At 45.3% G+C, this 57,671-nt stretch carries 50 protein-coding genes and 3 riboswitches (2 of these 53 only partly in view); of the genes, 14 read left to right on the plus strand and 36 right to left on the minus strand.

Annotated features, from left to right (window positions below):
• Nucleotides 1-953: the 5' portion of a methyl-accepting chemotaxis protein gene (locus tag EBO34_RS11145; protein WP_183163820.1), read on the minus strand. It extends 688 nt beyond the left edge of the window; only the first 953 of its 1,641 coding nucleotides appear in the window; its start codon is at nt 951-953; its stop codon lies off the left edge, out of view.
• 618 nt (nt 954-1,571) lie between these two features.
• Here EBO34_RS11145 and EBO34_RS11150 point away from each other — a divergent pair.
• Nucleotides 1,572-2,333 carry a hypothetical protein gene (locus EBO34_RS11150; protein ID WP_122898246.1) on the plus strand — a complete coding sequence of 254 codons (762 nt, stop codon included), beginning with the start codon at nt 1,572-1,574 and terminating at the stop codon, nt 2,331-2,333.
• Nucleotides 2,334-2,476: 143 nt separating this feature from the next.
• Here EBO34_RS11150 and EBO34_RS11155 read toward each other — a convergent pair whose 3' ends face one another.
• From EBO34_RS11155 to EBO34_RS11205, 11 genes are all read right to left on the minus strand, one after another.
• Entirely contained in the window at nt 2,477-3,040 is a 564-nt protein-coding gene (locus tag EBO34_RS11155; protein ID WP_122898248.1) for a GNAT family N-acetyltransferase, read from the minus strand.
• 156 nt (nt 3,041-3,196) lie between these two features.
• A complete protein-coding gene (locus EBO34_RS11160; protein ID WP_122898249.1) occupies nt 3,197-4,471 on the minus strand; it encodes a homoserine dehydrogenase in 1,275 nt (424 codons plus the stop codon).
• Nucleotides 4,468-6,159 carry an acetate--CoA ligase gene (acsA, locus tag EBO34_RS11165; RefSeq protein ID WP_122898251.1) on the minus strand — a complete coding sequence of 564 codons (1,692 nt, stop codon included), beginning with the start codon at nt 6,157-6,159 and terminating at the stop codon, nt 4,468-4,470. The genes EBO34_RS11160 and acsA overlap by 4 nt, the downstream gene beginning before the upstream one ends.
• A 4-nt stretch (nt 6,160-6,163) precedes the next feature.
• Nucleotides 6,164-6,904, minus strand: a complete 741-nt coding sequence (locus EBO34_RS11170; RefSeq protein ID WP_122898253.1) for an ABC transporter ATP-binding protein — start codon at nt 6,902-6,904, stop codon at nt 6,164-6,166.
• A 15-nt stretch (nt 6,905-6,919) separates the two neighbouring features.
• Entirely contained in the window at nt 6,920-7,672 is a 753-nt protein-coding gene (locus tag EBO34_RS11175; RefSeq protein WP_429699433.1) for an ABC transporter permease, read from the minus strand.
• 111 nt (nt 7,673-7,783) lie between these two features.
• Nucleotides 7,784-8,782, minus strand: coding sequence for an aliphatic sulfonate ABC transporter substrate-binding protein (locus tag EBO34_RS11180; protein ID WP_122898257.1), 999 nt, complete (start codon nt 8,780-8,782; stop codon nt 7,784-7,786).
• Between the two features lie 78 nt (nt 8,783-8,860).
• Nucleotides 8,861-10,639, minus strand: a complete 1,779-nt coding sequence (locus EBO34_RS11185; protein ID WP_122898259.1) for a PLP-dependent aspartate aminotransferase family protein — start codon at nt 10,637-10,639, stop codon at nt 8,861-8,863.
• A 117-nt stretch (nt 10,640-10,756) separates the two neighbouring features.
• Nucleotides 10,757-10,867: riboswitch (SAM riboswitch) on the minus strand.
• 281 nt (nt 10,868-11,148) lie between these two features.
• On the minus strand, nt 11,149-12,243 hold the full coding sequence (gene metX, locus EBO34_RS11190; RefSeq protein WP_122898261.1) for a homoserine O-acetyltransferase MetX: 1,095 nt from the start codon (nt 12,241-12,243) through the stop codon (nt 11,149-11,151).
• A gap of 117 nt (nt 12,244-12,360) precedes the next feature.
• Nucleotides 12,361-12,475: riboswitch (SAM riboswitch) on the minus strand.
• Between the two features lie 205 nt (nt 12,476-12,680).
• A riboswitch (SAM riboswitch) is annotated at nt 12,681-12,794 on the minus strand.
• 117 nt (nt 12,795-12,911) lie between these two features.
• Nucleotides 12,912-14,777 carry a PTS fructose transporter subunit IIABC gene (locus tag EBO34_RS11195; protein ID WP_122898263.1) on the minus strand — a complete coding sequence of 622 codons (1,866 nt, stop codon included), beginning with the start codon at nt 14,775-14,777 and terminating at the stop codon, nt 12,912-12,914.
• A gap of 15 nt (nt 14,778-14,792) precedes the next feature.
• Nucleotides 14,793-15,704 carry a 1-phosphofructokinase gene (gene pfkB, locus EBO34_RS11200; RefSeq protein WP_122898265.1) on the minus strand — a complete coding sequence of 304 codons (912 nt, stop codon included), beginning with the start codon at nt 15,702-15,704 and terminating at the stop codon, nt 14,793-14,795.
• Entirely contained in the window at nt 15,701-16,459 is a 759-nt protein-coding gene (locus EBO34_RS11205; RefSeq protein ID WP_122898267.1) for a DeoR/GlpR family DNA-binding transcription regulator, read from the minus strand. Before EBO34_RS11205 ends, pfkB begins: the two co-directional genes overlap by 4 nt.
• A 350-nt stretch (nt 16,460-16,809) precedes the next feature.
• Between EBO34_RS11205 and EBO34_RS11210 the strand changes: the two genes are divergently transcribed.
• Both EBO34_RS11210 and EBO34_RS11215 read left to right on the plus strand, forming a co-directional pair.
• The gene (locus EBO34_RS11210; protein WP_122898269.1) at nt 16,810-17,745 is read left to right on the plus strand and encodes a YitT family protein; all 936 of its coding nucleotides are present in this window, start codon (nt 16,810-16,812) and stop codon (nt 17,743-17,745) included.
• Between the two features lie 579 nt (nt 17,746-18,324).
• The gene (locus EBO34_RS11215) at nt 18,325-18,681 is read left to right on the plus strand and encodes a hypothetical protein (protein ID WP_122898271.1); all 357 of its coding nucleotides are present in this window, start codon (nt 18,325-18,327) and stop codon (nt 18,679-18,681) included.
• Between the two features lie 36 nt (nt 18,682-18,717).
• Here the strand turns inward: EBO34_RS11215 and EBO34_RS11220 are convergent, their stop codons facing one another.
• Complete coding sequence (locus EBO34_RS11220) at nt 18,718-18,978, minus strand: metal-sensitive transcriptional regulator (RefSeq protein ID WP_122898273.1); 261 nt, start codon at nt 18,976-18,978, stop codon at nt 18,718-18,720.
• A gap of 338 nt (nt 18,979-19,316) precedes the next feature.
• On the opposite strand from EBO34_RS11220, the gene EBO34_RS11225 reads away from it, so the two are divergent.
• Complete coding sequence (locus tag EBO34_RS11225; RefSeq protein WP_122898275.1) at nt 19,317-19,571, plus strand: DNA primase; 255 nt, start codon at nt 19,317-19,319, stop codon at nt 19,569-19,571.
• 154 nt (nt 19,572-19,725) lie between these two features.
• Here EBO34_RS11225 and EBO34_RS11230 read toward each other — a convergent pair whose 3' ends face one another.
• Both EBO34_RS11230 and EBO34_RS11235 read right to left on the minus strand, forming a co-directional pair.
• Nucleotides 19,726-20,733 carry a hypothetical protein gene (locus EBO34_RS11230; protein ID WP_122898277.1) on the minus strand — a complete coding sequence of 336 codons (1,008 nt, stop codon included), beginning with the start codon at nt 20,731-20,733 and terminating at the stop codon, nt 19,726-19,728.
• 34 nt (nt 20,734-20,767) lie between these two features.
• Nucleotides 20,768-21,358: a DedA family protein gene (locus EBO34_RS11235; protein WP_122898279.1), complete on the minus strand. Its 591-nt coding sequence runs from the start codon at nt 21,356-21,358 to the stop codon at nt 20,768-20,770.
• Between the two features lie 125 nt (nt 21,359-21,483).
• Between EBO34_RS11235 and EBO34_RS11240 the strand changes: the two genes are divergently transcribed.
• Nucleotides 21,484-22,608 carry a YheC/YheD family protein gene (locus EBO34_RS11240; protein WP_183163821.1) on the plus strand — a complete coding sequence of 375 codons (1,125 nt, stop codon included), beginning with the start codon at nt 21,484-21,486 and terminating at the stop codon, nt 22,606-22,608.
• 230 nt (nt 22,609-22,838) lie between these two features.
• Nucleotides 22,839-23,141, plus strand: coding sequence for a hypothetical protein (locus tag EBO34_RS11245; protein ID WP_122898283.1), 303 nt, complete (start codon nt 22,839-22,841; stop codon nt 23,139-23,141).
• Between the two features lie 65 nt (nt 23,142-23,206).
• Here the strand turns inward: EBO34_RS11245 and EBO34_RS11250 are convergent, their stop codons facing one another.
• Entirely contained in the window at nt 23,207-24,340 is a 1,134-nt protein-coding gene (locus EBO34_RS11250) for a PQQ-dependent sugar dehydrogenase (protein WP_122898285.1), read from the minus strand.
• Between the two features lie 127 nt (nt 24,341-24,467).
• On the opposite strand from EBO34_RS11250, the gene EBO34_RS11255 reads away from it, so the two are divergent.
• Complete coding sequence (locus tag EBO34_RS11255; protein ID WP_122898287.1) at nt 24,468-25,478, plus strand: NADP-dependent oxidoreductase; 1,011 nt, start codon at nt 24,468-24,470, stop codon at nt 25,476-25,478.
• Nucleotides 25,479-26,206: 728 nt separating this feature from the next.
• Here EBO34_RS11255 and EBO34_RS11260 read toward each other — a convergent pair.
• Both EBO34_RS11260 and EBO34_RS11265 read right to left on the minus strand, forming a co-directional pair.
• On the minus strand, nt 26,207-26,590 hold the full coding sequence (locus EBO34_RS11260) for a hypothetical protein (RefSeq protein ID WP_122898289.1): 384 nt from the start codon (nt 26,588-26,590) through the stop codon (nt 26,207-26,209).
• A gap of 95 nt (nt 26,591-26,685) precedes the next feature.
• Nucleotides 26,686-27,573 carry a diacylglycerol/lipid kinase family protein gene (locus EBO34_RS11265; protein WP_122898291.1) on the minus strand — a complete coding sequence of 296 codons (888 nt, stop codon included), beginning with the start codon at nt 27,571-27,573 and terminating at the stop codon, nt 26,686-26,688.
• A gap of 121 nt (nt 27,574-27,694) precedes the next feature.
• On the opposite strand from EBO34_RS11265, the gene EBO34_RS11270 reads away from it, so the two are divergent.
• The 4 genes from EBO34_RS11270 to EBO34_RS11285 all read left to right on the plus strand — a co-directional run bounded on the left by EBO34_RS11270 (nt 27,695) and on the right by EBO34_RS11285 (nt 31,412).
• Complete coding sequence (locus EBO34_RS11270) at nt 27,695-27,979, plus strand: hypothetical protein (RefSeq protein ID WP_122898293.1); 285 nt, start codon at nt 27,695-27,697, stop codon at nt 27,977-27,979.
• A gap of 91 nt (nt 27,980-28,070) precedes the next feature.
• Nucleotides 28,071-29,024, plus strand: coding sequence for an AAA family ATPase (locus EBO34_RS11275; protein ID WP_122898294.1), 954 nt, complete (start codon nt 28,071-28,073; stop codon nt 29,022-29,024).
• Nucleotides 29,021-30,211: a DUF58 domain-containing protein gene (locus EBO34_RS11280; RefSeq protein ID WP_122898296.1), complete on the plus strand. Its 1,191-nt coding sequence runs from the start codon at nt 29,021-29,023 to the stop codon at nt 30,209-30,211. The genes EBO34_RS11275 and EBO34_RS11280 overlap by 4 nt, the downstream gene beginning before the upstream one ends.
• Entirely contained in the window at nt 30,192-31,412 is a 1,221-nt protein-coding gene (locus EBO34_RS11285; protein WP_122898298.1) for a DUF4129 domain-containing protein, read from the plus strand. The genes EBO34_RS11280 and EBO34_RS11285 overlap by 20 nt, the downstream gene beginning before the upstream one ends.
• Nucleotides 31,413-31,775: 363 nt before the next feature.
• Here the strand turns inward: EBO34_RS11285 and aceA are convergent, their stop codons facing one another.
• The 3 genes from aceA to EBO34_RS20705 are packed head-to-tail and all read right to left on the minus strand — an operon-like array spanning nt 31,776 to nt 34,837.
• Nucleotides 31,776-33,050 carry an isocitrate lyase gene (gene aceA, locus EBO34_RS11295; RefSeq protein ID WP_122898302.1) on the minus strand — a complete coding sequence of 425 codons (1,275 nt, stop codon included), beginning with the start codon at nt 33,048-33,050 and terminating at the stop codon, nt 31,776-31,778.
• Nucleotides 33,047-34,660, minus strand: a complete 1,614-nt coding sequence (gene aceB / locus EBO34_RS11300; RefSeq protein ID WP_122898304.1) for a malate synthase A — start codon at nt 34,658-34,660, stop codon at nt 33,047-33,049. Before aceB ends, aceA begins: the two co-directional genes overlap by 4 nt.
• A gap of 15 nt (nt 34,661-34,675) precedes the next feature.
• A complete protein-coding gene (locus tag EBO34_RS20705; RefSeq protein WP_183163822.1) occupies nt 34,676-34,837 on the minus strand; it encodes a hypothetical protein in 162 nt (53 codons plus the stop codon).
• Nucleotides 34,838-35,142: 305 nt separating this feature from the next.
• Between EBO34_RS20705 and EBO34_RS11305 the strand changes: the two genes are divergently transcribed.
• Nucleotides 35,143-36,018 carry a phosphate/phosphite/phosphonate ABC transporter substrate-binding protein gene (locus EBO34_RS11305; protein WP_122898306.1) on the plus strand — a complete coding sequence of 292 codons (876 nt, stop codon included), beginning with the start codon at nt 35,143-35,145 and terminating at the stop codon, nt 36,016-36,018.
• 168 nt (nt 36,019-36,186) lie between these two features.
• On the opposite strand, the gene dat is transcribed toward EBO34_RS11305, so the two are convergent.
• The gene (gene dat / locus EBO34_RS11310) at nt 36,187-37,026 is read right to left on the minus strand and encodes a D-amino-acid transaminase (protein WP_122898308.1); all 840 of its coding nucleotides are present in this window, start codon (nt 37,024-37,026) and stop codon (nt 36,187-36,189) included.
• Between the two features lie 214 nt (nt 37,027-37,240).
• Here dat and EBO34_RS11315 point away from each other — a divergent pair, with 214 nt between their 5' ends.
• Both EBO34_RS11315 and EBO34_RS11320 read left to right on the plus strand, forming a co-directional pair.
• Nucleotides 37,241-37,510, plus strand: coding sequence for a TM2 domain-containing protein (locus tag EBO34_RS11315; RefSeq protein WP_122898310.1), 270 nt, complete (start codon nt 37,241-37,243; stop codon nt 37,508-37,510).
• 235 nt (nt 37,511-37,745) lie between these two features.
• Nucleotides 37,746-38,744: an NAD-dependent epimerase gene (locus EBO34_RS11320; RefSeq protein ID WP_122898312.1), complete on the plus strand. Its 999-nt coding sequence runs from the start codon at nt 37,746-37,748 to the stop codon at nt 38,742-38,744.
• Nucleotides 38,745-39,211: 467 nt separating this feature from the next.
• Here the strand turns inward: EBO34_RS11320 and EBO34_RS11325 are convergent, their stop codons facing one another.
• The 14 genes from EBO34_RS11325 to EBO34_RS11395 form a co-directional block, all read right to left on the minus strand.
• Nucleotides 39,212-40,564: a DUF5068 domain-containing protein gene (locus EBO34_RS11325; RefSeq protein ID WP_122898314.1), complete on the minus strand. Its 1,353-nt coding sequence runs from the start codon at nt 40,562-40,564 to the stop codon at nt 39,212-39,214.
• A gap of 141 nt (nt 40,565-40,705) precedes the next feature.
• Complete coding sequence (gene cydC, locus EBO34_RS11330) at nt 40,706-42,418, minus strand: thiol reductant ABC exporter subunit CydC (protein WP_122898316.1); 1,713 nt, start codon at nt 42,416-42,418, stop codon at nt 40,706-40,708.
• A complete protein-coding gene (gene cydD, locus EBO34_RS11335; RefSeq protein WP_122898318.1) occupies nt 42,415-44,145 on the minus strand; it encodes a thiol reductant ABC exporter subunit CydD in 1,731 nt (576 codons plus the stop codon). Before cydD ends, cydC begins: the two co-directional genes overlap by 4 nt.
• A 419-nt stretch (nt 44,146-44,564) precedes the next feature.
• Nucleotides 44,565-46,181 carry a long-chain fatty acid--CoA ligase gene (locus tag EBO34_RS11345; protein WP_183163823.1) on the minus strand — a complete coding sequence of 539 codons (1,617 nt, stop codon included), beginning with the start codon at nt 46,179-46,181 and terminating at the stop codon, nt 44,565-44,567.
• Between the two features lie 23 nt (nt 46,182-46,204).
• Nucleotides 46,205-47,311 (minus strand): CaiB/BaiF CoA transferase family protein, encoded by a 1,107-nt coding sequence (locus EBO34_RS11350; RefSeq protein WP_122898325.1) that lies wholly within the window; start codon nt 47,309-47,311, stop codon nt 46,205-46,207.
• Between the two features lie 160 nt (nt 47,312-47,471).
• Nucleotides 47,472-49,031: a fatty acid--CoA ligase gene (locus tag EBO34_RS11355; protein ID WP_122898326.1), complete on the minus strand. Its 1,560-nt coding sequence runs from the start codon at nt 49,029-49,031 to the stop codon at nt 47,472-47,474.
• A 39-nt stretch (nt 49,032-49,070) separates the two neighbouring features.
• Entirely contained in the window at nt 49,071-50,225 is a 1,155-nt protein-coding gene (locus EBO34_RS11360; RefSeq protein WP_122898329.1) for a thiolase family protein, read from the minus strand.
• A 28-nt stretch (nt 50,226-50,253) separates the two neighbouring features.
• Entirely contained in the window at nt 50,254-51,399 is a 1,146-nt protein-coding gene (locus tag EBO34_RS11365) for an acyl-CoA dehydrogenase family protein (protein WP_122898331.1), read from the minus strand.
• A 17-nt stretch (nt 51,400-51,416) separates the two neighbouring features.
• Nucleotides 51,417-52,184, minus strand: coding sequence for a 3-hydroxyacyl-CoA dehydrogenase (locus EBO34_RS11370; protein ID WP_122898333.1), 768 nt, complete (start codon nt 52,182-52,184; stop codon nt 51,417-51,419).
• 201 nt (nt 52,185-52,385) lie between these two features.
• A complete protein-coding gene (locus EBO34_RS11375) occupies nt 52,386-53,267 on the minus strand; it encodes an ABC transporter permease (RefSeq protein ID WP_249414074.1) in 882 nt (293 codons plus the stop codon).
• A 52-nt stretch (nt 53,268-53,319) separates the two neighbouring features.
• The gene (locus EBO34_RS11380) at nt 53,320-54,321 is read right to left on the minus strand and encodes an ABC transporter permease (RefSeq protein WP_122898337.1); all 1,002 of its coding nucleotides are present in this window, start codon (nt 54,319-54,321) and stop codon (nt 53,320-53,322) included.
• Between the two features lie 106 nt (nt 54,322-54,427).
• A complete protein-coding gene (locus EBO34_RS11385; protein WP_122898339.1) occupies nt 54,428-56,128 on the minus strand; it encodes an ABC transporter substrate-binding protein in 1,701 nt (566 codons plus the stop codon).
• A 50-nt stretch (nt 56,129-56,178) separates the two neighbouring features.
• Entirely contained in the window at nt 56,179-57,162 is a 984-nt protein-coding gene (locus EBO34_RS11390) for an ABC transporter ATP-binding protein (protein WP_122898341.1), read from the minus strand.
• Nucleotides 57,155-57,671, minus strand: partial view of an ABC transporter ATP-binding protein gene (locus tag EBO34_RS11395; protein ID WP_122898344.1) — the 3' portion only. It continues 503 nt past the right edge of the window; only the last 517 of its 1,020 coding nucleotides appear in the window; its start codon lies off the right edge, out of view; it ends in the stop codon at nt 57,155-57,157. Before EBO34_RS11395 ends, EBO34_RS11390 begins: the two co-directional genes overlap by 8 nt.

Genomic DNA, 57,671 nt, shown 5'->3' on the forward strand with positions numbered 1-57,671 from the left:
TGAATGGATACACTCGTACGGTCAGTGATATCCTGAATGCGAATCATCGCTTCAATACTTTCATCTATGACAGCTTTACCACTCTCTGCTTTTTTTCTGGAATCAAGAGAGGCTTCATTTACTTCTTCCACATTATCTGTAATTTCCTCTATACTCATCGTAACTTCAGATACGATCTGCTCGTTTTTATCACTTACTTCCGCCTGTGACTCAGCCCCGGCAGCCACTTCCTGTATAGATTCGGTAATCTGTTCTGCCGCCCGGCTCGTTTCCGCTGCACTGGCAGAGAGTTGTTCCGAGGAGGATGCCACATGATCACTCATACTGCCCACCTCGCCGATAAAGCTCTTCAGCTTCTCAATCATCATGTTGATAGCTACACTCAATTGACCGAGCTCATCTTTCGACTTTACTTCGAGCGGCTCAATCTCTACATTCCCGTTCGAAATACTTTCAGCAGCAGCGACTACTCTGTTCAAGGTTCTAGTAATTGCCTGACTAGTGAGAGTGAACAGAATCAAGCCGACCACAAGGGCGACACCAGTTGATATTGCAAAAATGAGACGAGTTTCACTCAATGATGAGTAAACCTGATCTGACGCCTCATTTGCATCTGCAAAAATAACCTCAGTAAATATAAGAAGGTTTTGTACAATTTCTTCTCTCAAATCTGTCAGCTGAATGGCATCCCGGTTTGATCCGCCGACAGCTGACCCGAGGATTCTTTCTGCGACTTCCTCAAATTCACTGTACTGTACTAAAAATTCCTGAAACATCGCTTCATGCTCAGGGTTATTAAACGATCCATCCAGTGTTTCCACATGGGAACGCAGCAACTCCGTCTGGCGCTCATAATAGGCTTCATTCAGCGATCCTGTTCTGATGCTGTCCGATAGTGCAATGTATTGTGAACGGACAACCGACCCCAGATCTGTTAACACCAGTGATTGCATGTTTGCTTCTTCCGAATACTCCGTTTGGGTCTCAATGTTATACAGAAGTGAAAAGCTGTATGCGAACACAACTGTAAATAAACACATTATAAATGTAAAAACACCCAGTATTTTATGCTTTAATTTCAATTTCCCCCAAAACGCCATGCTGCTACCCCCATCTGGTATGCTCTTACCTTTTTCACAAGGCTCTGTTAAACTCGGATGTTAATTTCCACTCTGCTTTAATCAACTTCTTAAAAACCAACAATGATCTTTGACACAGCCTTTAACAAAGATAAGACATTATTCGACTTACATAATACCAAAGAAGCGTGTCTAAGGGCATGGTTTTTTCCTATATTTGAGAACTTCGTATTTTTACCCAGAAAAACGCTTAAAAAGCCCTACCTGCTTCGAATACTTTAACGTCAGGTTCTTAATTACCCAGGACTGGCCTATGTTTCTTCGGTGGGTACGGGATAGTCGCCCCTGCCATTATTAAATGCTATGATACATATACTTCCGAAAATCAATAATTCCACTATTTTACTCAGTGCTGAATTCACTTATAATAGAGATTAGTCTGTTTTAAGGATAATATTTGAAATACATACGTTTTCGTCTCGAGGTGACATCATGTCAACAAAGAAGAAAGTTTACTTTTTAATAGGTGCATGCCTGCTCCTTGCTCTCACAATTTTATTATCTTACTTTTATTCTCAGGATGACTTTGCCCAGCCTATGCCTGCCGATCTTTCAAACCCTCCGGGGGAAGAGGGAGATATGGACCAGGCTGAAACAGCAGTAGAAACAGAAGACTCAGACGACCTGAGTGAAGAGGATTCAGACGTCCCTGGAGAATGGACGGAAGAGGAAGATGGCGACAATGAAGAAATTTCAGAAGCCATTCAAAGCGCACTCAGTGAAACTGGATTTTATAATACAAATCCGGATTCACGAAATGAAAACAGCTATTATTATCACTTCCTTCTAAATCAAGATGTACGCCATAACCTTGAAGATTCCGGTACTTCCTCTGATGAGAGAGAAGAAGACGCGCGGTATCAGGCGCGGGAGCTTATGGTGTGGAAAGACATCGCTGCCGAGGAATATGACTGGGAATATAACGAGAATCAATTCATCTCTTTTGTGAATAGCGAAGACCTTATCCAGAATGACTCTCAATTAAACAGACAGATATTGAGGGAACTTAGAGAAGAAGATGAAGATCTCTTTATCCGTCATGCTGAGACAAAATATCTGCGTTCCTTTATCTGGAGTGGCATTCAGGACTCTCTGCAAGAAGAAGAACCCCAGGAAGATGGGGAAGACGATGAGGCATATGAAAACCGTTTGTACCGCCAGCTGTCCTCAAAGATAATGGACCGCCTGGAATAAATATATAACGCGGCTTCGGGATCGATTAACGTTAATTGTTTTCTCTGTTAAACGAGATCACAGGAGCATCCCTCTCGTCACGGACTGATTAAAGCTGTAAAGGGTGTCACCAAGGTATTTCTGCCTTGGTGACACCCTTTTTTTTAACGCAGACAAAACAGTTTTTTACGAATGTCAGCCCATTCCTCTCTCAGTACGCCCATACGGATTGAATCATAATATTTTCCGTTATAGTATCGTACTTTCCGTAAACGACCTTCAAGCTTCATCCCTATTTTTTCCCCAACCCTTATGATTCGGGGATTTCCGGACCAGGTTGTAAACCCGACTCTGGGCAGGGAGATCGTGGAGAATAAGTGTTCAATCCAAAGAGCCAGGGCTTCTGTTCCCAAGCCGCGGTTCCAATATTTCGGGTTGTAGACAGCAATGCCTGTTTCAAGCCACTTCGATGGTTTGTGCTCCCAGTAGTACATCACATCGCCGATCGGTTCTCCAGCTGAATCGATAACGAGGCGGTTGTTTTCCATTCCAACCCTTTGCAGTTGCTGTCGCTCAAACGAGTGGTAGTCAGGCCTCTCAAATGGGAAATACGGAGCATCCCACTTTTTCCACTCAGGATCCTTCACTCCATACATCATTTCCCATAAGGGGAGAATATCCGTTGCTCTTACAGAACGCAACGTCACTTGTTCCCCTTTTATTTTCATAAAAATACGCTCCTTAAAGGAAGTGCCCGGTCTGTCTCCCCTATAATACCTTCACTTGCACAGTTCGACAGAAACCATTCACATCCTTCGTGATGTTCATATTTTAAAAAGAAGCCGGCCCGGAAGGTAAGAGACCACCTGCCGGGACAGCTTCTATTAAAAGGAAACAGCATTCTGTTTTCCATCATGTTGAAAATTCTGCCTGATTTCACTCTCATTGCCAAGAACAGGATACACAGAGAATGACTCACTGACCGAGTCATGAAGATCTGACAGGGACTGATCATCGGTTTTAACAGCAGCACCTATATGTTTACCTGAAGGATGATGAAGAATGGCGATCACAGGAATACCCCTTACACGAAGGTGACGTAAAATTCCTTCACTTCCAGTAATGAAGGAATACTCTCCTGCCGGTTCTGATTCATCATCAAGACTTCCAATTATCCGGTCTTGAATCCCTCTTTCATTTTTTCCTTGAAGAACATTGACAACATCTTCGATTACGGCACTCGCGGTGGGATATTGTCCTGCGCCCGGGCCTTGGAGTAAAAGGTCCCCTGACAGGCTTCCTTTGATATGAACTCCGTTGTCTACACCGTTTACGGAATATAAATGATGATCGCTGAATATAAAACATGGTCTTACCGATGCTTGTATCCCAAATCCGGAGCGTTTCAGTGAGGCAACGTGTTTTATTTTACCGGTCGCTTTTTCTGCCAGCAGCAAATCTTCTACCGTAACACTCCGTATACCAGCAGGTGCTCCCTCTTCCCACTCAGGAGCTGCTCCGTAAATCCAGTGACTCAGAATGGATGCTTTGTAATAGGCGTCCCACCCGTCTACATCCTTATCCGGAACAGCTTCGGCATACCCTTTTTCCTGAGCTTCCTGAAGAGCAGCATCAAAGCTCGTTCCTTCATTTTGCATTTTAGTCAGAACATAATTGGATGTGCCGTTTAATATGCCGTTGATTTGTTCGATATTGTTTGTTTTTAATGTATGGCGAAGGGTATTCAAAAGGGGGATCCCGCCGGCAACTGCCGCTTCAAACAAAAGGTCTGAATCGTTTGCTTCAGCAAGTTTGAAAAGTTCCTCTCCTTTTTTCGCGATAAGCTCTTTATTGGCGGTAACTACAGGAATCCCTTTCTTTAAAAAATGAGTTACGTAAGGGTAACCGGTTTCGGCATCGGGGGTCGCTTCAACAACAAGATCTACAGCCCCGGCAGAAATTTCTTCCAGCGACGTGGCAACCCGTGTATGATCTTCTAATTCACGGGATTTACCCCGCTCTTTGACAAGAATAGCCGGCACCTTCACTTCTCTTCCCAGAATGGCTGACAGTTTTTCTCTCTTTGATTGGATAGTACGGTATACACCTTCCCCAACCGTACCAAAACCAATAATCAGCAGTTGATATTCCTTACTCACCTCTTCAACGCCTCCTCTTTCTCCAGTTCCCGTGCTTTCAGTTCCCGTCTCAGTATCTTCCCGCTGATCTTAGTTTTAGGAAGTTCTTGGACCACTTCAATTTCACGGGGGGCTGCATGTGCCGACAGTTCTCTTCTTACAAAGTAGCGAATGCTATTGATCAGGGATTCCTCTGCTTTAAAACCGTTCCGCAGGGTCACGAACGCTTTGATAATTTCCCCACGTACCGGATCGGGTTTTCCGATTACCCCTGCCTCCGCTACTGCCGGATGTTCAATCAGTTTGCTTTCCACTTCAAACGGACCGACCCGTTCGCCGGCTGTATTAATAAGGTCATCATTTCTGCCGCTGAAAAATACATACCCTTCTTCATCCTGATAGGCCGTATCACCGGACTTGTACCAGCCGTCTTCTGTAAAATAGGAATGATATTTATCTTTGTTCTTCCATATTTCTTTCATCAATCCCGGCCATGGTGCTTTGATGGCCAGTTCTCCTACTTCTCCCGCCGGCAGGAGCTCACCTTTTTCATTCAAAATCCCTGCTTTGACGCCTGGAAACGGTCTCCCCATAGAACCCGGCTTAATTACTGCCGACGGGAAATTCACAATGAGGTGTCCGCCGGTTTCCGTCATCCACCACGTATCGTGTATACGGACATTCAAATGGGTATGAGCCCAGTGAATCACTTCGGGGTTTAAAGGCTCTCCCACACTCAGAAGATGACGAAGAGAAGACAGGTCGTAGTCTGCATGAAGTCCTCCCTCACTCATCAGGAGACGGAACGCCGTCGGAGCACTGTACCAGACAGTAACCTTGAATTTTTCAATAAGTTCATACCATTGTGAGGCATCATAGCGCCCTCCGTGGATGACAACAGTGGCCCGGTTGAGCCACGGGGCAAATACACCGTACACACTTCCTGTGACCCACCCCGGATGGGAGGTACACCAGTAAACGTCGTCCTCTTTAAGATCAAGCACCCATTTTCCCGATATGAGCTGATGGGAAATCGCTCTTTGGGCGTGCAGGACTCCTTTGGGTTTCCCTGTTGACCCGGAAGTATAATGAATGAGCATACCATCGTCTTCATCAAGCCAGACGACCGGTTCGGATATCAGGGACAGACCGGCGGCTTTATTCTCCAATTCCGCTACTGTCCATTGTTTCTTTAAGTGAGGCAGCTCCTTTGACGGTACCCGCTTTCCCAGTTCTTCATCTGTAATGAGAAACTCCGCCTCACAATCGTTCATTCTTTCCCTGACGGCATCTTCCATAAATGCTTCGAATAGAGGCCCGGCAATCGCACCGGCTTTTATCGCTGCCAGAATAGTAAAATAGCAGTCCGGTGATTTTGGCAAAAAGATAAATACACGGCTTCCTTTTTTAACTCCCTCATCTATTAAGACTCTTGCATAACGGTCGGTAATCTCTTTCACCTGTGAAAATGTATAATATTCTTCTCTTTTTCCATCTGTAAATAATAGTGCTGTTTTGCCGCCAAATCCTTCATCAACATGTCTGTCAATACATTCATAAGCTGCATTCCACTGTCCTGTCGGGGCTACAGAAAGATGCTGAAGAGCTTCGGACCAAGAAAAGTGCCGGGCGACTTCTTCATATTCCTGCAGGTTATACTTCTGCCCAGGCTCGGGGGGCAGGACGGTTTGATTTGTTGTATCGCTCATTCTTCTAAGCTCCTTTCACTGTCCGCTTCTCCTCCAATGATTCGAGAATGCTCTCTTTTAGTCTCGCAAGCTCGGGATCTCCTTTGGCCCGTGGTCTTGCTTTCGTAATTTCAATGTTTTTGTACACCTTACCGGGTTGCCCTTTTAATAAAACAATCCGGTCACAGAGGGTGAGGGCTTCATCTATGTCGTGGGTCACGATAATCATCGTTGGCTTTCTGTCCTGCCAGATCTGCAGAAGCAATTCCTGAAGCTGCAGTTTCGTAAAAGCATCAAGGGCACTGAAAGGTTCATCCAGCAGCAGTGTACCCGGCTCTGTTACAAGAGCCCGTGCAATAGCGGTCCTCTGAGCCATTCCGCCGGAAAGCTCTTTCGGATAATATTTTTCGAATCCCCCAAGTCCAACCTGCTGAAGAATCGTTCTTGCCTTTTCTTTCTTTTCCCCTTTCGGACCTTCAAGTCCGAAGCTCACATTATCTATCACGTTAAGCCACGGCATTAACCGTGCTTCCTGAAAAATAATACCCAGATCAGTGTTTACTGACCGGCTCTTTTTATTATTGACTTTCACTGTTCCCTCGTATAGGTCATCAAGTCCTGAAATAGCACGGAGTACCGTACTTTTACCGCACCCGCTTGTGCCAAGCAGCCCGACAATTTCTCCCTTTTCTGCAGTAAAGGAGACATCTTCTACAGCAGGCTGACCATTGAATGTGCGGCTGACATTTTCAATTTGTAAGCTCATCTATGTGCCTCCTCACTATTTCTGAATCACTTTATCCTGCCAGTGCAGGGCTCTTTTCTGCAGTTTCTTCAAAAAGGTGTCTGTTATTTTACCGAGAATTGCAAACAGAATAATGCTAGCCAGAATTGTATCGGGACGAAGCGTATTCTGCCCCATTACAAGAAGGTATCCCAGCCCCTCACTTGCCCCCATTAGTTCTGCTGCTACCACGAACATCCATCCGAGACCGAGACCACTTCTTAATCCCACTAAAAAGGAAGGAAGGGACGCAGGAAGAATGATCCGTTTTACTAGAGCAAAGGTTGAAAGGCCATATACTCTTCCCACTTCAATCAGTTTTCTGTCCACGCTTTGAATGCCGCCTATTGTATTCAAGTAAACGGGGAAGAATACCCCGACTGCAATCAAGGTGATTTTAGCTCCTTCCCCGATTCCGAGCCATAAAATAAAGAGAGGAACCCAGGCAAGGGAAGGAATAGCTCTGATGGCCTGTATCGTCGGATCAAAAAACGTTTCTGCTTTTCTGGACATACCTACTATGGAGCCGAGAACAACAGCGATGATCGTTCCCCATATAAAGCCCCAGAAAATCCGGTATAGGGTGATTCCTGTATGCTGCCAGAGGGAGCCGTCCGCCCCCATAGCCCAGATCGTCTGTAAGATTGCTGATGGAGCCGGCAGGAGGTGGGAATCTGTCCACCCAAATCTGACCGCCGTCTCCCACCCCGTTACAAGCAAGAACGGGAGAAGCAATGAGAGGCTGATCATTCCCAATGGAAACTGCTCTCTGATTCTTATTCTTCTGGCTGTTCGCTTTTCTTCTGACTGAATGACGCCTGATTCTTGTCCATGGGAAATAGCCATTCATTTCTCCTCCTTTTAATCTTCTATTACTTTCTCTGCAAACTCCGGATCAATCAGTTCATTAACAAGCTCTTCTATGTCGTGATTTCCTTCGAGCACTTCTGCATCCTGCAGCACCCTGCCTGCTTCTGTCAGGCTTTTGATATGCTCCTCGCCAGGCTGCGGGTTGTCGAATGTATTCCGTTCAAGCTGAAGTGCTGCGACTTCTTCATCAATCTGAGCTTCTCTCGCCATGATTTCCACAGTTTCTTCAGGGTTTTCCAGTACCCATTTGCGGGCTTTTTCATAGACCTCGATCACTTTTTCCACTGCTTCAGGATACTGTTCGGCGAAATCCTCTCTTACATTAAGAAAACCGTATGTGTTAAATGATTCATTTCTGTAGAGAAGTTCTGCTTCCGTTTCAAGCTCCTGTCTCGCCATATGAGGATCAAGTCCGGCCCATGCATCCACCTGTCCGCTTGCCAGAGCATTCGCCCCGTCACTGTGCTGAAGGTTCACAATTTCCACATCGTTTGCTGATAAGCCGTGCTCCCTGAGTGTGCGTATTAAAAAGATATAAGGGTCAGTTCCCAATGTAGCTGCAATTCTTTTTCCTTCTAAATCTTCAACACTTTCAATTCCCGAGCTTTCATTGGCAACGAGTGCCGTCCATTCCGGCTGTGAAAAAATATACACATTTTTTATCGGTGCATTATTGCTTTTTGCCATAAGAGCTGCCGCTCCTGCTGTGGAGCCGAAATCAATGCTTCCTCCGGTCAGAAATTCGAGGGAGCGGTTGCTTCCCTGACTGAACACAAACTCAATGTCTGTTCCTTCTTCTTCAAATGCTTCTTCAAGCCATCCGAACTCTTTCAGCACCAGGCTTGTTGGTGAATAGTAGGCGTAGTCGAGTGAAATCTCATCAGGATATGGAGATTCAGAATCTGCATCAGAGGTTGAAGCACAAGCACTGAAGATGGTTAATGTAAAAATAGAGAACAATACGGTTAATGTTTTTCTTAATGAAGTCATTGTGCTTCACACTCCTTTAAGGTAAGTATTCGTATTACAGGGACGGTCCGAAACCGCCCCATTTGTTGGATGGTCCTCTTATATTTCGCAGGCAAATGTAGATATCGTTCCTCTCAGGCGCTGGGCCTCTTTATAGGTACAGCGGTTATGCACCACGTCAATGCCCGCATCTTTTGCAATCACAGCTGCCTTTTCAGAAACAACCCCTTCTTGAAGCCAGAACACTTTCGGCTGGATAACGGCTGCTTCTTTAGCCAGTTCCACCGCCGCTTCGGGACTTCTGAATACTTGAACGATATCCACAGGGCCTTCGATGCTTTTCAGGTCCGGATACGCCTTTTCACCTAAAATTTCTGTTTCTCTTGGATTAACCGGAATGATTTTATAGCCAAGACGCTGCATTTTCCTTGCCAGGCGGTGACTCGGACGGTTCTCTTTTCCGCTCAGGCCGACGATCGCGAGTGTCTTCTGGCGATCCCCTTTTTCACCGGTTTCGGAAGCACTGGACAATGCCCATTTGATAACTCCTTCATCATTAATGACCCGGTTGTTTTTGCTCTGCCCTTTTCCTGTCGCAATTTCAAGAGCCTGATCCAGGTCTTTTAACAAGTCATCCACATTCTCAATTCCTACCGAAAGGCGGACAAGGTCCGGTGTTACTCCCGTGGAAACGAGCTCGTCATCGGAGAGCTGCTGGTGCGTTGTACTTGCAGGGTGGATGATTAAGCTTTTCGCATCACCGACGTTAGCCAGATGGGACCACAAAGCCACATTGTCTATCAGCTTCCTTCCTGCATCTCGCCCTCCTTTTATTCCGAAGTTAACGACGGCACCGAACCCTCCTTTTAACAGCTCTGAGGCATGTTCATGTGAAGGATGCTCTTCAAGGCCCGGATAGGCAACCCAGTCGACTGCCGGGTGCTCTTTTAATTTTCTTGCCAGATTCAGCGCGTTATCGTTATGTCTTTCGATTCGCAAATGGAGCGTTTCAAGACCCTGGAGGAGAAGAAATGCGTTGAACGGGCTCAGGCAGGGACCGAAATCTCTCAGGAGCTGTACTCTGAACTTTGTAATAAAGGCAAGGGTTCCGAAATCCTTGGCATAGGTAATGCCGTTATAGCTGTTATCCGGCTCATTAAATCCTGGATATTTATCAGACTGCCAGTTAAAGCGGCCTCCGTCGATCACAATACCGCCGATGGACGTCCCGTGTCCCCCAATCCATTTCGTAGCGGAATGAATGACGATATCCGCCCCGTAGTTAATCGGCTTTACGACATAAGGTGTGGCAAATGTGTTATCAATAATTAACGGTATTCCGGCTTCATGGGCAACATCGGCTACTCCTTCGATATCCAGCACGTGCAGACTCGGGTTACCGATGGTTTCAGCAAAGACAGCTTTTGTTTTATCGGTAATTGCATCTCTAAAGTTTTCAGGGTTTGATGCATCCACGAACTTTATAGTAATCCCGTAGCGGGGAAGTGTGGTGGAGAACAGATTATAAGTCCCTCCGTAAAGGTTCGTGGCTGCAACGATCTCATCACCGGCTCCCGCAATGTTTAAAATGGAAAGCGTAATCGCTGACATGCCTGATGCTGTTGCAACTGCCGCAACTCCGTCTTCTAAGAGTGCAAGGCGCTTTTCAAGGACATCTACTGTTGGGTTTCCGATACGGCTGTAGATGTTCCCGGGCTCATCAAGACCAAACAGCTGCTCGGCGTGTTCTGTGTCGTGAAAAACATAGGATGTTGTCTGATAGATCGGTACGGCTCTTGCTCCTGTAGTCGGGTCCGGGGACTGTCCTCCGTGAAGTACGACGGTTTCCTGGTTATACGTTTCAAAAGACTGGCTCATTATAAATTCCTCCTTGGATTTTCATTTCAGTTTTTGTCAGCAGTTTTGCTTTACAGGTGATAGTGAAAAGCCCCTTCCTCAAATAAGAGAAAGGGGCTTTATGTAAGCACGGCCTCTCTCTTATCTTCCAGAGCGTCCTAGCTCTGCTGGAATTGGCACCTTTCGTACACGTTCGTACATGGTTGCCGGGCTTCATCGGGCCATTCCCTCCGCCACTCTCGATAAGAGTTAAAATCGTTATTCAGTTTGTTCTTTTGCGCTGTTTTCGTATAGATTGCTAATATGGGTATTTTTTATAAACGCAGTTACTATAGATGAAGCCTGCGTACCCTGCGCTTTCCGCGGGGGTGCCGGTGAGCCTCCTCACCCTTCCCGTTGCGGGGTCTCTCCCTGGCGCCCACTCCCGCATGAGTCTTCGGGTACTCCGGCTTCTTCATCCTTCCACGAAAAGCCACAACCTTTGCGAAAACACCTTTCTTTTTTGTAAGAATGCGGGGCCGGCTGCTTTTTTACTGGCTTAATGCCTGTTGAACATACCCTCCCCATTTGGTGTACTCGGTGAGAAATCCGTCATGGCCGAAGATTGTATCAATTTCCAGATAACGGACATCGCCTCCCGCCTCAAGCCAGATCTCCTGCAGTCTTTTAATCTCTTCGGGAGGGTATAGTAAGTCTCCCTGGAAGGCCAGAAGCGTCACTCTTTTTTTATAGCGGGAAAGAAGATTTTCAAGTGACTGGTTACGGTCTCTTTCAATATCATGCTGGTCCATGGCCTTCAGTAAATATAAATAACTGTTGGCATCAAAGCGGGTTGTAAATTTGTCTCCCTGATAGCGGAGGTAGGACTCTACCTGATATGCCACTTCCGTATGGTCTTTTCCCCACGGCGCTTTACCTTCTCTATGAAAACGCTGGTTAAACAAATTTCCTGACCGGTACGTAATCATTCCTGTCATCCTCGCCAGTGAAAGTCCATTTACCGGCGGATCTGTTAACAGATACTTTCCGTCCTTCCACTTTGGGTCATCAGTAATAGCTTTTCTCGCAATGGCATTGTAGGCCATTCCGTAATCACTTAACGAAGGTGTGGCAGCCATGATAATAAGCTGTTCTGTTATATCCGGATAGGAAAGTCCCCATTCCAGAGCCTGCATCCCTCCAAGGGAGCCCCCGATTACCGCTTTGAGTTTTGTAATCCCCATTTGATCCAGTGCAAGCTTTTGGGCATGGACCATATCCCTCACACTTATGAAGGGGAAGTCTGACCTGTAAAGATCATCTGTTTTCGGGTTCACTGATACAGGCCCTGTAGATCCATTACAGCCTCCAATCACATTGAAGGTAATCACATCGTGTTCGTAAAGGTCGATATACCCTCCTTCATCAGCCAGTCCCCTCCACCATCCAGGATCCTCTTTGCTTCCTACAGTGTGCTGGTTCCCTGTGAGGGCGTGACAGATAAGCAGAGGTGCTCCGTTTTCTGCTCCTGCTCTCTCGTATGCGAGTGTGACATGTGTTAACGTTTCTCCCGACTCGAGCTGAAGTTCTGGAATAATCACTTCTCCAGTAAGAAAACGGGTCGTTCGTTTTTGATGGACCGACATGATGCACCTCCCTTTTAAGAATAGTCAAATTGGCAAATGAACAACTTTAAGTTTGATTCGTTGAGAGAAAATAAAAAGTCTCCCTGTCAAAGACAGAGAGACAAAAGCACATTGTCTCTCTCATCTTTACAAGGCATCTGCCTTGCTGGAATTGGCACCTTTTTCTGACGGATAACGTCACAACGGTTGCCGGGTTTCATCGGGCCAGTCCCTCCACCTCTCTGGATAAGAGAATCATGTAATTGTAGGTTTCTTAAACACCAACTATCCTGATCCGGATAGTTAATTAATTATTTTGAATACTAACACCTTTTAACCTGTCAGGTCAACAGCTGAGATAAATCTTTTCTGAAAAACAAAATTCCCCCGGTCATAAGCATGATCGAGGGAGAATAATACGTTTTGAAAACAACCGTAAATATGTTGTTCTAAACCATCTCTCATCTCTCAAAGCTTACCGCTTTGCAGGAATTAGCACCTTGCAGGCAGATCACTGCCATGCTGGTTGCCGGGCTTCATCGGGCCAGTCCCTCTGCCTCTCCGGATAAAAGTCTTTTTAGTTATGAAATTATCGTATGTGATTGTTTGAAATTGTAGCACCTATTTTTCCACTTGTCAAAACATTTCATCATTTCACACAAAATTGTGCGGGGTCAGACCCCGGGAGGTCAGACTGCAACACGTTTTTTCCAGAAGCCGAGCATAAGGGCTGTGACTGCTGTTCCTGCAAGAATTGCGAGTAAATACAGCGGCCAGTTTTCAACCAGGAGAATGACGAAGATTCCTCCGTGCGGGGCCTGGGTGGCTGTGCCGAATAACATGGCGAGACCCCCGGCCACTGCAGAACCCGTAATGATGGACGGAATGACTCTTCCCGGGTCTGCGGCTGCGAATGGAATCGCCCCTTCTGTAATGAAGGACGCACCGAGGACATAGTTTGATTTCCCTGCATCCTGTTCCTGCTTTGTGAATTTTGACTTAAAGAAAGTTGTGGCTACTGCAATTCCAAGGGGCGGAACCATCCCTGCTGCCATAATAGCCGCGTGAGGTGCGTAATTGCCCCCTTCAATCATGGCAATACCGAATGTGAACGCCGCTTTGTTAATAGGACCACCCATGTCTACTGCCATCATGGCACCGAGTAAAATTCCCATAAGAACAATATTTCCTGTTCCAAGACCACCCAGCCAGTTCTCAATCCCAACGGAAAGAGCGTTAAGAGGCGTAACGAGGAAATACATGATTAACCCTGTAAAGAAAACCCCGAACAAAGGAAGGATCAAGATGGTACGGATTCCATCCAGCGAAGGAGGAATGAATGCAAAGACACGTCTGAACAGCAGGACAAGATAACCCGCCAGGAATCCGGCAATAATACCACCCAAGAAGCCTGCTTCAAAGTTCACGGCCATCAAACCGCCCACCATACCTGCGGCAAACCCCGGACGGTCTGCAATGCTTCTTGCGATAAAGGCTGCAAGAACAGGAACCATCAGGAAGAAGCCGTACTCTGACCCAATCATGCTCAAGATATCACCGAACGGATGCGTTTCTTCAGCACCCGGCTCATTAAAGATAAATGAAAGCGCAATTAAAATACCACCAGCGACAACAAACGGAAGCATGTTGGATACACCATTCATCAAATGTCGGTAAAAGCCCGGCCGTTTATCCTGAGTGCCAGACTCTGCCTTTTTCCCACTGCCGTCTCCTTGAAAGATCGGAGTATTTCCGCTCACCGCTTTGTTCAAAAGATCCTCCGGTTTGCGGATGCCATCTTTAACCGGTGCATCCACAAGAGGTTTCCCGGCAAATCGTTCTTTTTCAATTTTTGTATCGGCAGCAATGATAACCCCTGCCGCCCTCTCAATATCACTGTCTGTAAGGCGGTTGCGGACACCGTCAGATCCGTTTGTCTCTACCTTAATATCAATCCCCAGTTCTTTCGCCTTGGCTTTTAATCCGTCTGCCGCCATATAGGTGTGGGCAATCCCTGTCGGGCACCCGGTTACAGCTACAACAAAGGGCTTTTCTGACGGCTCCTGTGTCTCCTGGTCTGCCGCTTCAGCTCCAAGCTTTTCGGTTTCTTTTTCATCAACCGCCCGGAGGATGCGGTCCACTGTATCCGCTTCCATTAATGTTTGACGAAAGTTCTCATCCATAAGCAAGGTCGATAGCCGCGACAGTGTCTGAAGATGTTCATTGTTGGCTCCTTCAGACGCTGCGATCATAAAAAACAGATGACTCTTTTGTCCGTCCAGTGCATCGTATTCAACTCCGGATGCCGATCGTCCAAAAGCGATAGCCGGTTCTTTTACTGCTTTCGTTTTAGCATGGGGAATGGCCACCCCTTCACCAATTCCTGTAGAACTCTGATTCTCACGATCGTGAATCGCTTGTTTGAAAGACTCCAAATCTGCCAATCTGCCAGCCTCGTTTAACTTTTGGGAGAGTTCATCAATCGCTCCATCTTTATTAATTGCAGTCAGGTCGAGGATAACCGTATCCTTTTTGAGCAAATCCGTAATTCTCATTTTTCTCACCTTCCCTTAAATGGATTGAACAGCGATCGATACCGCCAGTTCATCTGCCTGTTCTTTTGTACAGAACCCCTGTGAAAAAGCTGTTGCACTGCCAGCCGCTACACTATATTGAAAACAACCTTTAAGATCGACTTTATTGGCGTATGCATAAAGAAAGCCCGCTACCATGGAGTCCCCTGCCCCTACAGAATTAATGAGTTTTCCTTTTGGCGCCTTGGCTGTGAAACACTCATCCTTATTGATTAATAAGGCACCTTCTGCCCCCAGAGAGAGGAGGACATTTTCCGCACCGTCTTCTACAGCTTTTTTGCCGAGAGTGATCGCCGCATCCAAGTCATTAACCGGCTGATCATAAAGGGCGCTTAATTCGGCTTTGTTTGGCTTAATTAAAAAGGGATTTGCTTCGATCCCTTTCTTTAACGGCTCTCCACTCGTATCCAGAACCGTTTTAGCACCGCTCTTTAAAACCTGTTCAACTACTTCTTTGTAAAATTCAGCGGGTACACCGGCCGGTACACTTCCTGATAAGACAAGCAGGTCCTCCTCAGTCAGGTTGGAAAGCTTCTGTTTCAGCAGTGCAATTTCACCTTCTGAAATAACCGGCCCCTGACCGTTGATTTCCGTTTCTTCACCGGCTTTTATTTTAACGTTGATCCTGGTCAGACCCTCTGTAAAGATAAAATCCGAGTGTATTCCTTTCCGGCCAACTTCATTTTTTACAAATGACCCGGTAAACCCGGCGAGAAAACCCATAGCAGTTACCGGTTCTTTAAAGTTTGTGAGCACTTCCGCTACGTTAATCCCCTTACCACCGGAAACCAGATCACTCGAAACTGCTCTGTTCGTTTCACCCGGCTTTAGTTCAGGCAGCTGCATTAAATAATCAGCTGATGGGTTTAAAGTAATCGTATAAATCATGTTTCTTTCACCACCGTAATCGCTGTCTGTTCTTTCAGTTGCTCTACAATCATCTCATCAGCCTTATCTGAAGTAATGAGTGAAGCTTCCTTCAGGTCAGCCACCTTGGCGAACGTCACATCACCCATTTTCGTATGATCCGCCAGAATGTATGTGCTGGCTGCCCGGGCGATTGCCTGTTGTTTGATCAATGCTTCTTCAGGATCCGGAGTTGAATACCCCGTATGTTTATCCACTCCGTTAATACCGAGAAAAGCAAGATCAAATTGATAGGACTGAATGGATTGAAAGGCTCCGCTTCCGACGAAGGCCCGAGTTCCGCTTTTTACATATCCTCCGAGTACATACGTTTTTATATTGGCATCCACCAGGTCTGTAATAATGTTGAGACCGTTTGTGATTGCAACGATATCCTTACCCCGTAAGTGGGGAATCATTGCCTGTGTTGTTGAACCTGCATCAATGTAGATCGTATCTCCGTCTGATACAAGGCTTGCAGCTTCTTTTGCTATCCGTCGTTTTTCCTCCGAGTACTTTGTGCTCTTCTCCAAAAGTGATGGCTCATCTTTTCTTCTGGTGACAAGAGAGGCTCCCCCGTGAACACGCTTGATCTTCTTTTGCTGTTCGAGGTCTGTTAAATCTCTTCTTATTGTCGACTCCGAAGCGCCGGTAGCTTCAACAAGTTCAGCGAGTTTTACAACTTTGACTTCCTGCAGTCTCGCAAGAATTTCTTCATGCCTTTCAAACGTAAGCAAGTCACACCACTTCCTTTATTTTTTCTAACCTCAGTGTAACTGAAAGCACTTTCAAAATCAATCATATTCACTCAAAAACAATCATATTTTTGTAATTTAATAATTGAAACAATCAAAAACATCCAAAAACATTCTTCCCCTTACCATAATTTCACACAAAATCGTGCGGGGACAGACCCCCTGAATTTCCCTGAATTTATTTGAAAGCGCCTTCTGTTTTTGGAAAATAAACACTTTGACGATAGGGGTTTTAGGGTGTTGGGTTGGGTATGGGGCTGTGTTATACTTCAAAACGTCTTAAAACAAGGGAAAAAACAGGATTCACAATTAATAAAGGAGGTTTTCTCTCTATGGCTCGTCTTTTTGAAGGAATTCGTATAAAAAACATCGTTATTATTTTGCTTGGTACATTGCTTTTTGGTTTCGGGATTATTCATTTTAATTTGCAGAACGGACTTGCCCATGGAGGGTTTACCGGGATCACACTTCTAATCTATTATTTGTTCACGATTGAACCGTCCCTGACCAACCTGCTGCTCAATGTACCGTTATTTTTGATTGGCTATAAGCTGCTGGGCCGTGTAATGCTCATATACAGCATCATCGGAACGCTTGCCCTTTCAGGCTCTCTCCGTTTGTTCGAGCTTTATCCGGTCACGGAGATTCCGTTGCAAAATGATATGATCTTAGTTTCATTGTTTGCCGGTGTGTGTGTCGGTGCAGGCCTTGGTTTTATCTTCCGGGCAGGCGGCACAACAGGCGGTGCGGATATCCTTGCAAGGCTGGCAAACAAATATATAGGCATGAGCCTCGGACGTTTTATGTTTACATTTGACGCATTCGTTATCACAATCTCGATGATTCACTTAAATATGACACAGGCGATGTACACTCTTGTTACCGTGTTTGTAGCCAGCCGTGTAATCGACTTTATTATTGAAGGCGCAAGCGCAGCTAAATCAACTATGATTATCTCATCAAAAACAGAAGAGATCTCTGCAGAAGTGATTAAACGGATGTCCAGAGGATCCACTGTTCTCACAGGAAAAGGCAGTTTCACTCAGGATAATCGTGAAATTATGTACTGTGTAGTAAACCGTAATGAACTTATCCAGCTGAAAGCCATCATCGAAGAAATCGACCCTTATGCTTTCTTCTCCATCAATGATGTAAAGGAAGTATCAGGTGAAGGCTTTACGTTTGATCAGGCACAAAGACAAATCAAAGCAGACCAATCTTCAAAAGACGAAAAGTTCGTATCTGAAGATAAACTTGTCAGTCATTAAGAACAAAAGCGTAAGCGCCTTGGTCACGAGCGATAAAGAAAACTTGGCTTTTCGCCATGATGGCGAACTCCTTAGTTGCCCTTATGCTTTAGTACAAGCATTTCAGGCAGACCATCAGATTGAAGCTGCTATGCAGGCTTCAGATGATGGAATGAAATGACCTCTAGCTCGCAGGCGCTGGAGCTGGACGTGGAAAAGTTTCATCATAAAGTTATCCACATTTTAGAGATGTATAAATTCTTAAACAATAAAGACCAAGCCCCGGAAAGTCACTAAAGACTCCCGGGGCTTTATGAAGTCACTGAAAAAGTTCGGTCTTTAACTTTTTCAGTGACTTCTAAGCAATGAGCGTAACGGTTGCATCTTTCAAAAGCCTGATACGAGTGGCTTCTCGTAACAGGCGCGCAACCGGGTGGAGCCATTGCCATTCAAATAAAAGGTACTGAAAAAGTTGTTTTGTACTTTTTCAGTGGCCTCCTTTATGTCGTGTAAACTTTATTTTTTATTAGTGATTTTCAACCCGCCCGGTTCAGCATATAATCAAAGTACAGAAGTTCATATCCTTGAGAGGGGCGACCAATGATGGTTCGTAGTATTTATTTGTACGCAGTAATGCTGGTCACGTTAATAATGATGATTGGCGGAAGCGTAGCTGCAATCATGAGTTTAAGCGATTATTTTGTACCTTCTCCTTATTATGAATCTTACGCGAACTACATTTCCATGCACGAACACAACGTCAAAGAAGGATTCTCTGAAAAAATGTCTGAAGAAGAACTCCGCAGTAAATACGAAATGGAAAGAAATGATCACCATGAAATGCAAAAAAACTACGCTTTAAACAGCTTTTTTAAAAGTCTGGCATGGATCTTTATACCGCTCCCTGTCTTTCTGGTCGCAATCAGCCGTCTCAGAAAAAACAAACCCGCCTCCTAAAAGGCGGGTTTGTTTTTTTGACTCATGAAATAAGTACTACCTGCTTTTTACAAGCATCTTGATTGCTTCTTCTATGACTTCTTCACGTTCTGCATCCGTCTCAGTGTTTTCCCGCAGGCATTGTTCAAGGTTTTTGGCAACGATATAAGCTGTTGCACGGTCTACCGCTGTCCTTACTGCAGTCATCTGGGTAATGATATCCTTGCAGTCTTTCTCCTGCTCCATCATACGGAGAATCCCCCGCATCTGACCTTCCACTCTCTTCAACCGGTTCTTCATGTCATCTGAATACTTCATATCTCAACCACCTCAATCATTCCCTTTATATGTAACCTGATCAGTCTAATTAACCAGTATAATATAATCATATTATATGTATTTCCTTTTTCAAGGAAAAGAAATCCTGTTTTTATTCTTCTTTATAATATATAAGATAGACCTGCATATCAATGAGGATATTCTTGTATGAAGATGGTGGTATGCGATCTAAATTATGTGAAATTACCCCACATTCTCAAAAATATACAGGTGACTGTGTGAAAAAGTAGAAAATGGTAAATCTCTATTGTTTATCTTAAAAAGCCGGTGTAGTATTTGCTTAGCAAGTAAACAAAACATATCAGGGGGAATTTCAAATGAAAAAATACTTAAAACTTACACTCGCAAGCGTATTGGCTCTTAGCGTACTGGCAGCATGTGGAGACGCTGAAGACACTGACACTGAAGTAGAAGACACTGATGGTGTTGAAGAAACTGAAGTAGACGATGCTGAAGAAACTGATCTTGAAGACGACGCTGAAGGTGAAGATGACCTAGACGCTGAAGAAGACGACGTTGAAGGCGAAGACGATCTAGACGCTGAAGAAGACGAAGAAGAAGCTGACGAGTAAGAGAAATCATGAAAGAACCCGGAAATGATCCGGGTTCTTTTTTATGTATTTGTTAGAGTTAAATTTTAACTCGGCAATTACATCAGACTTCTACATACCATTCTCTTCCCACGGCAATGCCCGCAATCCTTCTGCCCTTTCTCCTTCACTGCTCTTAAAGCTGTTTTTCATCTGATTTATCTTTTTTTTCATTATGATAAAGCTGCTTATAATACTCCCGCTCAAGTTTATAGATCTGCCGTCTTACTGCATTCCAGTCTTCATTTGTCAGCGGTGTATTGCGAAGGCGGTCAGAAATCTCTGTGATGCTTTCCGAAGTTACTTCTTCTCCATCATCGAACTTCCTCTTCAGCTCCCGAATGTCATCCTCCATATCCTGGATCGTGTCATCCCATGAAAAGTAAAGATTCGCAGGCTCCAGTTCCTCCGACAGCGTATGTTTTATATAATACACCTGTTTCCTGGGACCGATCATGGATATATCCGTGGCGTGAAGGGTAATTTCAACTTCTTTTCCTTCAACCTCAACTGTAATGTACTTCATTTTCTTTGATAATTCCCGGTTATAGATACGCTCGAGCACATAAGACAGCGTAATGAAACACGTCCAGATAAACTTGTTTGGCGAGTGGACCTCTGACTTAATATTATGCTTGTCCAAAATTGACTGAATATCTTCCAGGACATCTTCGTACTTCCCTTTTCTAATCATTATGGCAAACTGGGCCTGCTCATGAAATTTCAAAAAGTTCGGGATTTTTATGATCGGAATGACAATTACAAGAAGTGTTGAAAGCAGCCCTAAAGTAAAAGCATAAGGATAGCCCATCAGGACCTGTTTTACCAGCATCTTGTCTTCACTTCGATTTTCCATCCTTGTAGAGATAAAGCCGACTACAAGTGGGAGGATGATAAAGATGGCAATGGATGTGATTCTCACGATCGTATCATCGTCCGGGACAAACGGAATAAACATCTCAGCCAGATCAGGAAAAAGAACGGATAAGAATACATACAGCCAATACAACGACAATAGCCCCATAAGACTGACTTTTGAATTATCCTTCGATGGAATACGGCCGAAAAAAGTGAGTGTAGCCATGCTGAATACTTTACTGAGAAGCTTTGCGAATCCTGTAATAATAATTCTGAAATACGGCATAACCTTCACCTTTTCTCTTGTGATATCTTCCTGACTACTCCCTGCCCCGTTCTTTTACCAAAGCCCCTTTTCTTCTATACCAGCGATAGACCAGGTAAATGACCGCGGCAGCAGCAAGAATACTGTAAATCATCCATTGGGCATTCTGAAACCAATCTGCCATTTTTTCGAGGTTCCCCAGTGAGCCTAGATAAAACATTAAAAAGGCCAGGGGAAAGAACCCCAGGAATGTAAATACGCCAAACGAAACTGGACGGATTTTACTAAAACCTGCGATATAGGCAATATACCCCATGCCAAGCACACGTCCCACTGCAATCATCCACTCGCCGTAATCCTGTATCCACTTCTCAGCCGTTTTTACTTTGTTTTTGGAAACCTTCTTCCTGATGAAAGGTTCATATTTAATACTTAAAAAGTACGGAATATAGCTGAACGCAACGTAAACTGCAGAACTCCCTAAAGAAAGAAGAACCATTTCGGTGAGCGTAGGATCTAAAATATAACCATATACAAGAACAAACAGCGCTGCGGGGAATGGGATTGAAACAGCCTCGATTACAATACCAACCATTAATCCTGCAATACCAATGTTCCTTAACACTTCAAGTATCATCTCAATCATTGTATCCCCTCCGCATACGCTACTACTTTATTTAAATTACCCTGTTTCCTTGACTTAAAACAGAAGAGCTGTGACCGCCTGGGCGTTTATCACATATAGTAATCATGAGAAGGAGGAACAAGACGATGAATCAAACCACAGAGACAGTAAGGCTCGGTGCCTTGATATCCACCTCACAGAAAAAGATACTAAAACAAAAAATGAAATTGGATAAACGTTACAGCTTTCTTGCTGCATTGGCAGCTGAAGCATCTGAAAGCCCGAACCTGACATTGTACTTTTTTTCACCCGAGGATGTCGATGTGACAAGCGGAGATATTCATAAAGCCCTGTACTGGGATAGAGAGAACAATAAGTGGTATGAATGCTCCGCTCCGTCACCAGAAGTAGTGTATGAGAGAATTTATGTCAAAAATGAGCTCGTCGACCGCGTTCGAACTTTTTTCTCTGACAACAACGTTCCTTTTATTAATGCCCGGGCTAACTTCAACAAACTCATATGTCACCAAAAACTGTCTGAAGACGTAAAAACCTCTCCTTACTTACCACCTGCAATTGAAGTCCGGAAAATAGAAGATATCCACCGTTTTCTTAAGGTACATGACGTTATTTATCTGAAAAAAGTCATCAGCAGTCTGGGAAAAGGTGTTATCAAGCTGGAGAAAACAGCTGAAAACTCGATAAAATACAGTTACTATAAAAGCCGCCTCCGGACACAGACGGTCAAAAGCATCTATGACTTAAAACCGGTCCTGCACCGCTTTTTTCATAATAAAACCTACATTGCACAGAGAGGCATCCCACTCATCAAAATTGGTGATCAGAGCATTGACTTCCGGGCTGAAGTTCAAAGAGGCAAAAACGGAATCATTATCAGCGGTGTATGTGCAAGGGCAGGGTTAAAAAATTCTCCGATCACCGTTCATTCCACCGCCATGCCATATGAGTTGTTCCTGAAAGAGCACCTTCATTATTCCGAGCAGAACATCAAAAACACAGTACTGAAGGTTGAAGAGTTTCTCACCACCATTTACTCCTCACTGGAGGATGCGTATGGTCCTTTTGGAGAAATCGGGATTGACTTTGGTATCGATACGAATAGGGACATCTGGTTCATAGAAGCAAACTCCAAAAGCGCCAAAGTCTCCTTCGAAAAATCCTACGGAGATGCAGGCCTGAGAGAGAATGCTTTCCATCTCCTCGAATATGCCGAATCGTTGCACCAAAAGGAGCCTGCTCAGGAAGGATGATTACCCCTTCCGGGCAGGCTCTGCTTTAATGAAGTAATGTTTTCATAGCCCAAAAGTATATTTTCATTTAACTAAGAAAGTGTCACCACATTTTATATAACAAGCAAATAACCCGTTTAGACAAAAGGTAATAGGGAAACAGTACCAATAGTGATAAAATTATGTACTATTTCCCTTTAGTCAAATCTATAATTGAAGTAACTGGATTACCCGGAAAGTGAGGGATCGCTGTGTTTGTTAAAAGAGAGGTACACGAGCGTTCAAATCGTAAGAATACCATGTTGGAGCAACTGTTTCCTGAGAGTTTTATGAGAAAGTATACTGACTATCGTGACTTTGATGAAATGGTTGAGGCCAGTAATATCTGCCTTGCTTCCGGTAAAGCGCAGCGGGAGATTGAAACCTGCCGTATATGGTCACAGTTTGTCAGAGAGCACACATCTTTTTCCGGCTGGCGGGAAATGAGAAAAACAGCAGCAGAACATTACAGCTACCCTTCAAAAATTCAAGCACCTCACCAAAAAATCTATTGAATATAAAGGATCCACGACCAGAAGCCGGGATCCTTTTTATTATGCTGTTTTTTAAAGATAGCATGTCACTCACCCAGTTTAAGTCGAAGAAGGCGGTCATCACCCGGTCCCGGATTGCCTCTCCCGTCTGTATTGTTAGTAATCAGATACAGACTGTCACCTACTGCGAAAACGTCACGGATCCGCCCCTCCCCTTCAAACAATACTGTCAGCTCCATGGTCTCTTCATTCAGCTGGAACAGGCTTTCACCTCTAAGTCCCGCAACGACTAAAGTCCCTTCCCAATTTTCAATTCCTGACGGTGCCCAGGTATCATCACCGGAATGAACGAGCGGTGTTTCCATCCCCTCTTCTTCTTCATCCCCTTTAATTACCGGCCATCCGTAATTAAGTCCCGGTTCGATAATATTGATCTCGTCGTGGGCTGTCGGTCCATGTTCCGAGCTGTACAGAGTACCGTCAATCCATGCAAGACCTTGCGGATTTCTGTGTCCGTAGGAATAAACAAGAGAATCATCCCATGGATTATCGTCAGGTATTTCCCCATCCGTTCCCACCCTCAGGATTTTCCCAGCCAGGCTTTCCTCGTCCTGGCTCAAGTCCACAATGTTGGCATCTCCCGTAGTCACGTATAAGAAGCCGTCCTCTCCCAGTTTGATACGACCCCCATTGTGGATACCGTCTCCTGGAATCCGGTCAACGATGACTTCTTCTTCTGTCCACACACCTTCCTCCTCGGTTACGAGTACAACACGGTTGTAGAGCTCACCTTCACTCTGGTACGTGTAGTATAAGTAGGCCTGTCTTGAAGCGTCTAAGTCTTCAGCCAGGGCCATTCCCAGGAGACCTCCTTCACCCTGTGATAAAACAGGAGCTGACGTTTCCACCTTCTGGCGCTCAACTTTTCCACTTTCATCAATTACAGCAATTTGACCATCCCGTTCCGTAATATAAAAAACGTCTTCAGCGTAGCTTATGTTCCAAGGTGCTTCCAGGTTTTCAGCCACCGTGTCCATCTGTATCCGGTCCGGAGAAATCACCCTCTCCTCCTTTGCATCCGCCTCTTCCGTTTCACCAGACCCACCATGTTCTGACGTTTCTTCTTCCGTTCCGTTCATCTCATTTTCCTCGGTCGTTTCATCTGCCCCGCATGCTGCCAGACAAAGAACAACCGCCCCTGCAATAAGTAATCTCTTCATCCTTCCCCCTCCTATTCTCTTATCTTTTCCCGTTTACGGACCCGCAAAACGGACAGGCTGATTATTCGCTTCTGACCCTGACCCCTTTATATAATGAAATCATCCCATTCATTAAAGGAGGATTACGATGAACACACAGCATCAGATTACATTGGCAAAACGACCAGAAGGACTTCCCGGACAAGAACATTTTTCATTTGAAAAAACAGACGTTCCTTCACCGCAAAAAGGTGAGGTTCTCATTCAAAGTATTTATATCTCGGTAGACCCTTACATGAGGGGCAGGATGGAAGATACAAAATCATACGTAGAACCCTTTCAGGTTGGACGTGTGATTGATGGCGGAGTTGTCGGAAAAGTCGTAGAGTCTGAGAGTGACAAGTTCAGTAAAGGTGATTATGTTATCGGTCATTTAGGATGGAAGGAATACTCCACAGCCAGGGAATCCATCATCAGAAAGGTTGATAAAAACCTTGCACCGCTCTCAGCCTACCTGGGCGTTCTGGGAATGCCGGGCCTGACCGCCTATTTCGGGATGACCGACATTGGCCAGCCTGAAGACGGAGAAACGGTGGTCATTTCAGGTGCTGCCGGTGCAGTAGGCATGATCGCCGGGCAAATTGCAAAGGTCCACGGTGCCAAAGTGATCGGCATAGCCGGTTCGGATGAAAAAGTGAGCCTGCTGAAAGAAGACGCAGGATTTGATGAAGCCATAAACTATAAAACGACATCTGATATTCATACTGCTTTAAGAGAAGCGTGTCCAAATGGGGTCGATGTTTACTTTGACAATGTAGGCGGGGAGATCTCCGATGCAGTCTATCCTCTGTTAAACGATTTTGCCCGGATTCCTCAATGCGGAGCAATTTCTTCATATAATAAAGGAGGAGATGATGTGGGCCCCCGTATCCAGACTTACATGATTAAGGCACGGGTACGTCTTCAAGGGTTCATTGTGTCGGATTATGCTGACCGCTTTGATGAAGGGGCCAAACAGCTTGGCATGTGGCTTCAAGAAGGTAAACTCACATACAAGGAGACCATTAACGAAGGGTTTGATAAAATTCCTGACGCCTTTCTCGGATTGTTCAGCGGTGAAAATACAGGAAAACAGCTGATTAAGGTAGCTGAGGAATAGTAAAAGCGCTGCTCTTTAAATCGTGGAGCAGCGCTTTTTTTAGTGTTCCTTCGCTCCACAAGCGCTTCTGGAATTTTTTCATCCTGAATAAGGATTAATTCTCCCTCAATCTTTTTTTCTTCCGGACAAATTACGCCCAATGAGAATGTTTATATTCGCTGTTTTCGGATCTAATCAGACTTACTTCATCTTACAGAAAATGAACATGAAGCCTGCGTGCCCTTCGCTTTCCGTGGCGGTGCCGGCAAGCCTCCTCAAGCTAAAAGGAGGCCACTAAAAAAGTAAAAAACAACTTTTTCACTGCCTTTTATTTAAGTGGCAATGGCTCCATTCGGTTGCTCGTCTGTTACGAGAAACCCAATCATAACAGGCTTTTTAAAACATGCAACCGTTCCGCTCATTGCAGGCACTTACAAAAGTTAAAGATCAAACTTTTTCAGTGCCTTCTTAAAGCTCTGCGGGGTCTTGCCTGGCCCCCACTGCCACAGGAGTCTCAGGCCCTTCTGCTTCAATATCTTTTTCAGCAATAGCAACAATCTTTACGAAAACAGCCTTTATATTTGATTCCATAAGAAAAAGATATTATAAACAGCAGACAAGTTAAGGAGAAATTTAATAAATTCTTATCAAAAAAGGCGGCCCATACGGTGAAAGTGCCACCTTATGAGCCGCCCTTTTAAGCAATGAACGATGCCGCTGCAAATCCAGTTATCAAATTTTTCAAATAACTATGACTGCTCCCTCAATCTCTTCTGCTCAAAGTATTCTTTGTCTTTTTTCACCGCATAAATGTGATGCCCAACGGCAAGGAGAAGTAAAATGACTGTGAGTACAGCAAAGTAGGCATTCCACCCGATTACATAGTAAAAACTGTAATTCCGCAGGTTTTCAATATACACATTTGACGGATCCACAAGGGGACTCACAATAAAATGGTAGATGGCAACGGAAAACAGGAATGAAACGATCATTAAACCGGTGATATACAATGTCGTTTTCAGCTTCGTCATTCTTATTCTTTCGATAATAATAAAGAACAAGTAACCAACACTTGCAAAAATTAATAAAAAAAGAAAGACGAGCGCAACGATTAACGTAGCTTCATTAATCATAAGAGCCCCCTGAACATTTGGAATTTTCTTTCTCCATTAATTGTAACGTGGTTTATTATATAAGAAAAGTATCATTTGAAATTTTTTGCAGACAGCTATTTTATTACCATAACGGCTTTTCTTTGGAGACGTATCTGTGCAGGAGTGGATCCCGTCATTTCCCCGTCACACTGAATCGTCATCGGCCGGTTGCTCGTAACGCCTATTTTTTCGCCTTTATGAACTGTAACCCCTTTACTTCCCACATGACTTCCCTTCAATGCTTTTGGAAGAACTGTAATCGCCTTCAGTTTATTCACACCGTGTATGACACACACATCTAACTTTCCGTCTGTTTCTGTGGCATCAGGGCAAATCATGATCCCTCCGCCGTAAAAGGGCATGTTTGCAGTAGCGATCAGCCAGACCCGGTTATATGTAAATGATTGTCCATCCACCTTCAGTGTAACCGATGTTGGTTTATAGCCGATCAGCACCCGTATTACACTCACCAGGTAAGACAGGTGTCCAGCATTGATTTTGTTAAACCACTTTTTATACCAAGACCGGTTCGTGATCTTTGCTACTTCTCCGTCAAATCCTGCACCGGCAGCTGTAATAAACAAACGGTCACCCAGGAACCCTGCATCAATGGACACCACATTACCTTCAAGACTTTTGTGTAATGCCTCCCCGGTCTCTGAAGGAATCTTCAACCCTCTTGCGAAGTCATTTCCCGAGCCGGCGGGGATGATACCCACAGGGACCGTTTTTTCAGCCAACGCATTTAAAACTTCGTGCACCGTGCCGTCACCGCCAATAACGATAACCCGGTCCCCTTTCTGAAATTCAATCTCCCGCAGCAATTCTTCACTATGGCCCTGAAACCGGGTCCATAAATCAATATAAGCTTCATCTCTCTTGTCAACCGCATGTTTAATCCCATGCCAGACCCGCTTTCCTTTTCCATTTCCAGCATTCGGATTAATTAAAAAGTACAGCATCCCCCATGCCCCCTTCTCTTTCTGTTTTCATTATACAATGCCACAGAGCTGTACAGTTGAATTAAAGAATCCGACCCTTTACAATGGAGGCAGGAATCCGAACGAAAGAAGGTGCGCCTTGATGAAACAGCCGGTTACCCATACGTATTACAAAGTGCAAAAGGTCGTCAACAGTATCGAACAGAAGACCGTAGAGCATGAAAGAACGATTACGATGGATAAAGAAAAAGTCACCACCGCCCACCGTGAATTCAAATTTGAAAACGTGTTTGACGTCTCTTACCGCTCCATCCAGGGGGAAGAAGGACTCATGTATCTCCATACAAGCCAGGGAGTCTATTCCTATATGGTTAAAGACGATCCGGCCGATTTCATTGCTGCCTTTAAGGAACTCGACAAACAATAATCCCCCGCCAGTTTCTCCCCCGGCTCCTTTTCTGCATTTTCAAAAATTTTGAATTTTTGATACAATGTAAAGAAAAAGGGGTCTGCATATAGTGAAAAATCACCCTGACTTACTTAAACAATTAAAAGAAAGTGTGGGAAATGTTCTTGTGGGTAAAGACAATGTTGTTGAACTCCTGGCCATCAGTCTCGTTAGCAGCGGTCACGTCCTTCTTGAAGACGTACCCGGTACAGGAAAAACAATGCTCGCCAAAACCCTTGCCACCCTCATGGACGCCGCGTTTAACAGAATTCAGTTTACCCCGGATGTTCTGCCGAGTGATGTTACCGGGATTCAATTTTTCAATCCAAAGGAACAATCCTTCGAGCTCAGGCCGGGTCCTGTCATGACAAATATTCTGCTGGCTGATGAAATTAACAGAGCCACTCCCAGGACTCAGTCCAGCCTCCTTGAAGTGATGGAAGAATTTCAGGTTACAATTGATGGTCAGACAATGCCTTTACCACAACCATTCATTGTCATCGCCACCCAAAATCCAATCGAATCCCAACAAGGGACATTTGCCCTTCCCGAAGCGCAGATGGACCGTTTTCTCATGCAGATTCCTGTTGGATACCCCACAAAGCAAGAAGAGAAAACGATGCTCAAACTCTATAAAACAAGTAAACCTCTGGACAATCTTACACCACTTATTTCAAATGAAGACATTACAGTGCTTCAGGAAGAACGGGGTAAAATCATGATTAGTGAAGCGGTAGAAGATTACCTTTTGGATATCGTTTCGGCAACACGGGAATCAGAAGATATTGAAGTTGGTGTCAGCCCCAGGGGAACCCTCGCGTTCATGAGAAGTGTCCAGGCCAGGGCTTTGCTTCACGGACGCTCTTACGTCACTCCCGAAGATGTGAAATTCCTGGCTCCCTGTGTTCTCGGTCACCGCCTCGTCCTCACTCTTGAGAGCACGATGACAAGGACGAAAGAAGACATTATGGACCGGCTCCTCCAAGGCATTGAAGCCCCCGTAGAGCAAGGTTATGTAAAATGAAGCAGCCGTGGACAAGGGATTTCCATTATGCGGCATCCTACACGATTCTGTTAACAATGGTCCCATTCCTTCTTTTATTGGCCGTCATATTCAGGGAAATTCTCCTGCTCGGTCTTGCGCTGTTTTTTACGTTATTTGTTTACGCAAATAAATGGTACATCAATTATGTGGCCGCTCATCTCTTTATCCCCCACGTAGCAAATGAGGTGAGGCTTTTTCCTGAAGATGAAGGCGTTCTTCACGTCCCATTCGAAAACCGGGGCAAAATTCCGATTTTTAACGGAAAATGGGGCTTCCACCTTTTTGACCACGAAGAAGCTGTTTCTGTTTTGGATGATCAGCAGCCGTCATCCTATAAACGCGCCTTTAATGTCCCTTCACAAACAAAGCGTGAGTATAAAACCTACGTAAAAGGTGTGAAGCGCGGGATTTCTCAGGTGCGGTCCATTGAAGTCGTTCTTTACGATGTTTTTAAACTCAGCTCCGTCCGGATGGTTTATCAAGGTACGTACCGGGGTGAAGTCATTGTCTATCCGAAACCGGCTCCTGTTGAAAACCTGGACACGCACCTCCAGCAATCAAGGGGCAGCCACACCAAGCCTCATTCTCTCTACGAAGAGATGACGATGACCAGAGGCTCCCGGGAGTACAGAACAGGTGACCCCTTCAACCGTATCAACTGGAAGACAACCGCAAGATCCGGAGAGCTGCAAACAAATATTTATGAAAAGGTTACTCTGTCAAAATGGACATTGGTTTTAAACCTGCGGGCTGAAAATCCCTTAATACCAACTCTTCAAAATCTTGAAGACGTGTTAAGCCAGGTTGCCTGTGCACTGCAATACGCGACAAAACAAGGAATCACCTATGAGATGTTTATTAATGTAAAGATTCCCGGTTCTTCAACCGGACTTCATGTGGAAGCAGACGAAGGAAAAAAGCATCTGATGACCTGCCTTGAAGTACTTGCTAGACTGCGCCATGGCCAGATCACAATAAACGAACAGCTGATGATGAAGAAGATCTTCGAGCATAATGGTACCTGTGCTGTCTTTCATTTCGGAACGTATGGAAAAACAGAAGAAGACTATTATTCACATGCTTCACAAAAAGGAACCAGTATTTCCATTATTACACCGCCAGGGTTAAAAAGAGGGAGGCAAAAACATGAAGAAGTGGCAACCTGACCTCCCACACTGGCTTCGCCTCTCTCTTGAGATGTGGTTCGTTTATCTATTGCTGTTCCCTGTATATATGGACACTGCAGGGTACACACCGCCGATCCCATTCCTCGCTGTCGTAATAGCAGGGATAATTGTGATTTCCTTTTTTATCAGAAATACAAAGAAGCTGAAATATTCTCTTCTTTCTATTCCAATCGTTATCACCGCAGCACTGCTGGGAGGCTTTCATATCTCCATGGCCATTTTCCTGAGCTTCACCCTGTTTTGGCGGGTGCGGGCGCACTTGACGGGGGATCAGGAAGGAACTGAGATAAAGGTATTATTCCTCTCTCTTTTTACAGGTGTGTTTTATTATCTCCTGTTTCAAAGTGCGCCGTATCACTGGCTTATTCTTATTTTCCTATCAATCCAGTTTTTCGGTTCGCTACTGGTCATTGCTTTCAACAACACCCTCAAAGCAGCAACGAACGGTGAACAAAAAAGACGACAGATGCGCTGGACCGTCAAGATGTTACTCGGTGTCGGCGGGATGGGTCTCCTCGTGGCTTTATTTACACCGATCATTACAGCTGCGATTTTGTTTATCACACGGACCTTTATTTACGCCGTCGGATGGCTCATGAGCCCGCTCCTTTTTCTCTTTACAGGGATTGAAGGTGAGGATATTGTCATGGAAGAGGGAGAAGATGAAGGTGACGAAGAAGCCCCATTACTGTTTGAAGAATTGGGTAACGTTGATGTGGACAGTACATTTATCGGGTCCATTACTTTTTACTGGATAGTGGCAGGCATTCTTTTTCTTCTTGCCTTTATCTACTTGATCCGAAAGAAAACATCGCGACCGGTACGGAGTAAAGATGAGTCATTTGAAGAAGAAGCTATCCGCCTTGAAGTTGAGCACAGTAACTGGAACTGGCTGAAAAAGCGGGTAACACCAAAACATGATGTCCGCCGTTCATTTTTAAAACTGGAAACAGCGATGGCCAAAAAAGGGCTCGCCCGATCCTTCCCTCAAACCGCAGAAGAATGGTTATTGGAACTGCCTATCGAAGAAGAAGAAAAAGAAAGAATCTACTCAACCTATGAAAGAGTACGTTACGGAGAGGAAGAGGTTTCTTCTACTGAACATAAAGCATTTAAACAGACGGTTTCAACGGTTATAAAACGGATAAAGAGGCATAAAGAAGATGAGCTTTCCAAGTAGACAGCTCGTTTTTGTATGGCTGTTTTTGTATAAATTGTTGCCAGAGAGGGTTCGAAGATTTTTTCTCCTACGTAAACAGCACCAACCTACCAAACTCAAAAAAAGCGGCTGGGACATAAAGAAAGTGTTTAGCAGAGAATCTCAACAATGCGCGAACATAGCGGAGTATATTTCAGGAGCGGTTTGTTTGCACTGCATGTTATTCGTTCAAATTTTCGTTGACTAAAATATTTCTGTCCCAGCTCGTTTTTATCGTGTTTGCCACCAGAAATCCGGAGCAGGCAGAGGGTCACTCAAACAATTTGTTTAATCTGTCCAAAAGAATAGACTCCTGAAGTTACCTTCAAGGAGTCCTTTGTCAACCTATTTCGCAAACTGCTCTTCTTCAGTGGAGCCTTTCAATGCTGTTGTAGAAGATGTTCCTCCGGAAATCACATTGGCTACTTCATCAAAGTAGCCTGTTCCTACTTCTCGCTGGTGCTTTGTAGCTGTATAGCCATACTGCTCACTTTCAAATTCAGCCTGCTGGAGTTCAGAGTAGGCAGCCATGCCACGCTGGCTGTATTCGCGTGCAAGTTCAAACATACTGTGATTCAATGCATGGAAGCCTGCAAGGGTAACAAACTGGAACCGGTAACCCATACGCCCAAGCTCTTCCTGAAACTGTGCGATCGTAATATCGTCCAGTTTTTTCTTCCAGTTAAAGGACGGTGAACAGTTATAGGCAAGCATCTTGCCCGGGAATTTTTCATGAATCGCATCTGCAAATTTCTGAGCTTCCTCAAGATTCGGTTCAGATGTTTCACACCAGATCAGATCTGCATAAGGAGCGTAGGAAAGTCCTCTTGCAATCGCCTGGTCGATTCCGGCGCGGGTCCGGTAAAAACCTTCTGCCGTTCTTTCCCCTGTAATGAATTCATGATCTGCAGGATCCACATCACTCGTGATTAAGTTTGCGGCATTCGCATCGGTCCTGGCAATGATCACAGTAGGAACATCCATTACATCAGCAGCCAGTCGAGCTGAAATTAAGTTACGAACCGCCTGCTGTGTTGGAAGAAGCACTTTTCCTCCCAAATGACCGCATTTCTTCTCGGAAGAAAGCTGATCTTCGAAGTGAACAGCCGCTGCCCCTGCTTCAATCATTCCTTTCATAAGCTCAAATACATTCAGCTGCCCGCCAAAGCCCGCTTCCGCATCAGCTACAATCGGAACAAACCAGTCTGTGTCGGTTTTTCCTTCACTGTATTCAATCTGATCTGCACGCTGAAGAGCCTGGTTGATTCGTTTTACAACACTTGGTACACTGTTTGCCGGGTACAGACTCTGGTCCGGATACATCTGTCCGGACAAGTTAGCATCAGCTGCTACCTGCCACCCGCTCAGGTAGATGGCTTTAAGTCCTGCCTTAACCTGCTGAACTGCCTGGTTACCTGTAAGGGCACCAAGGGCACGGGTAAATTCTTCTTCATTCAGCATTTTCCACAGTCTCTCTGCCCCCCGTCTTGCAAGGGTATGCTCAATTGTAATAGATCCTTTCAGTTTATCTACCTCTTCAGCAGTATAAGGACGTTCTACTCCCTGCCATCTTGCGTTCGTCTGCCACTCCTGGTTTATTTGCTCTGCTTTTTTGTTCATTTTAAGATCCCCTCCGATTGTTTATCAAGATATGGATAAGCTACAAGTGTTAAAAACTCAGTAAATGTTTTCTGCGTGACAAGCTGCTCAAAAATATTCCTGGCCAGGGGAAACCTTCCCCGTGAAAAGACTTCGTCACCCGAATTTATCTTGATTTTTTCAAGCTCTTCGTCAATAAAGCCGCTCACAAGCTGTTCGGTAATGTCAGTTCCCTCTTCAAGCTTTCCTTCAGGATGCTGGATCCACTGCCAGACCTGTGCCCTTGAAATTTCAGCAGTCGCTACATCCTCCATCAGGTTATGAATCGGTACAGCCCCAAACCCTCTAAGCCACGCTTCGATGTACTGAAGACCGACACTTATGTTGGCACGAAGTCCCTCTTCCGTGATCTGTCCCTTTGGTACACTGAGAAGATCTTCTGCCGTTACATGAACATCATCACGCTGTTTTGAGCGTTGATTTGCCTCTGGCATATACTTATCAAACACTTCCTTTGCAACGGAAACGAGCGCCGGGTGGGCTACCCACGTGCCATCATGCCCGTCTTTTACTTCCCGTTCCTTATCTGCACGCACCTTTTCAAGTGCCCGATTGTTGGCTTCTTCATCGTTTTTAATCGGAATCTGGGCTGCCATACCACCGATGGCATGGGCATTCCGCTTATGACACGTCTTCACAACATACAGTGTATAGGCCCGCATAAAATTAACGGTCATCGTTACCTCTGAACGATCAGGCAGAATGTACTTTTCATGGTTTCTCAGTATTTTAATATAGCTGAAAATATAGTCCCACCGGCCGCAGTTGAGTCCTGCACTGTGTTCACGCAGTTCATATAGAATTTCATCTGCCTGAAAAGCGCCGTGAAGGGTCTCAATCAGAACCGTAGCCTTTATCGTTCCCCGTGGAACTCCAAGTTCATCCTGGGCAAAATTAAAGACGTTATTCCACAGCCGGGCTTCTTTATACGACTCCAGCTTCGGAAGATAAAAATACGGTCCCAGCCCTCGGCTTAGCAGCTCTTTCGCATTATGATAAAAATAAAGACCAAAATCGAATAATGAACCGCTCATTGGTGTTCCGTCAACCTCAACGGACATTTCATTCAAATGCCAGCCCCGTGGGCGGACAATGAGTGTTGCAGTCGTATCGTTAAGCTTATATTCCTTCCCGTTAGGTGCGGTAAAATCAATCGTTTTTCGAATCGCTTCGTACAAATTCACCTGGCCCTGAAGCTGATTTTCCCAGGTTGGCGAGTTTGCATCTTCAAGGTCTGCCATAAATACGTGAGCCCCTGAGTTCAAAGCATTGATTACCATCTTTTTATTCCCGCTCGGACCCGTGATCTCAACCCGACGGTCCTGAAGGGGTTCCGGAACATCATCCACTGTCCAGCCCGAATCTCTCACACTCTTCGTTTCTTCCAAAAACACCGGAAGCTCTCCTTTATCAATCGAACGCTGCGTGTCCTCCCTCTGTTTTAATACAGATTGACGATCACCCTCAAACTTCCGGTGCAGTTTACAAATAAATTCAACTGCTCCATCCGATAGAATTTCAGAAAACGTCTCATTTCGCAATGCTGAAAACTGAATATCACCCTTAGACATAATAGCCCTCCTTCGTTACTCGATACTTCCGTTACCAAGACAGAAATGACAGATTACAGCGCCTGTACCACAACAGTCTTCACATTCCAGGTGGTGATCACCTGTTTTATGTTTCGCTGTTGTCTGACACTTCTTACAGCCGATATCACCGTGCCCGTTACATTTGTGACAGTTCATTTTAAAATCCCCTTCCGTTTTTTGTTGTTCTACTGTTATGATACAGTTTTTATTATGTTATGTATTATATAACAGGAGGTTCAGAAAAAACAACCGGTTTATCCAAATTATTCTGATTTTTTTATAAAATGTGTGTATAACCCTATAACAGCAACGTTATCGCTATTAATCTTTATTTCTGTTGTATAGCAGACTGAAGTCTGACTGCCAATTTACAAAAATTTAACAAAAAAGAATTGAACCCCCCGTACCGTTAAACTAGAATGAGAATTGTACATAAATAACATCTTGGGGGTTTTGGCATTATGAAGAAAATATTGATGATGAGCGTCGGGGTTATGGCACTGTCTCTCGCAGCCTGCGGAAACGGGGATGAAGAGGACGCACTGGTAATGGGGTTTGTACCTTCTTCCGACTCAGATAACATTGCTTCTACAGTTGAACCGCTGGCAGACGAGTTATCCGAGATCCTGGGGCGGCCTGTGGAAGGCTCTGTAATGGTTAACTATTCCGGACTGGTTGAAGCCATGGGAAGCGGAAATGTGGACATCGGCTTTCTTCCTGCGCTCGGTTACGTGCAGGGTGAAGAACGCTATGGATTTGAAGTTATTTTGAAATCTGAACGAAACGGGGAAGATTCCTACCGTGCCCAGTTTGTCGTTCATGAAGAAAGCGGCATTGACAATATTGAAGATTTAGAGGGAAAGTCGTGGGTATATCCTGATCCCGCTTCTCCTGCAGGATTTTTGTTCCCGGCTACGCACCTTGCTGAAAACTACGGTGTTGAAGACGTGCAGAGCTTTTTCGGTGAGGAATTCCAGGCCGGTTCCAATGACGGGGCTTTAGTAAGTGTGTATGAAGGGGAAGCAGATGTAGCGACAACATTTGAAGATGCCCGTTCTGTTCTTACTGATGATTATCCGGACATTATGGACACGCTGAAGGTTATTGAATACACAGAAGCGATTCCAAACGACACGATCACTCTGATTGAAGAGCTCGATGAAGACCTTAAAGCAGAAATTAAAGAAGCTTTTCTTTCCTTCAACGAAAATGAAGAAATGATTCAGATTATGAACGATGTTTATCGCTGGGACGGCATCATTGAAGCTGATCCAAGTGACTACGACATCGTCCGTGACGCTTACAATTTGTTCCGTGATGATATTTCACTGGATTAATAATGTTAATAAAAAATATTACACTAACATCACCAGCACAGACCAAGGCTATGGTCAGTGCTGCTGATGTTTTTATTTAAAGCACCTCTGCAAAAGAATTGTCACTACAGAAGGTGCTTCATTTCTGCGGACCCGCCTGTCTCATGTATGATACGAAAACAGCGGAATTCATTGTCCGGTTTTTGCTTTGAACAGTTCCATTAAAAGCGTAGTCAGATTTCCCGGGGTCCCCTCCGCAACCTTCCTGTCATCTATATGTGTTACAGGAAGCACTTCAGACGTGGTACTCGTTAAGAATACTTCGTCAGCGCTGAACAGTTCTTCAGTCGTGTACTCCCGTTCCTCAAACCTGATTGCCGCTTTTTCACAAATCTCTTTTACAGCCATGCGGGTAATTCCCGGCAGAATCTGCTTTGACAGCGGTGTCGTAATGACGGTGTCGTTTAATACGATAAAGATAGTAGACGACGAGCATTCTGTTACTTTGCCATCTTTGTACAGAATGGCTTCATAGGCGTGTTTTTCTGCTGCAGCTTGTTTGGCAAGAATATTGGGAAGCAGGTTCAGGGATTTAATATAACAGTTTGCCCATCTCTCATCCGGGTGTGTAATGACAGATACACCATTGTTCAGCATTTCTTTACTAAAAGGCGCCATCGGTTTTATGGTCATGGAAACAGATGGGGGAACATCCTTTGGGAAAAGGTGGTTCCGTTCAGCTGCCCCCCGAGTGATCTGCAGATATACACTGCAATCGGGAATTGCCGCTTTTTTTACCCCTTCTTCAATAATGGTGCGGATGGAATCAATCCCCCCTTCAAGATCGATCCGGATCGCCTCTGCACTCTTTTCCAGCCGTTCCAGGTGCTCCTCAAGCATAAATCCTTCTCCGTTGTAATAACGGATTACTTCGTATACACCATCACCAAACTGGTGACCCCTTTCCTCAATAGGGACAGCTTTCTCATCCAGTGCTACGTACTTGCCGTTTATAAATCCAATGCTCATGTGTGCCTGCCTCCTTCTTAAGATTACTTCTATTCTAACTTCTTTCCTTTGGAGCGTGAAGACAAAACCCATCAGTTTTGTTGCGGGGGAAGACATATTCCCTATGGGTCATAAAATGAGGGGTAGGGTGAAATCAACCGGAGAACTTCAGAAGGGATGATGGGATTGGACAATTTACTGTTAAAAAAAGAATTTATCTTCCGTACAGCTCAGTATGGTACAGAGTGAATTTGAAAAGAAGCAGAAAAGTAAACTGATTATGTACTTATTATGGTGGTTCACCGGGGTTCTGGGTGGTCACCGCTTTTACCTGGGAGATGTAGGTTACGGAGTAGCTCTTCTTCTCTTCGGCTGGCTTACCTTATTTATCTGGCCCCTGATCGATGTTTTCTTTATCGGGAAACGCCTCGAGCAAATGAATGACCACTTGGAAAATGATATCATACATCAGGTCAAAGGCTATACACAGGAAGCTGCTCATTAGCAGCCGGCTCTAAAGAAGTTTCCTTGAAAAGGTACGGAAGATTACACCTTTTTAAGTAGGCTTCTTTTTTTGCTCTGCTTAACTTTAATGGTGAGTTTCAATTATTCCTTTTCACACGCCACTTCTGCAGCAATAACCTTTAACACATCCCTTATATCATTTTTAGCCGCCCATACCTCCCTTTCCCCATTTTCATAAATATAGGTAATGACCCTGAAATGCGGGAGGAAAACTCATGGCAATTCTCGTTACCGGATGTGCCGGTTTTATCGGTGCCCATGTCGTCAAGCGGTTAACAAAAGAAGGGTACACCGTTGTGGGGCTGGATAATGTAAACAGTTACTACGACCCCCGCTTGAAACAAGCGCGCTTAAAATGGATTAAGCATCCACTGTTTACGTTTTACAAGGTTGCTCTGGAAGACAAAAAGAATATGGTAGATCTTTTTGAAAAAGAAAAGCCTGGCCTCGTTATTCATCTGGCAGCCCAGGCTGGCGTGAGGTACAGCCTTGAAAACCCGGACACGTACATTCAATCAAATGTAACAGGTTTTATGAACCTTCTCGAGTGCTGCCGTCACTATCCTGTAGAGCACCTTATCTTTGCTTCCACCAGTTCTGTTTACGGCCTTAATAAGAAAATGCCGTTCTCTACTGATGATAATACCGATCATCCTGCAAGCTTATATGCAGCAACGAAAAAAGCAAATGAAATGATGGCCCATACGTACAGTCATCTATTTAACATTCCCTCGACAGGCTTGCGGTTTTTTACTGTTTACGGCCCATGGGGACGCCCGGATATGGCTCTTTTTACGTTTACTAAAAACATTCTGGAAGGAAAGCCGATTCAAATATTCAATAACGGAAACATGATGCGTGATTTTACGTATATCGATGATATTGTTGAAGGCATTGTCAGGCTGTTGAGCAATAAGCCGGCAGGTGTAAATGACAGCCTGGATCCACCACCATCGGAGAGCAGTGCTCCTTACAAGCTTTACAATATCGGAAACAACACACCTGTTCCGTTATTGGATATGATTGCCGCACTGGAAAAAAAACTTGGTATCTCCGCTAAAAAAAAGTACCTCCCTCTTCAGCCGGGAGATGTGAAAGACACATTTGCTGATGTGAGTGATTTGATGGCAGCAATCGGCTTCAAGCCCTCTACTTCAATTGAGCAAGGTGTTGGAAAGTTTGTGGACTGGTATAAAGATTATCACAATAAGTAAGCCTCCGCGGGCGGTTCGGGAGCCTCCTCAGCGCTGCACGCTTGCGGGGTCTCCCCGGAACTCGCTCCTCCCGCAGGAGTGTGGCGCATTTGCTCCAATCAACACTTTTTATAATTGAAATGATCTTTAGCACATAAGCAATAAAAACCAAAACCACTTTCATGCTGCAATCAGAGCCCTATGTGGTGATGTAATTTCCGGACTTTGACTTTTTCAGTGGCATTCTATGTCCTGCTGGGTCTTGCCTGGCTCCCCGCGGCCACAGGAGTCTCAGGCACTTCGGCTTCATTACCTTTTTCAAAACGGGTCTTGCTCAGCTGAAAGGAATATGTTACTGCGGAAAGGTAGCCAATTCCTTTCAACGAAACTCAACATAGAATCCCTCCCCAACATTGTAAAGTCAGCCTTAATAAAAGAAACCGGCTCACAAGGTTCCACCTTTATAAGCTGGTCTCTCTCTTACACGCTTACCTTGGCAGGGTAAAATTCAACAAGTCAGCCTTAAACAATTCCCGTCCGTCTTCTCCATAGAAAGGACCGTATTCAAGCTCAAAATTCTCGTAGAGCTCAAATTCGTCCTTGTAGAATAAAAACACTTTCATGTCTTCCGTATCATTTCCAGATTCAAGCATTGTCTCTGTGCCTGGCTCAAGCATTCCCTCAGGCATATACCTGGCCCGGTTTGTATCTACCGTTAACATAGAACGTGTCGAGAACATGCTGATTGGTGAATCAGACTGGTTGTCCACATGGAAAAGGACTGTTAACGCCACCAGACCATCCCCCGTGTCCGTAAAGGCTTCTTCAAAGGAAGCTGTAGGCTCAAGTTCGGTATACTGAACACCTTTTAACGTCACCCGGACATCGTCAATCATTTCCTCCTGGTTAATGGATGTGTCTTCAAAGATGATCGACTGTTCTGCAATGTTGTCAGTAACAAGTTTACTCTGATAAAGATCCGGTCGAGAGGAGACTTCGTCACCCTGTTCACTCGAATAAATAAAGTCAAACACCCCTTCTTCACGGTAACCTCCGGAGAACTGATCGTTATCCGCGGCTCCTCCTGAAATAATAAACTTCGGATTCGTATTCGTCAGCCTTTCATATTCTTCGTTTGAAAAAGCAAAGGAAACCAATCCGGACACCTTCTCTCCAGCTCCGTATTTTGAAACCTCTTCCTCCATTTCCGATACCACCACATCAGTGTCATCAATAAAAAGTCTTGGCTGTGATACGGAATAGTCATACTGGTCATTTATTTGAATTCTTAACGACATGGGGTAATACATAGCCGTGTCTTTTTGATTATCAACCGTTATCTTAGCTGTGACCAGGTACCCATCAACCTCATCGTTAAAAGGAATCGTCATATTTCGGTTCATATCTTCTATTTTCACAAGCTGGTACTCGTCAACACTTACAACAAACCCGTCCATGTCATGAACAAAGCCTGCATTACTGTTCGTATAAATGACCTCAATATCGCCTTCAGAGAGCTCAGGAATAGAAGGGTTTAACAGACTGTCGTCTGATGCTCCTGTATCTGTTGTTGCTTCCTCCTGCTCTTCTTGTCCGGCTTCTTCTGTATCGCCACTTTCGTCTCCTTCGTCTTCAGTGGTTCCTTGTGCCTCTGTCTCTTCAACGCTGTTATCAGCTTCCTGTTCTTCAGAAGGTTCTTCCTGATCCACCTGACCTTCTTGTTCGTCCTCAGTAGCTGGTTCTGGTTCGTTTGCACTTGTAGTGTCATCATCACTGCCGCAACCACCTAATACAAGGGATAAACTCAGTAACACCGCTCCAAACACGATTGTCTTTTTCATCTCGTTCTCCTCCATCAGCCAATATGAAATTTTTAGAATATATTACCTGTTTCTGTATACCCCTTTTCTTATAAAAAAGAAACTTGTTCGAGTAGTGAAATATTAAAAAAGAAAAAGAAGAAGCCTCTAAAGACTTCTTCCTTACATCAGAATACTCTTTTCAATTTCCTTCATCTTATAAAAATACCCTTGCTTCTCCATCAGGTCCCGGTAGGTTCCCGCTTCTTCAATACGGCCATCGTTCATTACAATAATCTGGTCCATACGCTCAAGACCTCTCAGGTTATGACTGATTAAAACGAGGGTATCATTTTTTGCCTGTTCGTAAAGTTCATCAAGAACCTTCTTTTCCGTCACCGAATCCACAGAAGACACCGGTTCATCCATCACCCAAAGTGGTGCTCCTTTAAGCATGGCTCTTGCAATAGCAAGACGCTGCTTTTCTCCGCCGGACAAATTCCCGCCTTTTTCATAAACACGGTCATTCAAGGAGAAATCACTCAGCATTACTTTTTCCAGAGCCCTGGTCATCTCATTATCCGTTACAGCGTCCCGTGCGATACGGAGATTATCGGCAATCGTTCCATAGAAGAAATGGTTTTCCTGCAAAACCACATTGACAGAGCGCCAGATGTCTTCTTTATCCAGCTGTTCAGTATTTTTTCCTGCCAGCCTAACGTCTCCTGAATCCGGAGACAGGACATTCAACATTACTTGCATAAGAGTGGATTTACCGGAGCCGCTTGCTCCGACAATCGCTGTCCTGGAGCCTGCCGGTAACATGAAACTCACGTCTTTGAGAGCCTGTCGCTCATCCTCGGGAAATGTGTAACAGACGTTTTTTCCTGAAATTTCATAAGCTTCCTGAGGCAGTGATGATGTGTTCTCCCACACTGCGTCTTCTTTTACATCAAGAACGGAAGACAGACGATTCACAGACTGACGGCTTCCTTCGTAATGAGTATGAAACGAAGCCATGGGTGTGGAATTTTCAAATACTGTAAGGGACGTTAACACCAGCATAGCAAGGAACAGCCCGTTTAACTCCCCCGTTGAAGCGAGATAGGCGCCTATCCCCAGCACGATCCACGTAACAGTCAAAGCAACAGCCCCGTTTACCGACTCGCTGTAGGCAGATTGAATGTGTTCTTTTTCCTGCTCCTTTACATAAGAGGCGGATGCTTCTGTTAATGCCTTCTCCTGTTCAGAAAGACGCTGGTGTATTTTCAGATCACGAAATCCGTAAAGAAGTTCCGCAGCCTCTGTGGAGAGAGCCCCCCGTTCTTCCCTCACGGTGGCATTCGTCTTTTTCTGCCGGTATGCGAACCAGGCCGGAATCACAAATCCCGTCAGGATAAGCCCCCCGACAATTGCCAGTGTCACGTAAACGGAGAAAAACAGCGTGAACACTATCGTGCTGAGAAAGATCGTCACCATCACTATCGGCGGATAAAAGACTCGCAGAAAGAAAAACTGCAGATGCTCTACGTCTCCGACTATTCTTGCCAGTAAGTCTCCGCTCCGGTATTTTTGAAAGATTCCCGGGGCCAGTGGTTCAAGCTTATTGTAGAAGTGGACCCTCAGATTGCTGAGAATCGTAAACGTTGCATGGTGAGAGAAATACCGCTCAGCATAGCGGCTTCCCGCTCGTAAAAAGCTGATAAACTTCAAGAAAGCTATGGTCATGGTTAACGTGTATAAAGGAGGTGCGAGCGCTGCTTTAGAAACCAGATATCCGCTCGATGCAAAAAGAGCCACAGCAGCCACCCCGGCAATAAAGCCAAACAAAATGGAGTAAAGGACGTCCTTTTTTTCTTTTGAAATCAGGGAAAACATGACGGCTAAGTCCTTCATTCTTCCACCCCTTCTTGCTGCAGTTCAACCATGTTTCGATAGTCTACAGAGTTTTCCATCAGGTCCTCGTGTGTACCCTGGGCAGCCACGGCTCCATCATCCAGCAGTATAATTGTGTCAGCCTGTTTGATCGTATAAAGTCTGTGAGCAACCGTAATTACAGTGGCACGCTGAGACAGTTCTTTTATAGATGTTTGAAGAATCTGCTCGGTTTCAAGGTCGAGTCCGACAGTAGGTTCATCGAAAAGGATGATCGACGGATTCTTAATAAACGCCCGTGCCAATGCTACACGCTGTTTCTCTCCTCCGCTCAGACCGCGTCCTCCTTCTCCAACCGGAGTGTCGTACCCTTTTTCAAGTCTTGTAACCATGGATGCGATCCCTGCTTTTTCAGCAGCGGCTTCAATCTCTTTTCTCGTAACCTTGTTTTCCATACCGAGAGCAATATTGTCCGCAATCGTTCCGGAAAAAAGATAAGGATGCTGGGAAATATAGCTTAACTGACCAAACCAGTCCTCTTCTTTCAGGATTGAACGGTTCTTGCCGTTTATAAGGATCTCACCGCCGGACGGGGCTGCGAGTCCTGATAGAATATGCAGTAACGTTGTCTTTCCTGAACCGCTCCGGCCAATAACAGCTGCATTAGCATTTGACGGAATAACCGTGTTCATTTCTTTTAACGCGAACCCTTCAACACCGTATTGGAAACGAACGTTCTTTAAAACGATCTCCGGGGAAGTGATGCCTTCGAAAGGCTCGGTCCCCCACTCCACAGGCTGTTCCGGCTTATCAATTTCTTCTTTAATCCGGTTTGCCGCAGCCATACTGCCCCGGCCGGAGTGAAACGCTGTACCGAGGTTTTTAAGAGTGTTGAAGAATTCAGGTGCGATTGTGAGCACAAGAAACGCAGTGAAAAAGGAAATACTCTCGTATATGACCAGGCGCAGACCTACTTCAACTGCAATAAGAGCGATACTCAGCATCGCAATAAATTCAAGCATTAAAGAAGACAGGAATGCGACCTTCAGCACATTCATTGTTGCTTCCCGGAAGCGCAGACTGTTTTCACGTATTTGTTCACGCTGTTCTTCGCCACGACCATACAGCTTTAATGTAGCAAGACCTTGCAGTGTATCTAAAAATTGTCCTGAAAAGCGGGTCAGCTCTTCCACTTGCTCGTCCTGCTTTTTCTGAGTCACCTTTCCGATAAGAATCATGCAAAACGGAATGAACGGTGCCGTAATCAGTATAATAAGACCGGAATAGGGGTTTACAATAAAAATCGTAACTAAAAGCATAAGCGGAACCACATATGTGAGAATCATCTGTGGAATATACCTGCTGTAAAAACCGTCCACTTCGTCCACCGCATCGAGCATGACACTGACTTTTTTACCCGACTGCCCCTCCAGGGAAGCCTGGACCGGATTTCTTGTAAATTTCTTCAGAAGTGCTTCGCGAAAATCCTGTTTGACTTTTGAAGCCATCCGGATCCCCGTGCGGGCTGCGAAATAGGAAAGGAGGGAGCGCACAAGTAAGACAACCAATAGAGCGCCAAGGTAGGGCACTGTCCACGAAAAGGACCGTCCCTGCATGAAGATCCCGTCAACAATGAGCACAATTAAGTACGCCTGGGCGATCATCACCGCTCCTGTGAGAAAGCTTGTTGTATAAAGGGCATTCACCTTACTGCGCTGGGCAAATGCGAGTTTCTTTAATTCTTTCATAGTCTTAAATCCCCCATTTAAGGTGGTTTACATTCAATAATTGTTGTGATTGTGAATATTTTCACAAGTTTATTTTAAAATAAAATCCTTTATGAAGTAAAGGAATTTTAACCGTCCCTTTATTATAAACGATATGATGGGTTTTTACATGTACGGTGCTCACGATTTTTTTGACAAGTGTGTGAAGATAAATGGCGGAAGAAGGTTTAGACAAGTTAGTATGGGGTTTAATCAAGTTAGGCTTTGCTTTAAACAAGTTAGAGTACGATTTAAACGATTTAGTCTTCATCTCCCCTTCCCCACTCCCCAAAAAACGAAGGTGTCTCAAAATGTCCCGGTAGATTGGCTATGGCTCCACTCATTGCTTCGAGGTTGACTCAAAAGGTAAAAAACCGACCTTTTGAGTCAACCTCCTCCTCTTATTTTATCACCAGATGATCTTTCAATTGAGCCCTGAGAGCTCTCTTTAAAAACTTCCCGACTGACGTCTTTGGAATTTCATTCAGGAACACAATGTCATCCGGAAGCCACCACTTGGCAAACTGCGGCTTCAGAAAATCCATGAGGTCTTCTTTTCCCACTTCATCCTTATACTCATCTTTCAGCACCACGCACGCCACGGGCCGTTCCTGCCATTCAGGATGGGCAACCGCCACTACACTTGCTTCAAAGACGGCGTCGTGTGCCATAAGAGCATTCTCGATATCTACAGAAGAAATCCACTCCCCTCCGCTTTTAATCATATCCTTGGTTCGGTCGATGATTTTTATGATCCCTTCTTTATCCACCGTTACAACGTCCCCCGTATGAAGCCATCCGTCCCTGAATGCCTCTTCTGTACGATCATCCCGGTAATACTCATTTGCAATCCACGGGCCTCGGAGCATTAATTCACCCATGTCCTCACCGTTCCACTCTACTTCTCCCCGCTCACCAACGACCTTCATCTCAAGTCCTGGAACGAGGAGCCCCTGCTTGGAGCGCACATCCAGCTTTTCTTCTTCACCAAGATCATCCTGATAGCTCTTTAACTTTGAAACGGTCACAAGAGGACTGGTTTCGGTCATACCGTATGCGTGTAAAAACGGAACATTATATTTTGTTTCATAGGCACGGATCATCCCTGATGGTGCCGCAGATCCTCCACATAACACAGCCCGCAGACTCGTTGTATCATAATCGCCGCTCTCAAGTTCGTTCAACAGCCCGAGCCAGATTGTCGGAACGCCTGCAGTAATCGTCACCTTCTCTTTTTCTATGAAATCTGCAAGCAGCTTCGGTGTAAACTGAGGTCCCGGAAGCACCTGCGTTGTTCCGAGCATGGTTGCTGCAAACGGCAGTCCCCAGGCATTCGCATGGAACATCGGAACAACAGGCATACACCGGTCTGCTTCAGAGAGGCCGGCAGTGTCGGCCAGACCCAGCGCAAAACTGTGCAAAACGATCCCCCTGTGAGAGTAAACGACACCTTTGGGATTCCCTGTTGTTGCAGACGTGTAGCACATTCCCGCAGGTTCATTTTCATCCAGGTCTTTTATAAAAGCAAAGCGTTCATCTCCCTTTTCCAGCAGGTCTTCGTAGGAATACAGAGGGGAAATATCTGACTCGGGGAGTTCCTCTGAATCTGTCATGACAATAAATGCTTCCACCGTTTTCAACTGGTTCTTCACTTTTTCCACTAGAGGCCATACATCTTCGTCTACGAGAAGCACTTTATCCTCTGCATTGTTAATGATGTAGATAATGTGTTCAGGACTCAGACGAATGTTGATTGTATGAAGTACAGCTCCCATTCCCGGAGCTGCGAAGTAAACTTCAAGGTGGCGGTGATGATTCCAGGCCAGCGTAGCTACACGGTCTCCTCGTTCAACCCCAAGCTCCGCAAGAGCTGATGCGAGACGGCGCGTACGTTTTCCGATCTCTATGTAAGTAAAGGACGAAACCCCGCCGGACGTTCGTGAAATCACCTGTTTTTCAGGAAAAAACTGCTCTGCTCTTTCCATCATGGCTCCTACTGTTAATGGTACATTCATCATCATACATTTCCCCTTCCAGAGTATTATGTGTTCTGATTTTTATCCATTTGACTTAAAAGCTCTCTTGTATGTTCACCTTTCAACGGCGGTCTTGTGCTGATCCTGCTCTTATGCTGCGGAAATGTCGCTGCCTGCCGGGTACCGTCTTCATTATCCCAGACAAGGTTTTTCCCTTGAAAATATGGAGTTTTATTAATCTCACTCGGCTCAAGAACCGGTGTAAGACAGCAGTCATGTTCAAGACCGAATAAAGTCCACTCCTGGAGTGTTTTACCGGCAAACAAAGACTGTATTTCCTTAAAAACCGTATTTGATTCTTCAGTCGTTGACCAGTGAGAGCTGATCCAGTCGGGGCGGTTTACTCCATCGCAAAAATTCGTCCAGAACTTCTTCTCCAGTGCCGCCAGAGCCGCATACCGCCCATCTTTTGTCTCATAAAGACTGTAGCAGACGAGTTCGCCGTCAAGGAGAGAAATACCGGTTTCCCGCCCTGTTTCCTGTTCGTAGATCACGTGATTGGTCATAAGAGAAACCATCGAATCTGCCAGGGAAAGATCCACATACTCACCTTCCCCTGTTCTCTCTTTTTTCACCAGAGCTGCAAGGATCCGTTCATTTGCAGTAACACCCCCGAAAAGGTCGGCAAACGTATTCGTCGGATGAACCGGTGAGCCACCTTTGTCTTTCATCTGAGACAGGGATCCGCTCACAGCCATATAATTCAGATCGTGGCTTCCCAAGTTGCTTGCTGTACCGGCTTGTCCGTACCCGGAAATGGAGCAATAAACAATGCCCGGGTTAACCTCCTTTGCACGTTCGTAATCGATTCCCAGCCTGCTGGTCACCCCCGGTCTGAAACTCTCGATAACAACATCCGCCTCTTCAATTAATAAAAGAGCCGCCGTCTGCCCTTCTTCTGTTTTTAAATCCAGGGTAATGCTTTTTTTATTACGGTTATTGGCTAAAAAAACGAGCCCGTCACCGTTTTTCTTTTCTCCTGTATTTCGGGCCGGGTCACCTTCCGGCGGCTCCACTTTAATTACTTCTGCTCCAAGATCCCCAAGCCGCAGCGTCGCATAAGGGCCGGGCAGATAAAATGAAAAATCAATCACACGAATCCCTTTAAGCATGGTTCACCTCATTTTTATACACATTTCAAAACCTGTTAACTTACAGATGCTGCATTTAATAAACATGGCTCACCCAGACGAAGCCTGCCACTACTTCTCTTTCTACTGCGGTGTATCTCTTCCCCGTTTCCATATGCAACAACTCTTACGTCAGAAAAAGTTACCCGTTGCTTTTTACGAGTTCGTTTTTCAGCATGAATTTCTGAATTTTCCCGCTTGCGTTTCTCGGTAGTTCGTCCACGAATAAGTACCTGCGAGGCCTTTTATAATCAGCTAACTTTGTACTCTCCTGACAAAACCGGTCAAGGTCTTGTTCTGATAAAGAGTCGTTCTTCCTCACAATCACAGCCATAACTGATTCTCCCCACTTTTCATCAGGCTCTCCCAAAACAGCTACATCAAGAATACCTGGATGCTCGTAGAGAACATCTTCAATCTCTCTTGGGTAAATATTTTCACCACCGCTGATAATCATGTCATCGACTCTGTCTGCAATCCACAGGTATCCCTCATCATCAAACGATGCTGCATCACCTGAATAATACCACCCTTTATAAATCGCATTTCTCGTTGCTTCTTCCCGGTTAAAATAACCCTGCATCATACACGGACCTTTAACGATTAGTTCTCCTGTTTCTCCAGGGTTCATAATATCGTCCGGCTCCGATGGCCGTCCTGCCTCACGGGGCCTTACAATCCGGATCTCGTGGTTCAGACATGCCTTCCCGGCTGATCCCGCTTTCCTGACCTGATCCTTCTCGTTTAAAAACGTCACAGCAGGCCCCATCTCAGTCATTCCATATGCCTGGACAAGTTCACACCCGAAATGTTCCTGTATGGCGTTAACGAGCGCAGGTGCCATAGGAGCAGCCCCGTACAACCCGAGACGGAGTGTTGTTAAATCGTAATCGTCCAATGACTCCTGGAGCATCATGTTCCACATTGTCGGAGCAGAAAAGAACAGGGATACTTTTTCCTCTTCAATAAGCTCCAACGTTCGTTTAGGTTCAAAATGGTGTGTGATGATATTTAAAGCTCCTACATGTACCCTCGGTAAAAATGCGCAATGAAGTTCAGCACAATGAAACATAGGCGCTGTAACTAAACCCCGGTCATCCTCTGTCAGCTTTGTAGATGCAATAAGGATTAGACTTTGCTCGACCATCTCACGGTGACTGTGCATGACACCTTTTGGCCGCCCTGTCGTACCGCTCGTGTACATAATGGCATACAGATCTTCCTCTTGTACGTTACTATCAGGACGGTCACTTCCGGCTTCATGTACTTTCTCATGAAAATTCTCAGCGTATTCAGGAGTGTCGGAATCTACGTACCAGTATGAAATTTCAGGTATATCTTTTCGAACCTCATTTATCTGCGAGGCCAGCGCCTTTTCAAAAAGGACAATCTTCGGAGACGCATCTTCTACTATGAACAGAAGTTCATCTGCAGCAAGGCGGAAATTAATTGGATTAAAAACAGCTCCTATCTTCGCACATGCAAAATAGGCAGTTGCCAGCTCTTCCGTATTAAAAAGAAAAGTAGAAACACGGTCGCCTTTCTTTACACCTGCATCAAGAAAGGCATTTGCCGTTTTATTTACTCTGTCATTCCATTCTGCATACGTGAATCTGAGGTTCTTTTGCACATAAACAATCGCTTCTTTATCCGGAAACTTGGTTACCGTCTGCTCAAATAACGTTCCAATTGTTGTAGACATTTAAGTACCTCCAATAAGGATTTTAAGCAATGGTAAGGACTATTCCATCCGCTCGATGATCGTCGCATTCGCCATCCCGTAACCTTCACACATCGTCTGCAGCCCGTATCTTCCGCCGCTTCGCTCAAGCTCATGAATCATGGAGGTCATGAGGCGGGCTCCGCTCGCCCCCAGCGGATGCCCTAAAGCGATGGCTCCTCCGTTCGGGTTCATCTTCTTCGGATCAGCTCCCGTTTCTTTTAACCAGGCTAACGGCACAGGTGCAAAAGCTTCGTTAACTTCAAAAACGTCAATGTCATCAAGGGTAAGGCCTGATTTTTCAAGCACCTTCTCTGTAGCAGGAATCGGCCCTGTGAGCATCAGTGTCGGATCAGACCCTACAACGACACGGGTGTGAATACGAAACCTTGGTTTTAACCCCAGTTCTTCAGCTTTTTCCCGGCTCATAATAAGAATGGCACCGGCTCCGTCACTGATCTGACTTGAGTTCCCGGGATGAATGGTCCCTCCCTCGATAAAGGAAGGATTCAGCCCTGCCAGCTTTTCTGCTGTTGTTCCTTCCCGTGGGCCTGTGTCGTGCATGACCTCTTCAACCGTTCCGTCCGGGAGAGTAACGGAAACAGGGACAATCTCTTTATCAAAGAAACCCTTTTTTTGCGCAGTCAGGGCTCTCCTGTGGCTTTCTGCTGCATACTCGTCCATCTCTTCCCGGCTAAATCCCCACTTCTGAACAATCTTTTCAGCAGAAATTCCCTGGTGAACGATTTCGTATTTTCCGGTCAGCTGTTCACTTGGTTTAGCTCCCTGGAAGTTTGACCCCATCGGCACCCTGTCCATGTTCTCCACACCTGCAGCAATGACCACATCCATATCCCCGCTCAAAACCGCCTGGCTGGCGAAGTGGACAGCCTGCTGGCTTGATCCGCACTGGCGGTCAATGGTCGTTCCGGGCACGTGCTGAGGGAAGCCTGCGATAAGAGCAGCAACCCTTCCAATATCCCCGGCTTGCTCGCCGGACTGGGTTACACAACCCATAATCACATCCTCTACAATTCCGGGGTCAATTCCGGCTCTCTTTACGACTTCCTTAAGAGCAATCGCAGCAAGATCATCGGGACGGACATGCTGGAGGGTTCCCTTCCGTCTTCCAACCGGCGTTCTGACTGCTTCAACGATGACTGCTTCTCTGTTCATAGCGTATAACCACCCTTCTCTCGTATACTTACAAGCCCATATTTTTCGCAATAATCGTTTTCATAATTTCATTTGTCCCGGCATATATCGCCGATACAGGAATGTCTCTGTAACGTCTGGCAATCTTGTATTCTTCCATATACCCGTATCCGCCATGGAGCTGCATACACGAAGAGGCTGTGTCTTTCGCCATTTCCGTCAGCTTCCACTTGGCCATTGAAACTTCGGTCACGACGTCTTCACCGGCCATATGTCTGGCAATAAGCTGATCGAGGAACGTGCGGCCCATTTCAATTTCTGTCGCCATTTCCACAAGCTTGAACTGGGTGTTCTGAAACTTGCTGACCGGCTGTCCGAATGCTTTTCGGGATTTCACATAGTCGATGGTCGTCTGAAGCATATCCTCAGCTGCCACCTGGGCACCAATTGCAACCAGGAGGCGTTCCTGCTGAAGCTTGTCCATCATATAAAGAAATCCTTTTCCTTCTTCACCGAGCAGGTTTTCCTTTGGCACCCGGCAGTCTTCAAAAATCAGCTCTGCGGTATCCTGGCTGTGCAGGCCGACCTTATCAAGTTTCCGGCCGCGGGAGAAGCCTTCTATTCCCCTTTCCACAACAATCAGACTCACACCTTTGTGCTTTGGTTCTGCTTTTGGGTCAGTCTTGCACGCAACCACAACCAGATCGGAATGGATTCCATTTGTAATAAACGTCTTCTGCCCGTTCAGAACATAATGATCTCCGTCTTTAATGGCCGTGGTCCTGATGTTGGCAAGATCCGATCCTGTCCCCGGTTCAGTCATAGCCAGTGCTGTAATCGTTTCCCCGGTCACACACTTAGGCAGCCAGCGTTCTTTTTGCTCCTTCGTGGCAAAAGCCGTAAGATAAGGAACCACCACATCGTTATGAAGACCAATGCCGATCATGCTTGTTCCGACCTTCTCCAGCTCTTCGTTAATCACAACAGAAAAGCCCCAGTCCACGCCTGAACCACCGTATGCTTCCTCTACATCGGGACACAGGAATCCCTGCTCCCCCATCTTTGTCCAGAATTCCCGGGTAATCATCCGGTCTTTTTCCCATTGATCAAAGTGCGGATAGGCTTCCTTGTCCAAAAATTTCCGTAATGCCTGCCTGAACATCTGATGATCGTCTGTCAGGTATGGATGTTTCATAAATAAACCTCCTCTTTTTACTTTGGCTGCATTCGAATTGCGCCGTCGAGACGGATCACTTCCCCATTCAACATCGGGTTTTCTATAATTGCTCCTGCCAATTTTGCGTACTCTTCCGGCTGTCCGAGGCGCGACGGAAACGGGGTCATTTTTCCAAGAGCATCCCTCGCTTCATCAGGTAAAGATGCAAACATAGGTGTATCAAACAACCCTGGCGCAATGGTCATTACCCGAATACCGGAAGAAGCCAGCTCTCGTGCAATCGGCAGTGTCATTCCAACAACCCCGCCTTTTGATGCACTGTAGGCAGCCTGCCCAATTTGACCGTCGAATGCAGCGACAGAAGCCGTGTTGATGATGACTCCTCTTTCACCATTTTCTTGCAATGTATTCGCTTTCATTTTGTCAGCCGCCAAACGAATGACATTAAACGTCCCTAAAAGATTTACTTCAATTGTCTTCGAAAAACTCTCCAGACTATGGATCCCTTTTCTTCCGTTCACTTTCTCTGCCACACCAATTCCCGCACAATTTACAACTGTATTTATTTCACCGAATACATTACTACCTTTGTCCAATGCTTTGGCAATTCCTTCTTCGTCTGTTACGTCTCCCTTTACAAAAAGTGCATGTTCGCCTAATTCACCGGCTAACTTTTCACCATTTTCACTGGACCGGTCAAAAATGACAGCCTTTCCTCCATGGACAATCGTATATCTGACAACCGCCTCACCGAGGCCGGAAGCTCCACCTGTTACAAATGCTGTTGTCTCCTTTAGATTCACTTTCTGTAACCTCCTTTGTTCTCTCTTCTAGGCTAAATCGTTTAAATCGGGGGCTAACTTGTTTAAAACCCGCTCTAACCTGTTTAAACTTCATCCTAACCTGTTTAAACTTCGTCCTAACCTGTCTATACCTGCTCCTCCACTTATCTTTACAAAACAAATGCACTTTCTTCCAGGAAGAAAGTGCATTAATTTGTATTCCTAACTTTTCATTTTCGGATCAAGAGCATCTCTCAGCCCATCCCCGATCATGTTAAACCCGAGAACCACAAGCATAATGGAGAATCCGGGGAATAACACCGTCCACGGAGCACTTTGAATGTACTGCCGTGAATCCGAGAGCATTCTCCCCCACTCCGGTGTCGGCGGCTGAGCACCCAATCCGAGAAAGCCAAGAGCCGCAGCTTCAAGAATTGCCGTACCAAATCCCAGCGTAGCTTGTACAATAATCGGTGCCGTACTGTTCGGCAGCACGTGGTGGAAAAGGATCCGGGTACTTTTCATCCCCTGCGCTTTCGCTGCAAGAATATATTCTTCCTGTCTGATGGAAATTACCTTCGACCGGACGAGACGTCCAAAAATCGGAATGTTAATGATCGCTATGGCGATCAGGGCATTCTGTAATGACGGACCAAGCATGGATACGATAGCAATTGCTAACAGGATACTTGGAAATGCAAGCATGATATCAAATATTCTCGAGATAATCATGTCAACCCATTTACCATAAAACCCTGCAATAATACCGAGTAATGAACCAAAGATCATGGCTCCTGTTACAGCAAAAAATCCAACAAGAAGTGAAATCCTTGCACCGAAAACGATCCTGGCGAATATATCACGGCCCGAGTAGTCTGTACCAAACCAGTGTGCTGCAGACGGCCCCTGAAGTCTGTCTGCTGCATTCATACCGCTTATGGAATGACTCGTTAACAAAGGTGCAAAAATAGCCATAAAAATGAAGAAAAACACAATACACAGGCCTACGATTGCCAGCTTGTTCTTTCTAAGCTGCCAATAGGCTTCTCTCCATGGCGATATGGATTCAACTCTGGACAGCTGGGGTTTTTCCGGTCCCTGCATCGGCTTTTTCGTTGATTGTTTAGCTGTTTCCATAGTGTATTCCCTCCCCCGTCTAGTATTTGATTCTCGGATCTATATAACTGTAGAGGAGATCAACGACCAGATTGATGACAACGAACATGGTAGCTATTACAAGAATTCCAGACTGAATAACCGGATAATCACGATTGCCGATAGCTTCATACACATACCTGCCGATTCCAGGCCAGCTGAAGATGGTTTCAGTAAGAATTGCTCCTCCTAAAAGAGTCCCCGTTTGAAGACCAACAACCGTTAATACAGGAATGACGGCGTTTTTAAATGCGTGACGGTAAATAACGGTGAATGTCCGGGATCCTTTTGCCTGAATCGTACGGATATAATCATGACGTAAAACCTCAAGCATACTCGAGCGTGTCATCCTGGCAATTATCGCCATCGGAATCGTTCCCAGAGCGATTCCGGGGAGGATTAAATGTTTAAACGATGTCCACCACTGATCGAGTCGTCCATTAATAATAGAGTCAATCAGATAAAAGTGAGTGGTTGTCTCTATCGGATCTCTTGGATTCGCACGGCCAAAAGCAGGCAGCCAGCCCAGTTCCTGAGCAAAGATCCACTGCTGCATTAGTCCGAGCCAGAAGATCGGCATCGATACCCCGATAAGAGCGATGATCATCGCCGTGTAATCAAATAATGAGTTTTGTTTCCAGGCACTGATGATTCCTGCGTTTACTCCCACCACAACGGCAAAAATCATTGCAAAGATCGTCAGTTCAACCGTAGCTGCAAGGTAAGGTCTGATTTCAGACGAGATCTCACCTCTTGTACGAAGAGATGTACCCAGATCCCCTTGTACAAGCCCGGCCATATAATTACCGTACTGTACAAAGTAAGGTTCATTAAGGCCAAGCTGTTCTTCAAGGGTTGCAATTGCCTGGGGAGTTGCCTGTTCTCCCAGAATGGTTTGTGCCGGGTTACCCGGAATGAGGTGGATGATCGAAAACGTAATTAATGACATTCCGATCAATACCGGAATGAGCATGAGTAACCTTCTTATTGTATATGAGAGCATCGCATTCACCTGGCTTCCATTTGAACGTTATGTAAGTCTTGTTTTAAAAAAGGATAGAGAGAGAGGATCAAGAACGTCCCCTCTCAGACTCCTTTTCACTATGAAATTAGTTAGTAAGCTCAACCTCTAATAACGCTTCACTTGTAGACGGGTGAGGTACATACCCTTGAACTCTGTCACTTCCTGCCAGTACAGGAGTTGTGTGCACAAGTGGAATTAATGGCGCATCATCATGGACGACTTCCTGTGCTCTTTCATAAAGCTCAGCACGCTCATCTTCATCCACGCTTACTTTCGCCTGGTTAAAGAGATCATCCGCTTCGTCGCTTCGGTAGAAAGTACGGTTACCACCTGGAATCGCACTAGAGTGAAGCAGGTTTCCGAAGAAGTAATCCGGATCACCGTTTGTACCGGACCAGCCAAGCATGAACACGTCCTGCTCACCTTGTTCTGTTCTTTCAAGATACGTTGCCCACTCCATGGAAACAATGTTCGCAGTTACACCAATAGCAGCGAAGTTTTCCTGAAGAACCTCGGCAGCACGCTGCGGATCCGGCATATACGGACGTGCAACAGGCATTGTCCAAAGGTCAAATTCCATACCGTCGGCATGACCTGCTTCTTCAAGCAGTTCCATGGCACGGTCAGGATCGTATTCGTATTCTTCGATAGCATCGTTGTATCCCAGGTATCCAGGAGGAATAATGTTTTTCGCAGGTTCTGCAAGTCCCGCATAAAGAACAGAGATTAGCGTTTCTTTATCAACAGCATGGTTAAACGCCTGACGTACAAGAACATCATCAAACGGCTCTTTGTCCATGTTAAAGCCCAGGTAACCAATGTTGTTTGTTGTACGTTCAAACACAGTTAATCCATCTTCACTTTCAATTACTTCAACATCATCAGGATCTAGACCGTCCATCATGTCGATCTCGCCTGTTCTAAGAGCTGTAAGTCTTGCAGAGTTATCAGGAATTACAGTAAAGATAACACTGTCAAGCTTAGGAAGACCTTCCTGCCAGTAGTCTTCATTTTTCTCAAGAACAATCTGATCGTCACGAGTCCAGCTTACAAATTTAAACGGACCTGTTCCGACAGGGTTTTCATTAATCGCACTTCCATACTCCTCAAAAGCTGCAGGAGAGGTGATGGAGAAATAGCTCATGCCCATGTTCTGAATGAAAGATCCAAGCTGCTCATTAAGAACAAATTCAACTGTGTAGTCATCTACAACGTTAATTTCTGAGATTACGTGACCGTCATCTCCTGCGAAACCGCCAAACTGAGTTCCATATACACTGTATGTGTATCCTTCGTCAGCAAAGTGGTACTCATGATCAGGGTCAGCCCATCTTTCAAAGTTCAACTTAACAGCATCAGCGTTAAAGTCCGTTCCATCATGGAACGTTACGCCTTCTTCTAAGTAAAATGTGAACGTCAGACCGTCATCGGAAACGTCCCAGTCGTGTGCAAGCCCCGGGCCGATTTCAAACGAGTCATCGTCGAACTTCAATAAACTTTCATAGATTTGCTCGGTTACACGGGAGGATTCCCCGTCAGTTACACTTGCATAGTCAAGACTTACAGAGTCACCGCCGCGGGCGAAGATTAATGTCTGGTCTTCAGCCAGGTCCGAAGATTCTGCACCATCGTCTCCTGCATCCCCATCATCAGCGTCATCATCTGTTGTTTCTCCGCTGTCTTCCCCTGCTTCTCCACCATCAACGTCTTCGTCTCCACCACATGCAGCCATTACAGCTACAAGAGCAATTGAGAGAAGCAACAACCAAAGACTTTTCTTCCCCATCTTGTTTCCCCCTTCATTTTTTAAGCTTAAATTATAAAACTTGCAGCCTGTCAGTTCTTTACGGTTTCATCGTAGAGATGGCAGGCCACAAAATGGTTAACAGAATGTTCTTTAAATTCCGGGCGTACTTGTTTACACACATCCATTGCTTCCGGACATCGTGTATGAAAAGCGCATCCTGAGGGCGGGTTTGACGGACTTGGCACGTCCCCCTGTAAAATGATGCGTTCCTTTTTCACATCCGGATCCGGGTTCGGTACAGCTGAGAGAAGTGACTTCGTATATGGATGAAGCGGATTGTCATACAAATCTTCATTATCCGACAGTTCTACCATACGTCCGAGATACATCACCCCGATACGGTCACTGATATGTTTAACAACACTGAGATCATGGGCAATAAACAAATAGGTCAGCCCAAACTCCTCCTGCAAGTCTTCCATGAGGTTTAGTATCTGAGATTGAATAGATACATCCAGGGCCGAAACCGGCTCATCACAGACAATGAGTTTTGGATTTACAATCAATGCCCGGGCAATACCGATCCGCTGACGCTGTCCCCCGCTGAACTGGTGAGGGTATCTCGATGCATGCTCTCCCGGGAGGCCGACAACTTCAAGAATCTCCCGGACTTTTTTTCTCCGTTCCTCTTTATCTCCGATACCGTGAACGATCAATGGTTCACCGAGAATCTTTTCTACTTTATGACGCGGATTGAGTGACGCATAAGGATCCTGGAATATGATCTGCATATCCCTGCGCATCTTCCGCATTGCGTCCTCACTAAGCCCGGTAATGTCTTTTCCCTCAAAGAGGACTTGTCCGTCCGTTGGCTCTGTCAGTCTGAGGAGTGCTTTTCCCGTTGTGGATTTTCCACAGCCGGACTCTCCTACAATTCCGAGGACTTCTTTTTCATATACGGTAAAGGAAACGTCATCAACGGCCTTTACTTCACCGACCTTTTTTGAAAAAACGCCGCCGGTGACGTCGAAATATTTCTTTAAACCTTTGACTTCAAGTAATGGTTTAGACATGAGTCGCTTCCACCTCTTTCTTTTCATAGAGGAAACAGCGGCACGTGTGTGTCTCACTCATTTCAAGGAGTTCAGGGTCTTCTTTAAAGCATCTGTCAAAGGCATGCTCACACCTCGGGGCAAAGCGGCAGCCCGCAGTAATGCTTCCCGGTTTTGGAACATTACCCGGAATCGAGTACAGGCGCTCGTTACGCTTGTCGATCTTCGGAAGCGATTTAATCAACCCCTGGGTGTAAGGGTGCTTCGGCTCCTTTAAAATCGTTCTTACAGTCCCTTTTTCCACGACTTTTCCTGCGTACATAACAACGACTCTGTCACACATTTCCGCTACTACGCCGAGGTCATGAGTAATGAGCATGATTGCTGTTCCTTTTTCCTTGTTGAGCTTTTTCATCAATTCCAGGATCTGGGCCTGAATGGTAACATCAAGAGCTGTTGTGGGCTCATCAGCAATAAGCACTTCAGGATCACATGCCATGGCAATCGCAATCATCACACGCTGACGCATC

The organism is Alteribacter keqinensis (assembly GCF_003710255.1).
GTDB classification, from domain to species: domain Bacteria; phylum Bacillota; class Bacilli; order Bacillales; family Salisediminibacteriaceae; genus Alteribacter; species Alteribacter keqinensis.

Bases quoted from the DNA above. Each gene is read 5' to 3' on its own strand.
- EBO34_RS11150 (WP_122898246.1), top strand. From the start codon at position 1,572: ATGTCAACAAAGAAGAAAGTTTACTTTTTAATAGGTGCATGCCTGCTC.
- aceB (WP_122898304.1), bottom strand. From the start codon at position 34,660: ATGTCTAAGGGTGATATTCAGTTTTCAGCATTGCGAAATGAGACGTTT.
- EBO34_RS11375 (WP_249414074.1), bottom strand. From the start codon at position 53,267: ATGCAGGGACCGGAAAAACCCCAGCTGTCCAGAGTTGAATCCATATCG.
- EBO34_RS20705 (WP_183163822.1), bottom strand. From the start codon at position 34,837: ATGAACTGTCACAAATGTAACGGGCACGGTGATATCGGCTGTAAGAAG.
- EBO34_RS11230 (WP_122898277.1), bottom strand. From the start codon at position 20,733: ATGCCGTATTTCAGAATTATTATTACAGGATTCGCAAAGCTTCTCAGT.
- EBO34_RS11155 (WP_122898248.1), bottom strand. From the start codon at position 3,040: ATGAAAATAAAAGGGGAACAAGTGACGTTGCGTTCTGTAAGAGCAACG.
- EBO34_RS11360 (WP_122898329.1), bottom strand. From the start codon at position 50,225: ATGAACAGAGAAGCAGTCATCGTTGAAGCAGTCAGAACGCCGGTTGGA.
- EBO34_RS11240 (WP_183163821.1), top strand. From the start codon at position 21,484: ATGAATCAAACCACAGAGACAGTAAGGCTCGGTGCCTTGATATCCACC.
- EBO34_RS11380 (WP_122898337.1), bottom strand. From the start codon at position 54,321: ATGCTCTCATATACAATAAGAAGGTTACTCATGCTCATTCCGGTATTG.
- EBO34_RS11260 (WP_122898289.1), bottom strand. From the start codon at position 26,590: ATGATTAATGAAGCTACGTTAATCGTTGCGCTCGTCTTTCTTTTTTTA.
- EBO34_RS11320 (WP_122898312.1), top strand. From the start codon at position 37,746: ATGGCAATTCTCGTTACCGGATGTGCCGGTTTTATCGGTGCCCATGTC.
- EBO34_RS11250 (WP_122898285.1), bottom strand. From the start codon at position 24,340: ATGAAGAGATTACTTATTGCAGGGGCGGTTGTTCTTTGTCTGGCAGCA.
- metX (WP_122898261.1), bottom strand. From the start codon at position 12,243: ATGTCGGTCCATCAAAAACGAACGACCCGTTTTCTTACTGGAGAAGTG.
- EBO34_RS11220 (WP_122898273.1), bottom strand. From the start codon at position 18,978: ATGAAGTATTCAGATGACATGAAGAACCGGTTGAAGAGAGTGGAAGGT.
- EBO34_RS11385 (WP_122898339.1), bottom strand. From the start codon at position 56,128: ATGGGGAAGAAAAGTCTTTGGTTGTTGCTTCTCTCAATTGCTCTTGTA.
- EBO34_RS11175 (WP_429699433.1), bottom strand. From the start codon at position 7,672: ATGATCAGCCTCTCATTGCTTCTCCCGTTCTTGCTTGTAACGGGGTGG.
- dat (WP_122898308.1), bottom strand. From the start codon at position 37,026: ATGAGCATTGGATTTATAAACGGCAAGTACGTAGCACTGGATGAGAAA.
- acsA (WP_122898251.1), bottom strand. From the start codon at position 6,159: ATGAGCGATACAACAAATCAAACCGTCCTGCCCCCCGAGCCTGGGCAG.
- EBO34_RS11195 (WP_122898263.1), bottom strand. From the start codon at position 14,777: ATGAGAATTACGGATTTGCTCAAAAAGGATACGGTTATCCTCGACCTG.
- EBO34_RS11225 (WP_122898275.1), top strand. From the start codon at position 19,317: ATGAAAAAATACTTAAAACTTACACTCGCAAGCGTATTGGCTCTTAGC.
- pfkB (WP_122898265.1), bottom strand. From the start codon at position 15,704: ATGATTTATACGATTACTTTAAACCCATCAGCTGATTATTTAATGCAG.
- EBO34_RS11280 (WP_122898296.1), top strand. From the start codon at position 29,021: ATGAAGCAGCCGTGGACAAGGGATTTCCATTATGCGGCATCCTACACG.
- EBO34_RS11285 (WP_122898298.1), top strand. From the start codon at position 30,192: ATGAAGAAGTGGCAACCTGACCTCCCACACTGGCTTCGCCTCTCTCTT.
- cydD (WP_122898318.1), bottom strand. From the start codon at position 44,145: ATGAAAGAATTAAAGAAACTCGCATTTGCCCAGCGCAGTAAGGTGAAT.
- EBO34_RS11180 (WP_122898257.1), bottom strand. From the start codon at position 8,782: ATGACTTCATTAAGAAAAACATTAACCGTATTGTTCTCTATTTTTACA.
- EBO34_RS11355 (WP_122898326.1), bottom strand. From the start codon at position 49,031: ATGTCTACAACAATTGGAACGTTATTTGAGCAGACGGTAACCAAGTTT.
- EBO34_RS11325 (WP_122898314.1), bottom strand. From the start codon at position 40,564: ATGAAAAAGACAATCGTGTTTGGAGCGGTGTTACTGAGTTTATCCCTT.
- EBO34_RS11255 (WP_122898287.1), top strand. From the start codon at position 24,468: ATGAACACACAGCATCAGATTACATTGGCAAAACGACCAGAAGGACTT.
- aceA (WP_122898302.1), bottom strand. From the start codon at position 33,050: ATGAACAAAAAAGCAGAGCAAATAAACCAGGAGTGGCAGACGAACGCA.
- EBO34_RS11305 (WP_122898306.1), top strand. From the start codon at position 35,143: ATGAAGAAAATATTGATGATGAGCGTCGGGGTTATGGCACTGTCTCTC.
- EBO34_RS11315 (WP_122898310.1), top strand. From the start codon at position 37,241: ATGGTACAGAGTGAATTTGAAAAGAAGCAGAAAAGTAAACTGATTATG.
- EBO34_RS11265 (WP_122898291.1), bottom strand. From the start codon at position 27,573: ATGCTGTACTTTTTAATTAATCCGAATGCTGGAAATGGAAAAGGAAAG.
- EBO34_RS11185 (WP_122898259.1), bottom strand. From the start codon at position 10,639: ATGAGCCAGTCTTTTGAAACGTATAACCAGGAAACCGTCGTACTTCAC.
- EBO34_RS11235 (WP_122898279.1), bottom strand. From the start codon at position 21,358: ATGATTGAGATGATACTTGAAGTGTTAAGGAACATTGGTATTGCAGGA.
- EBO34_RS11350 (WP_122898325.1), bottom strand. From the start codon at position 47,311: ATGCTTAAAGGGATTCGTGTGATTGATTTTTCATTTTATCTGCCCGGC.
- EBO34_RS11345 (WP_183163823.1), bottom strand. From the start codon at position 46,181: ATGATGAATGTACCATTAACAGTAGGAGCCATGATGGAAAGAGCAGAG.
- EBO34_RS11365 (WP_122898331.1), bottom strand. From the start codon at position 51,399: ATGAAACATCCATACCTGACAGACGATCATCAGATGTTCAGGCAGGCA.
- EBO34_RS11170 (WP_122898253.1), bottom strand. From the start codon at position 6,904: ATGAGCTTACAAATTGAAAATGTCAGCCGCACATTCAATGGTCAGCCT.
- EBO34_RS11390 (WP_122898341.1), bottom strand. From the start codon at position 57,162: ATGTCTAAACCATTACTTGAAGTCAAAGGTTTAAAGAAATATTTCGAC.
- EBO34_RS11210 (WP_122898269.1), top strand. From the start codon at position 16,810: ATGGCTCGTCTTTTTGAAGGAATTCGTATAAAAAACATCGTTATTATT.
- cydC (WP_122898316.1), bottom strand. From the start codon at position 42,418: ATGAAGGACTTAGCCGTCATGTTTTCCCTGATTTCAAAAGAAAAAAAG.
- EBO34_RS11270 (WP_122898293.1), top strand. From the start codon at position 27,695: ATGAAACAGCCGGTTACCCATACGTATTACAAAGTGCAAAAGGTCGTC.
- EBO34_RS11215 (WP_122898271.1), top strand. From the start codon at position 18,325: ATGATGGTTCGTAGTATTTATTTGTACGCAGTAATGCTGGTCACGTTA.